The organism is Actinocrinis sp. (genome assembly GCF_035650855.1).
Taxonomy (GTDB): Bacteria; Actinomycetota; Actinomycetes; order Streptomycetales; family Catenulisporaceae; genus Actinocrinis.
In genome coordinates this window covers 1-57,671 of sequence record NZ_DASRGV010000027.1, presented here as the reverse complement: position 1 = coordinate 57,671, position 57,671 = coordinate 1, and the positions used below count along the sequence as shown (strand labels likewise).

Annotated in this window: 46 protein-coding genes; 30 read left to right on the top strand and 16 right to left on the bottom strand. The window is 70.4% G+C overall.

Translation table 11 applies throughout. The features are described from left to right. Nucleotides 1-73: 73 nt before the first annotated feature. Both VFB40_RS02385 and VFB40_RS02380 read right to left on the bottom strand, forming a co-directional pair. The gene (locus VFB40_RS02385; RefSeq protein WP_324847586.1) at nt 74-475 is read right to left on the bottom strand and encodes an MmcQ/YjbR family DNA-binding protein; all 402 of its coding nucleotides are present in this window, start codon (nt 473-475) and stop codon (nt 74-76) included. A gap of 5 nt (nt 476-480) precedes the next feature. Continuing rightward, the gene (locus VFB40_RS02380) at nt 481-1,032 is read right to left on the bottom strand and encodes an Lrp/AsnC family transcriptional regulator (protein WP_349261305.1); all 552 of its coding nucleotides are present in this window, start codon (nt 1,030-1,032) and stop codon (nt 481-483) included. A gap of 57 nt (nt 1,033-1,089) precedes the next feature. Between VFB40_RS02380 and VFB40_RS02375 the strand changes: the two genes are divergently transcribed. The 6 genes from VFB40_RS02375 to VFB40_RS02350 all read left to right on the top strand — a co-directional run bounded on the left by VFB40_RS02375 (nt 1,090) and on the right by VFB40_RS02350 (nt 9,557). Further along, complete coding sequence (locus VFB40_RS02375) at nt 1,090-2,289, top strand: trans-sulfuration enzyme family protein (protein WP_324847584.1); 1,200 nt, start codon at nt 1,090-1,092, stop codon at nt 2,287-2,289. Between the two features lie 15 nt (nt 2,290-2,304). After that, on the top strand, nt 2,305-2,439 hold the full coding sequence (locus tag VFB40_RS02370; protein ID WP_324847583.1) for a hypothetical protein: 135 nt from the start codon (nt 2,305-2,307) through the stop codon (nt 2,437-2,439). A 139-nt stretch (nt 2,440-2,578) separates the two neighbouring features. After that, the gene (locus VFB40_RS02365) at nt 2,579-7,642 is read left to right on the top strand and encodes an HAD-IC family P-type ATPase (RefSeq protein ID WP_324847582.1); all 5,064 of its coding nucleotides are present in this window, start codon (nt 2,579-2,581) and stop codon (nt 7,640-7,642) included. A 24-nt stretch (nt 7,643-7,666) separates the two neighbouring features. Continuing rightward, complete coding sequence (locus VFB40_RS02360) at nt 7,667-8,011, top strand: hypothetical protein (RefSeq protein WP_324847581.1); 345 nt, start codon at nt 7,667-7,669, stop codon at nt 8,009-8,011. Nucleotides 8,012-8,049: 38 nt separating this feature from the next. Continuing rightward, on the top strand, nt 8,050-9,057 hold the full coding sequence (locus VFB40_RS02355) for an SDR family NAD(P)-dependent oxidoreductase (protein WP_324847580.1): 1,008 nt from the start codon (nt 8,050-8,052) through the stop codon (nt 9,055-9,057). A 44-nt stretch (nt 9,058-9,101) separates the two neighbouring features. Further along, nucleotides 9,102-9,557 carry a hypothetical protein gene (locus VFB40_RS02350; protein WP_324847579.1) on the top strand — a complete coding sequence of 152 codons (456 nt, stop codon included), beginning with the start codon at nt 9,102-9,104 and terminating at the stop codon, nt 9,555-9,557. Here the strand turns inward: VFB40_RS02350 and VFB40_RS02345 are convergent. Continuing rightward, nucleotides 9,530-10,036 carry a hypothetical protein gene (locus tag VFB40_RS02345; RefSeq protein WP_324847578.1) on the bottom strand — a complete coding sequence of 169 codons (507 nt, stop codon included), beginning with the start codon at nt 10,034-10,036 and terminating at the stop codon, nt 9,530-9,532. The two genes, VFB40_RS02350 and VFB40_RS02345, sit on opposite strands and share 28 nt — an antisense overlap. A gap of 14 nt (nt 10,037-10,050) precedes the next feature. Beyond that, nucleotides 10,051-10,449 (bottom strand): hypothetical protein, encoded by a 399-nt coding sequence (locus VFB40_RS02340; protein WP_324847577.1) that lies wholly within the window; start codon nt 10,447-10,449, stop codon nt 10,051-10,053. 234 nt (nt 10,450-10,683) lie between these two features. Between VFB40_RS02340 and VFB40_RS02335 the strand changes: the two genes are divergently transcribed. From VFB40_RS02335 to VFB40_RS02305, 7 genes are all read left to right on the top strand, one after another. Then, on the top strand, nt 10,684-11,502 hold the full coding sequence (locus VFB40_RS02335) for a hemerythrin domain-containing protein (RefSeq protein ID WP_324847576.1): 819 nt from the start codon (nt 10,684-10,686) through the stop codon (nt 11,500-11,502). A gap of 4 nt (nt 11,503-11,506) precedes the next feature. Further along, nucleotides 11,507-14,821 (top strand): formate dehydrogenase, encoded by a 3,315-nt coding sequence (fdh, locus tag VFB40_RS02330; RefSeq protein ID WP_324847575.1) that lies wholly within the window; start codon nt 11,507-11,509, stop codon nt 14,819-14,821. Further along, nucleotides 14,821-15,792, top strand: coding sequence for a 4Fe-4S dicluster domain-containing protein (locus VFB40_RS02325; RefSeq protein WP_324847574.1), 972 nt, complete (start codon nt 14,821-14,823; stop codon nt 15,790-15,792). The genes fdh and VFB40_RS02325 overlap by 1 nt, the downstream gene beginning before the upstream one ends. An 83-nt stretch (nt 15,793-15,875) precedes the next feature. Further along, a complete protein-coding gene (gene nrfD / locus VFB40_RS02320; RefSeq protein ID WP_349261309.1) occupies nt 15,876-16,973 on the top strand; it encodes an NrfD/PsrC family molybdoenzyme membrane anchor subunit in 1,098 nt (365 codons plus the stop codon). Between the two features lie 13 nt (nt 16,974-16,986). Further along, on the top strand, nt 16,987-17,376 hold the full coding sequence (locus tag VFB40_RS02315; protein ID WP_324847572.1) for a phage holin family protein: 390 nt from the start codon (nt 16,987-16,989) through the stop codon (nt 17,374-17,376). A gap of 13 nt (nt 17,377-17,389) precedes the next feature. Further along, nucleotides 17,390-17,878 (top strand): DUF6098 family protein, encoded by a 489-nt coding sequence (locus VFB40_RS02310; RefSeq protein ID WP_324847571.1) that lies wholly within the window; start codon nt 17,390-17,392, stop codon nt 17,876-17,878. Nucleotides 17,879-18,130: 252 nt separating this feature from the next. Next, complete coding sequence (locus tag VFB40_RS02305; RefSeq protein ID WP_324847570.1) at nt 18,131-19,483, top strand: MBL fold metallo-hydrolase RNA specificity domain-containing protein; 1,353 nt, start codon at nt 18,131-18,133, stop codon at nt 19,481-19,483. Nucleotides 19,484-19,562: 79 nt separating this feature from the next. Here VFB40_RS02305 and VFB40_RS02300 read toward each other — a convergent pair whose 3' ends face one another. Beyond that, nucleotides 19,563-20,045 (bottom strand): hemerythrin domain-containing protein, encoded by a 483-nt coding sequence (locus VFB40_RS02300; RefSeq protein ID WP_324847569.1) that lies wholly within the window; start codon nt 20,043-20,045, stop codon nt 19,563-19,565. A 167-nt stretch (nt 20,046-20,212) separates the two neighbouring features. Continuing rightward, complete coding sequence (locus VFB40_RS02295; RefSeq protein ID WP_324847568.1) at nt 20,213-21,253, bottom strand: LacI family DNA-binding transcriptional regulator; 1,041 nt, start codon at nt 21,251-21,253, stop codon at nt 20,213-20,215. A 478-nt stretch (nt 21,254-21,731) separates the two neighbouring features. On the opposite strand from VFB40_RS02295, the gene VFB40_RS02290 reads away from it, so the two are divergent. Continuing rightward, complete coding sequence (locus VFB40_RS02290) at nt 21,732-23,081, top strand: extracellular catalytic domain type 1 short-chain-length polyhydroxyalkanoate depolymerase (protein ID WP_324847567.1); 1,350 nt, start codon at nt 21,732-21,734, stop codon at nt 23,079-23,081. A gap of 95 nt (nt 23,082-23,176) precedes the next feature. On the opposite strand, the gene VFB40_RS02285 is transcribed toward VFB40_RS02290, so the two are convergent. Beyond that, nucleotides 23,177-25,126: a glycosyl hydrolase family 18 protein gene (locus tag VFB40_RS02285; protein ID WP_324847566.1), complete on the bottom strand. Its 1,950-nt coding sequence runs from the start codon at nt 25,124-25,126 to the stop codon at nt 23,177-23,179. Nucleotides 25,127-25,332: 206 nt separating this feature from the next. On the opposite strand from VFB40_RS02285, the gene VFB40_RS02280 reads away from it, so the two are divergent. After that, nucleotides 25,333-25,476, top strand: coding sequence for a hypothetical protein (locus VFB40_RS02280; RefSeq protein ID WP_324847565.1), 144 nt, complete (start codon nt 25,333-25,335; stop codon nt 25,474-25,476). A gap of 483 nt (nt 25,477-25,959) precedes the next feature. Further along, entirely contained in the window at nt 25,960-27,498 is a 1,539-nt protein-coding gene (locus VFB40_RS02275) for an LCP family protein (RefSeq protein ID WP_324847564.1), read from the top strand. A 77-nt stretch (nt 27,499-27,575) separates the two neighbouring features. Here VFB40_RS02275 and VFB40_RS02270 read toward each other — a convergent pair whose 3' ends face one another. Further along, nucleotides 27,576-27,971: a hypothetical protein gene (locus VFB40_RS02270; RefSeq protein WP_324847563.1), complete on the bottom strand. Its 396-nt coding sequence runs from the start codon at nt 27,969-27,971 to the stop codon at nt 27,576-27,578. A gap of 215 nt (nt 27,972-28,186) precedes the next feature. On the opposite strand from VFB40_RS02270, the gene VFB40_RS02265 reads away from it, so the two are divergent. Further along, entirely contained in the window at nt 28,187-28,819 is a 633-nt protein-coding gene (locus tag VFB40_RS02265) for a RhiA family protein (RefSeq protein ID WP_324847562.1), read from the top strand. A gap of 58 nt (nt 28,820-28,877) precedes the next feature. Next, entirely contained in the window at nt 28,878-29,261 is a 384-nt protein-coding gene (locus VFB40_RS02260; protein WP_324847561.1) for a hypothetical protein, read from the top strand. A 137-nt stretch (nt 29,262-29,398) separates the two neighbouring features. Here the strand turns inward: VFB40_RS02260 and VFB40_RS02255 are convergent, their stop codons facing one another. Continuing rightward, a complete protein-coding gene (locus tag VFB40_RS02255; RefSeq protein WP_349261304.1) occupies nt 29,399-30,133 on the bottom strand; it encodes an ArsR/SmtB family transcription factor in 735 nt (244 codons plus the stop codon). A 56-nt stretch (nt 30,134-30,189) separates the two neighbouring features. Here VFB40_RS02255 and VFB40_RS02250 point away from each other — a divergent pair, with 56 nt between their 5' ends. Beyond that, nucleotides 30,190-30,894, top strand: coding sequence for a flavin reductase family protein (locus tag VFB40_RS02250; RefSeq protein ID WP_324847559.1), 705 nt, complete (start codon nt 30,190-30,192; stop codon nt 30,892-30,894). Nucleotides 30,895-30,930: 36 nt separating this feature from the next. On the opposite strand, the gene VFB40_RS02245 is transcribed toward VFB40_RS02250, so the two are convergent. Next, nucleotides 30,931-31,716, bottom strand: coding sequence for a PIG-L deacetylase family protein (locus tag VFB40_RS02245; protein WP_349261308.1), 786 nt, complete (start codon nt 31,714-31,716; stop codon nt 30,931-30,933). Between the two features lie 261 nt (nt 31,717-31,977). On the opposite strand from VFB40_RS02245, the gene VFB40_RS02240 reads away from it, so the two are divergent. Further along, nucleotides 31,978-35,559, top strand: coding sequence for a ricin-type beta-trefoil lectin domain protein (locus VFB40_RS02240; RefSeq protein ID WP_324847557.1), 3,582 nt, complete (start codon nt 31,978-31,980; stop codon nt 35,557-35,559). An 87-nt stretch (nt 35,560-35,646) separates the two neighbouring features. On the opposite strand, the gene VFB40_RS02235 is transcribed toward VFB40_RS02240, so the two are convergent. The 4 genes from VFB40_RS02235 to VFB40_RS02220 form a co-directional block, all read right to left on the bottom strand. Then, nucleotides 35,647-36,438, bottom strand: coding sequence for an SAM-dependent methyltransferase (locus VFB40_RS02235; RefSeq protein WP_324847556.1), 792 nt, complete (start codon nt 36,436-36,438; stop codon nt 35,647-35,649). A 133-nt stretch (nt 36,439-36,571) separates the two neighbouring features. Then, on the bottom strand, nt 36,572-37,858 hold the full coding sequence (locus VFB40_RS02230) for an ABC transporter ATP-binding protein (RefSeq protein WP_324847555.1): 1,287 nt from the start codon (nt 37,856-37,858) through the stop codon (nt 36,572-36,574). Nucleotides 37,859-37,863: 5 nt separating this feature from the next. Next, entirely contained in the window at nt 37,864-39,492 is a 1,629-nt protein-coding gene (locus VFB40_RS02225) for an ABC transporter permease (RefSeq protein ID WP_324847554.1), read from the bottom strand. Beyond that, nucleotides 39,489-40,547 (bottom strand): extracellular solute-binding protein, encoded by a 1,059-nt coding sequence (locus VFB40_RS02220; RefSeq protein WP_324847553.1) that lies wholly within the window; start codon nt 40,545-40,547, stop codon nt 39,489-39,491. Before VFB40_RS02220 ends, VFB40_RS02225 begins: the two co-directional genes overlap by 4 nt. 492 nt (nt 40,548-41,039) lie before the next feature. Here VFB40_RS02220 and VFB40_RS02215 point away from each other — a divergent pair, with 492 nt between their 5' ends. Next, the gene (locus VFB40_RS02215; protein WP_324847552.1) at nt 41,040-42,071 is read left to right on the top strand and encodes a multicopper oxidase domain-containing protein; all 1,032 of its coding nucleotides are present in this window, start codon (nt 41,040-41,042) and stop codon (nt 42,069-42,071) included. A gap of 105 nt (nt 42,072-42,176) precedes the next feature. Here the strand turns inward: VFB40_RS02215 and VFB40_RS02210 are convergent, their stop codons facing one another. Together VFB40_RS02210 and VFB40_RS02205 are read right to left on the bottom strand one after the other, a co-directional pair. After that, entirely contained in the window at nt 42,177-42,953 is a 777-nt protein-coding gene (locus tag VFB40_RS02210; protein WP_414642008.1) for a VIT1/CCC1 transporter family protein, read from the bottom strand. A 451-nt stretch (nt 42,954-43,404) separates the two neighbouring features. After that, a complete protein-coding gene (locus VFB40_RS02205; protein WP_324847550.1) occupies nt 43,405-44,925 on the bottom strand; it encodes an IucA/IucC family protein in 1,521 nt (506 codons plus the stop codon). Between the two features lie 693 nt (nt 44,926-45,618). Here VFB40_RS02205 and VFB40_RS02200 point away from each other — a divergent pair. From VFB40_RS02200 to VFB40_RS02160, 9 genes are all read left to right on the top strand, one after another. Continuing rightward, on the top strand, nt 45,619-46,452 hold the full coding sequence (locus VFB40_RS02200) for an IucA/IucC family C-terminal-domain containing protein (RefSeq protein ID WP_324847549.1): 834 nt from the start codon (nt 45,619-45,621) through the stop codon (nt 46,450-46,452). Nucleotides 46,453-46,508: 56 nt separating this feature from the next. Further along, entirely contained in the window at nt 46,509-47,294 is a 786-nt protein-coding gene (locus VFB40_RS02195) for a hypothetical protein (RefSeq protein ID WP_324847548.1), read from the top strand. Nucleotides 47,295-47,616: 322 nt separating this feature from the next. Further along, nucleotides 47,617-48,729 carry a chitinase gene (locus tag VFB40_RS02190; protein WP_324847547.1) on the top strand — a complete coding sequence of 371 codons (1,113 nt, stop codon included), beginning with the start codon at nt 47,617-47,619 and terminating at the stop codon, nt 48,727-48,729. A gap of 430 nt (nt 48,730-49,159) precedes the next feature. Next, nucleotides 49,160-49,738, top strand: a complete 579-nt coding sequence (locus tag VFB40_RS02185) for a hypothetical protein (RefSeq protein WP_324847546.1) — start codon at nt 49,160-49,162, stop codon at nt 49,736-49,738. A 663-nt stretch (nt 49,739-50,401) separates the two neighbouring features. Beyond that, entirely contained in the window at nt 50,402-51,097 is a 696-nt protein-coding gene (locus VFB40_RS02180; RefSeq protein ID WP_324847545.1) for an ATP-binding protein, read from the top strand. A 176-nt stretch (nt 51,098-51,273) separates the two neighbouring features. Next, entirely contained in the window at nt 51,274-54,117 is a 2,844-nt protein-coding gene (locus VFB40_RS02175; RefSeq protein WP_324847544.1) for an ATP-binding protein, read from the top strand. A gap of 278 nt (nt 54,118-54,395) precedes the next feature. Next, entirely contained in the window at nt 54,396-54,800 is a 405-nt protein-coding gene (locus VFB40_RS02170; RefSeq protein WP_349261306.1) for a MarR family winged helix-turn-helix transcriptional regulator, read from the top strand. A 143-nt stretch (nt 54,801-54,943) separates the two neighbouring features. Beyond that, complete coding sequence (locus tag VFB40_RS02165) at nt 54,944-56,665, top strand: MFS transporter (RefSeq protein ID WP_324847542.1); 1,722 nt, start codon at nt 54,944-54,946, stop codon at nt 56,663-56,665. A gap of 100 nt (nt 56,666-56,765) precedes the next feature. After that, on the top strand, nt 56,766-57,671 hold a 906-nt coding region (locus VFB40_RS02160), incomplete at its 3' end, for an NAD(P)-dependent alcohol dehydrogenase (protein WP_324847541.1).

Here is a 57,671-nt window from a genome sequence, read left to right as displayed (position 1 = left end):
CATCTATGTGAATTAGCTCCGCAGCCGAATGTACTCGCGCTCCGCGTGAATGACACCCTCCAAGTGAAGGGAATTAACCAGACTGGGACGGCTCCGCGTCGAGTTGTCGGAGCAGGCGCGCCGGGGCGACCGCGCGGTACGCCTCAGACACCAGCTCGCCGATCTCCGCCCAATCGACCGGAACGTCGAGGTAGACCCCGAGCCAGCCGCGATGCCCGACGTATGGCGGCCGGAAGTAGTGCTCGGGGTCCGCGGCGGTCAGGTGCTCCTGCGCGCCCGGCGCGGCGGCGCACCAGAAGGCCACGCGATCGTCGTGATGTCGGTCCGCGAACATCACGAAGGTCTTCTTGCCGCCGATGAACCAGGTCGGTTCACCGTGGCTGGGCCGTTCGACGACCTCGGGCAGGTCGAGGCAGAGCGCGCGCAGCCGGTCGAGCGGCGCCGTCGCGCACTCCGTCGTGTCTTCGCCGGCCATGCTCATCACCCTCCCGCCGCCCCGGCACCCTTCTTCGCCCGCTTGCCATCATCCTGCCGCCTGCCACCGACAGCCTCCGCCGCGTTATACGGCAACAGCGGACTGCCCTCCCAGGTCGCGAAGATCAGGTGGGTCTGGAGCCTGGCCACCTCGGGCCGCGCGGTGAACTGGTCGAGCACCAGGCTCTGCAGGTCCTGCACGCTGCCGCAGGCGACGTGCACGAAGAAGTCGTCCGGACCGCTGGTGTGGTGCAGCGACCGGGTTTCCGGCAGCGCGAGCACGTGCGCGATGAAGGGGTCGACCAGCAGCCGCGAGTGCGGACGCACCTGCACCGCCAGCAACGCCTCGATCGGGCGCCCGATCGCCTGGGCGCCGACGCGGGCCGTGTAGCCGGTGATCGCGCCGACCCGGCGCAGCCTGGCCACCCGGTCGAGGCAGGTGGAGGGTGCGATGCCGACCTTTTCAGCAAGGTCTTTGTTCGGCATCCGGCCGTCGTTCTGCAACTCACGCAGAATCGCGATGTCCACCGGATCAAGTTTGGCGCTTTCCCCATTCATCCGAACAAGATACGGGAGTCGTGGCTCTTTGCCGCTCCTGTGCCGACTATGAAGGTCATGACGCAGCGCCTCTCCGCTCCTCTGACCCACCGGGACGTGCCGACCGCCGCTCTAGCCACGCGCGCCGTGCACGCCGGCCGCGACGACCTGGCCGATCTCGGCCTGCACGCGGCGCCGCTCGACCTGTCGACCACGTATCCGTCACGCGACAGCCGAGGCGAGGCCGCGCGTCTGGACGTGCTGGGCACCGGAGAGCTCTGCTCGGGACCGCCGGTGTACGCGCGGATCGGCAACCCGACCGTGGCCCGCTTTGAGAGCGCACTCGCCGAGCTCGAAGGCTGCGAAGCGGCGGTCGCGTTCGCCAGCGGCATGGCGGCGCTCACAGCCTGTCTGCTCGCGGCGGTGAACGCCGGAAAGCCGCACGTCGTGGCCGTGCGTCCGCTCTACGGCAGCAGCGATCACCTGATCGCCTCGGGTCTGCTGGGCAACGAGGTCACCTTCGCCGAGCCGGAGAAAGCCGCCGTCGCGCTCCGGCCGGACACCGGACTGGTCATCGTGGAGAGCCCGGCGAACCCGACCCTGAACGAGGTGGACCTGCGCGCGTTGGCCGAGGCTTGCGCACCGGTGCCGGTGCTCGCGGACAACACCTTCGCCACTCCGGTCCTGCAACGGCCGGCCACCCTCGGCGCCCGGCTCGTGCTGCACAGCGCCACGAAGTTCCTCGGCGGTCACGGCGACGTGCTCGGCGGCGTCGTGGCGTGCGACGAGGAGTATGCACGAACGCTGCGACAGCTGCGCTTCCTCACCGGCGCGGTCCTGCATCCGCTGGCCGGATATCTGCTGCTGCGCGGCCTCTCGACCCTGCCGCTGCGGGTCCGCGCCGCCTCGGCGACCGCGGCGCAGCTGGCGAACCGGCTCGCCGGCCACCCGGCGGTCGCCCGCGTCCACTACCCAGGACTCGATCGTCAGCGCCCTGCGGCGCAGATGGCCTCTGGCGGCGCTCTCGTCTCCTTCGAGACGACCGGTGACCCGCACGCCGTGATCGGCGCCGTCCGGCTCATCACCCCGGCGGTCAGCCTCGGCAGCGTCGACACGCTGCTTCAGCACCCCGCGTCCATCAGCCACCACATCATGGACGCGCAGGATCGGGCCGCCACCGGGATCAGCGACCGGCTGCTGCGGATGTCGGTGGGCCTGGAGGACGCGGAAGACCTTTGGAACGATCTCGACCAGGCTTTATACGCCAGCATCGGGTAGGCCAGTTTTCGCCCGTTGTGTCCGGGTAACGCGCTGCACCGACCGATTCAAGTCCGAGCGCGCGAGGAGCAGCGCATGGCGAACGTCAACCCGATCGACCTGCAGAAGGCGCTCAAGGGCGTCGAGAAGGCGGTCTTCAACGAGGGCTGACCCTCGCGCGGGGGCACCTTCGCACGTCCGGGCACGACCATACGTGTCCTCTGGACAGCCGCTACGCGCGTTTAGCCCCGATTCGCCGGGTACTAGGCGGGCCCACCCGAGGTGAGTCGAGGGAGTGGCGGTCAGCTCGATGGTTCGTCTTGCACAGTTTCACAACGGAAGGTCGCGTACACAGCGTTCCGTCCTGTCCACCGCCCGCGCCGCGGCCGGCTTCACGCTCGCCACGACGGCCGGGTCCGCGCGCCTCGCCGCCGCGACAGCTCGGGGCACCGCCACCGTGACGCGCGCGGTCGCCGGCGCGACGGCCGGTCCGGCGGCCGCGACCGCCGTCGGGACCACCGCGCGCGTCACCGCTCAAGCCGCCTCGCTCGCCGCGAAGAACCTGCCGTATCGCTACACCTCGGCCCTCGGCTCGGTGGCCGACGTCGGTCCGAGCCGGGGCGTGCGACGCGTGTGGTCCCGCGGAGGCCGCGCCCACGTCGAGGTCAAGGGCCTGACGGGCTCCGGCGAGCAGCACCGCCGCATCGCCGACGACGTCACAGACGCGCTCAAGCGCCTCAAGGGCGTGAAGTGGGCGCAGGTCAACGCCGTCACCCAGCAGGTCCTGCTCGCCTTCGACGAGGACCGCGTCGGTCTCGAGGACATCCTCGCCACGGTCAAGACCATCGAGGAGATCCACGGCACCGCGGACTGCGACTTCCCCGACGGCGAGGCCGCCGGCTGCACGCCCGAGCATCCCGCGGACGACGCGCCGGTCGCCATCATGGCGCTGGCGCTGATGGCCGACCTGGCCGGGCTCGGCGTGGCGACCACGGCCCAGCTCTTGAACGTCTCGCTGTTGCCACGCAGTGCTCGTATACCGCTGCTGTTCGCCGATACGTATCCGCGGCTGCGTGAGCTGCTGGCCGCGCGGTTGGGGCATCAGCACGCGGAACTGCTGATCTCCCTCGCGACCTCGACCGTGAACGCGGCGAGCACCGGGCCCGGGCCGCTCGCCGTGGACAGCCTCCAGCACGGGGTGCGGCTCGTCGAGCGCCTCAGCCGGCAGTCGGTGTGGCGGCGGCGCGAGCACGAGCTGGTGCGCGAGGGGCAGGGGCTCGTGAAGGAAGCACACGAGCACGCCCCGCGCCCCGCGCCGCTGCCGGAGGGGCCGGTGGAACGGCTCGGCGAACGCTCATCCATCGCCTCGTTGTTCGGCGCGGGCGGCGCGCTCGCCTTCACCCGCGATCCGGGCCGGGCCGCGGACTTGATGCTCGCCACCATGCCGAAGGCCGGGCGGCAGGGCCGCGAGGCGTTCGCCGCGGCGCTCGGCTGGGATCTGGCCAGGCGCGGCGTGGTGCCGATGGACGGGACCGCGCTGCGTCGCCTGGACCGCGTCGACACCGTGCTCATCGACTCCTCGGTGCTGTGCGCGCCGAAGCCGGTCGTGCTCTCCGCCGAGGCGGCGGGCGGCGCGAACGGAGCAGGGCTCGAAGACGCCGAGGTCTGGCAGGTCGCCGAGCGGCTGATCACGGCGGCGTCTCAAGAGACTGATCCAAATTCGGACGCGCCGTCAGACGGGCAGTCGGACGCGGTGCCGGACGCGGCCGCCAAGCACGCCGAGAAGGCGACCGCGGCTGTCATCGAAGCCGCGCTGCTCGGCACTCCGCCCACACGCTCCACAGACCTGTGGACAAACGACCGGTGGCGGCTGCGCTACTCGACGCGCTCCGCCGGCGGCCGGGCGAACCGATCGCGGTCCGCGGCCGAGCCCGGGGCGCTGACCCTGGACCTTCTCGACAAGGCGGGCACCCGGCGCGGCACCGTGACGGTGGGCTGCGCGCTGGATCCGCTGGCTGACGCACTGCTCGCCGCGGCGCACGCGGCCGTGGACAAGGTCGTGCTGACTCAGCACTCGAGCGTCGGCGAACTGTTGCAGTGGGCTGACGAAGTGCTGCCGCGCGACGAATATCTGCACAACCATGTGCGCCGGCTTCAGAGCGAAGGCCACGGCGTCCTGGTCGTCTCCACCGCACACGACGCCGCCCTCGCGGCGGCCGACGTCGGGATCGCCGTCTTGCGGCGGACCGAGGGGGAGGTCACCGGGGCGGTCGGCTGGTCGGCCGACCTGATCTGCGGTCCGGGGCTTGAGCAGGCGTGGCGGATCCTGAACGCGGTGCCGATCGCGCGCGCGGTCAGCGAGCGGTCCAGTCGGCTGGCCTGGGGCGGAAGCGCGCTCGGCGCGCTGCTGGCCACGACCGGAAACCGGCGCCGCGGGCGCGGACCGCAGCTGTCTCCGGTACACAGCGCCGCCCTGATCTCCGTCATCGGTGGCGCTTACAGCGGTCTGCGGATCGCACGCGCGAACAAGCCGCGCGGCACCGTGTACGAGTCCTGGCACGTGCTGTCGGCGCAGGACGCGTTCGCGAGGCTGCGCGACTACCGGCGGGAAGAAGACCGTCAGGCTGCTGCGGCGCAGCCACCGGCCCTGGTCCGCGCGGCCGGCAGCGCAGCGCATCGGGCCGCCGCGACCACCCCGATCCGCCAGCTCGTCGTCACCCCGGCCCGCGGAACGGCCGAGTTCGCCGGCGCGATCGCCGAGGAACTGCGTGACCCGCTCACTCCGGTGCTCGCGCTCGGCGCGGCGGCGTCCGCCGTGGTCGGCTCGGGTGTGGACGCGATCCTGGTCGGCGGCGTGATGGGCGGCAACGCGGTCATCAGCGCGGGGCAGCAGCTGCGTGCCCGGCGCGCCCTGAGCCGGCTGATGCTCGGCGAACGGACCAACGCCCGTATCGTCGCCTGGTCCGGCCCCGAGAATGAGCATCCGGACGCCCATGCCGACGCCGATACCGGCACCGGCTCCCACGGCGACCGCGACTGGACCGCCGGACTCGCCGAGGCGCGGACGAGGACCGTTCCCGCCGAACGGCTGCGGATCGGCGACGTGATCGCGCTGCGCGCGAGCGACATCGTGCCCGCCGACGCTCGGCTGATCAGCGCCGAGGAGCTTGAGGTCGACGAGTCCGCGCTCACCGGCGAATCCCTGCCGATCGCCAAGTCCGTGCAGGCCACGCCCGGCGCCGAGCTCGCGGACCGGACCTGCATGGTGTACGAGGGCTGCACCGTCGTCGCAGGGACCGGATACGCCGTGGTCACCGCCACCGGCTCGGACACCGAGGCCGGCCGGGCCTCGGCCGTCGCCAGCGCCTCCGCACCGCCACGGGTGGGAATCCAGGCCCGGCTGAGCGAACTGGCCCGGATCGCCTTGCCGGCCACCGGAATCGGCGGCCTCGCGGTCACCGGCCTCGCGGTGCTGCGCGGGGTCCCGCTGCGCCAGGCGGTCGCGTCCGGGGTGGCCATCGCGGTGGCCGCCGTGCCGGAAGGACTGCCGCTCGTCGCGACCGTGGCGCAGCTGGCCGCCGCGCGCAGGCTCTCGCGCTACGGCGTGCTCGTCCGCTCGTCGAGCACGCTGGAGGCGCTCGGCCGCGTGGACACGGTCTGCTTCGACAAGACCGGGACGCTGACCGAGGGCCGGCTGTCCGTGACCCGTGTCGCAGCGTTCGATCAAGACCTTTCGCTCGACACCCAGCGCGGTCGCGAAGTACTGCACATGGCCGCGTGTGCGTGCCCTGACGTCGGCGACGATCCGGCCCGGACCCTGGTGCACACGACGGATATCGCGGTGGTGCAAGCGGCCCGCGAGCACGCGGCGCAGGAGCGCGAGGCCTGGCATCTCGAATCGGAGCTGCCTTTCGAGACCACCCGCGGCTACTCCGCCTCGCTCGGCAAGCAGGACGGTCGCATGCTCCTGACGGTCAAGGGCGCACCCGAGGTCATCCTCGAACGCTGCGACAGCGTCGTCACGGAGAAGGGCACCCGCCCGTTCACGCCGCAGCGCCGCAACACCGCCTCCGCCACGCTCAAGCGCCTCGCCGATGAGGGCCTGCGCGTCCTGGCCGTAGCCGAGACCGGCGCGGTCGCCAACGAGGGCGCGGCCCGCGGCGACTCCCCGGAACACCTCGCCGACCTGGTCGGCGAGCTCACCTTGGTCGGCTTTGTCGCCATCGCCGACACCGCGCGGCCCGGCGTGGAAGACACCATCGCGCAGCTGGCGGCGTCCGGGGTGCGCACCATCATGATCACCGGCGACCACCCGCGAACCGCCGTGGCGATCGCCAGGCAGCTCGGCATCCCGAACGCAGAGCACGTACTCACCGGCTCCGAGCTCGACCGGCTGCCGAAGTCGCAGCGCGAGGCCCGGATCGCCGCCAGCACGGTGTTCGCCCGCGTCTCCCCGCAGCACAAGGTGCGCATCGTGCAGGCGCTCCAGCGGGCCGGCCGGGTGGTGGCGATGACCGGGGACGGCAGCAACGACGCCGCCGCGATCAGGCTCGCCGACGTGGGCATCGCGCTGGCCGGCAAGGGAACCATGCCGGCCCGCAACGCGGCCGACCTGGTGCTCTCCGCGCCCGACCCGGCGCGGATCGTGGACGCCCTGGCCGAAGGCAAGGCGCTGTGGCGCAGCGTGCGCGACGCGGTCTCGATCCTGGTCGGCGGAAACGCCGGCGAGATCGCGTTCACCGTGCTCGGCACGGCCCTCGGCGGCCGCGCCCCGCTCGGCACCCGCCAGTTCCTCCTCGTCAACATGATGACGGACATGCTGCCCGCGCTCGCGGTCGCGCTCGCGCCGGCCCGGCCGCCGGCGAACGGCGAGCGGGCGGATGCGGGCAAGGCCACCGGGAACGGCGGCGCGGGCGGCAGCGCGGACGGCGGTCCGCTGGCCGGACCGTGGGGGCCCGCCCTCGCCCGGGACCTCGCCGCCCGCGGCGGCGCGACCGCGCTCGGCGCGACGCTCGCCTGGCAGGCCGGGCGGATGACCGGCCGCTCCCGCCGGGCCTCGACCATGGGCCTGGCCGCGCTGGTCGGCACCCAGCTCGGCCAGACGCTGGTCACCGGACGGCACAGCCCGCTGGTCATCGGCACCTGCGTGGCCTCGGCGGCGGCGCTGGTGGTGGTCGTGGAAACGCCGGTGGTCAGCCGGTTCTTCGGCTGCACGCCGCTCGGACCGGTCGCGTGGGGCATCGTCGGCGCGTCCTCGCTCACCGCGACGGTCGCCGGCGCGGCCGCTCCAGCGCTGATCGACAAGTTCGCCCACCGCAATGGCAATCGCAACGGCGACGGCACGCACCCGGCGCCGGCCGCCGCCGCCGCTTAACCCGGCGAACGATCGAATCCGCGCATGCCTGCCCCGCGCACGGTTACCCGAGCCGGGCTCGACCTGGCGACTCGGGCAATCGAACTGAGCACACAGGAGGGCGAGATGCACACGCCGGAATTGCACGACGCGGTCGTTTCGGTCATCGCGGTCGGACCCGACGAGGTCGTACCAGAGGGGTTGGTCTGGGAGGACGTGCCCCTGCCGAGCCTGCACACCGATGAGGTGACCACCTGGGTCGGTGACCACCGCACCGGCGCGGTGTACGTCGTGCCAGGCGTGGAGCTGGCGTCGAAGGGCACGCCCTGGCTCGCGGTCAAGGTCAGCAACGAGGAGTACCTGGCCATCGCGGCCGCCATGCCGCGCTGACTGATCGAGCCGCACCCAACCGATCCGGAAGGTGGGTCATGAACCGATTCAAGGGCGCCTCGGCGCTGGTCACCGGAGCCTCGCGCGGCCTGGGTTTCGCCATCGCCCGCGAGCTGGCCGACCGCGGTGCGCGCCTGTTGATCTGCGCCCGCGACGCCACGGCGCTGGATCAGGCGGCATGGAAGCTGCACGACGCGGGCGCCGAGGTGCACGCCGTGCCCTGCGACCTCACCGACGAGCACACCGCCGAGCGCCTGATCGCCGAGGCGGAGACGCACTTCGGCGGCATCGACGTGCTCGTGAACAACGCCGGGATCATCCAGGTCGGCCCGCTCGCCTCGATGGACGAGGCGGACTTCCGCGCCGCGATGGAGGCCATGTTCTTCGCGCCGCTGCGCCTGGTGCTCGCGGCCGCGCCGATCATGCGGCGCTCCGGCGGCGGCACGATCGTGAACGTCAGCTCGCTCGGCGGCCGGATCGCCGCCCCGCACCTGCTGCCGTACGACAGCGCCAAGTTCGCGCTCGCCGGCCTGTCCGAGGGACTGCGCGCCGAACTGGCCGCGGACAAGATCAGCGTGACGACGGTGATCCCCGGCCTGATGCGCACCGGCTCGCACCTCGGAGCCGAGTTCCGCGGTCAGACGGCGCGCGAGTACGCGTGGTTCGCCGCCGCGGCGGGCCTGCCGGGGCTGTCCATGGACGCCGACCGTGCTGCGCGCGCCGTGGTCCGCGCCGCGGAGCATCGCCGCCCCGAGATCATCCTCGGCGCCGCGGCCCATGCGGTCGTCCGCATGCAGGGAATCGCCCCCGCGACGACCGCGCGCATTCTGACCGCGACCGCGCGCTTGATGCGTGCCGCGACCGAGTCAGCTGAACAGCAACGCGGATTGGGCAAGGACCGCGCCGCGGATCCCGCCGCCGAGAGCGAAACCGGAGCCAAGGCGGCCCGCCGCCTCGACTCGCGGCTGGTCGGGGCGATGACGGCGTTGAACGACCGGGCGGCCCGCCGGCTCAACCAAGTGAGACAGGGCTCTGCGACATCCTGAGTCCGCCAATCCACCGAAAATCAAGACCGAGGAGATAGAGCACCATGCGCGTAGGTAAGGCAGCGGCGGACGTCGGCATCGGCCTGGCCGCCGGACTCATCGGCACCGCGGCGATCACCGCGAGCACGATGCTGGAATCGAAGCTGCGCAAGCGCCCGGAGAGTCAGGTCCCTGCCGAGGCCGCGCAGAAGGTGCTCGGCGTCGAGGCGCAGTCCGACCAGCAGAAGGCTCGCTTCAGCCAGCTCGTGCACTGGGCTTACGGCACCGGCTGGGGCGCCGCCCGCGGCCTGCTCGACTCGGTGGGCCTGCCTCCGGTCGCCGCGACCGCCGTGCACGCCGCGATGGTGTGGGGCGCCGAGCAGACGATGCTTCCCGCGATGCAGCTCGCGCCGCCGCCCAAGGAGTGGGGCGCGAGCGAACTGGCCATCGACGGAGCGCACCACCTGCTCTACGCGGCCGCCGCCGGGGCCGCTTACGAAGGGCTCTCCCGCAACCGCTGAAGCTCGATCGCGTCCCGCTCCTCGCGGCGCATCCAGGAGTACACCGCGGTGACGGCGGCGAGCGGGATCGGCAGCATCGTGACGATCATCGCGATTCCGGCCGCGGACCGGCCCGAGGCGATCAGATAGAGCGCGGGCAGGTCGAGCAGCGGCCCGGCGATGAAGAGGTAGACGATGCGGGCCGCGTCGCCGAGGCCGTTGCGGTCCACGACCGGAAGCCAGAACGCGACCGCGATCACGACCAGCGAGATGCGCAGCAGGCCGGTGAGCCAGGCGGGCGACCAGTAGCCGGTCATCGCGGCTATCAACGCGGCGTGCTCGAAGACGAACGCGGTGAGGACGAGCGCCGGATGGCGGGCCAAGACGCGCACGATCTTCGCGACGCGTCCCGAGAAGTACAGGGCCAGCAGCGGTGCGATGACCGCCATGGCGAGGCCCATCGCGGCCGCGTCGGCGACTCCGTTGCCCATACCGGCCATACCAGGCATGCTGGTCAGCCGTCCGATCGCACGGGGTGCTCCGGCGACAGGCGCTTGCGCACGGCCGCCCGCTCGCGCCACGACTGCCGGGCGCCGAGCACCGCGATCCAGAACGCAACCGGGTAAAGCGCCCAGGTGAACGCCACGCCGAGCCCGATGAGCCCGGCCGCGATCGCGAACAGCGCCGGGGAGCCGATCTTCGGCGGGATGGGCCGCCACAGCCGCTTCCCGGCGTTGCGCCTGCTCCACAGCAGCAACGCGGCGGCGATGATCCAGCACAGGATTACCGAGGCGCCGAACATCACGACCACCAGCGCGCCCTCGCCGTAGCCGGCCAGCAGCAGCGCGAACACGGCGAGCAGGCAGCCCCAGCCGGCGGCCACGACCGCGCCGATGCGCCACAGCTCCTTCACGGCACCTCCCGCCTCAGCGGCGAACCGGGCTGGGCCGGACCCGGTCGACGCCGAGCACCGCGCTACCCGGCAGGTGGGCGGCCAAACCAGCGGCCAGGCCGAAGGAGCAGGCGGGCGGCGTGGCACCCGGCCTAGGTCGGTTGGAGGAAAAGGGTGCATTTCCCACGCGGCATGGGGTAGACAACCGCACCCGGCCGGGCGAGCGGACGGTGCGACGAAGCGAGAGGAGCCGCGATGCCGACTCGGGAGTCCATCCTCACCCTGGTGCGTTCGGGCTTGAGTTACCCGCAGATCGGCGAACGGCTCGGGGTGCCGCCGGGCCTGGCGTACCTCATCGCCACCGGCCTGCCCGCCGACGGCGGCGACGCGCCCGGACCGGAGACCGACAAGCGACCCGGCGCGCTGTCCACCAGCACGCAGCATTTGAGCAACCCGAAGTCGATCCTTCCGCAGCGGGACGAGGAGACCGCCGCCTGGATCCGCGAGCGGGCAATGGCCGATCCCGCGCTGCGCGCCGCCTGGGCCGCGCACAGCGTCGCACCGCCGCCGCTCGCCGAGGACGACGACGACCTCATCGACGTGATCGGGCACGACCACAGCCAGGCCAAGTACCTCCAGCTCCAGTTGCAGACGCTGCCCGGCCTCTCCTCCGGCGGCCTGCCCGACGACCTGCGCAGACGCAACGAGGCGCTGTCCCTGCTGGGCGAGAAGCTCAAGGCGCACGAGCACGCCGAGGAGGAGGTCTTCTGGCCGTTGGTACGCGATCAGCTGCCGGACGGCAAGAACCTCGCGGAACACGCGCAGCAGCAGGAGCACGAGGCCGAGGGGCTGCTGGAGCGGATCGAGTCACTTCCGCCGACCTCGGCCGAGCGCGACGAGCTTGTCAAAACCCTGACGAGCGCGCTGCGCAAACACGTCGCCTTCGAGGACACCGTGCTGGCCGAGTTGCGCGAACGGCTCGGCGAGGAGGCGCGCGAAGAAGCCGGGCGCCGGTTCAAGGCCGCGCGCAGCGCCTACACCGCAAGCATCGCCGCGACGGGAAAGGCCGGCTGAGCCCATGACGATCGCCAATCTGCCGTGGCCGGTTCTGCGCCAGCTGACCGGCAAGGACCGCACCGGACGCGGCGCCGCGGCGCGCACCCGGCGCACCGACGAACTGCTGCCGCGCACCTTCACCGCTGACAAGGTCGTCAAGTCGGTCTGCCCTTATTGCGGCGTCGGCTGCGGGCAGAACGTCTACGTCAAGGACGACAAGGTCATCCAGATCGAGGGCGACCCGGACTCCCCCGTCAGCCGCGGCCGGCTGTGCCCCAAGGGCGCCGCGTCGCTCCAGCTGACTACTGGCGAATCCCGTGAGCACCACGTGCTGTACCGCCGTCCGCACGGCACCGAGTGGGAGCGGATCCCGCTGGACACCGCGCTCGACATGGTGGCCAAGCGCGTGGTCGAGACGCGCCGCAAGACCTGGCAGTGGAACGAGGAGGACAAGCGGGTACGCCGCACCCTCGGCGTCGCCAGCCTCGGCGGGGCGACCCTCGACAACGAGGAGAACTACCTCATCAAGAAGCTGTTCACGGCGCTCGGCGTGATCCAGGTGGAGAACCAGGCGCGGCTGTGCCACAGCTCCACGGTCGCCGGGCTCGGCACCTCCTTCGGCCGCGGCGGCGCGACGACGTGCCTGCAGGACCTGCAGAACGCCGACTGCATCGTGATCGAGGGCTCGAACTTCGCCGAGGCGCACCCGGTCGGCTTCCAGTGGGTCATGGAGGCCAAGGCGCGCGGCGCGACCGTCATCCACGTCGACCCGCGCTACACCCGCACCAGCGCGGTCAGCGACGTCTACGTGCCACTGCGGGCCGGTAGCGACGTGGCTTTCCTCGGCGGGATCATCAACTACGTGCTGAGCAACGACGCCTACTTCCACGACTACGTGCTCGCATATACGAACGCATCGACGATCATCCGCGAGGACTTCGCGGACACCGAGGACCTCGACGGCGTGTTCAGCGGCCTCGACGAAGAAGAACGCGAATACAACAGCGACGCCTGGCAGTACGAAGGCATCGAGATGCAGTCCGCGGCCGGGGAGCGCGACGAGCAGTACGAGGAGCAGCAGGAAGAAGACGGGGAAGGCGGCGGCAGCGAGGGCGGCGGCGCGGACGGGAAGGGCTCCAGCAGCGGCAAGAACTCCGGCAGCAGCCACTCCGGCCGCTCGGAGGCGCACGGCTCCGGCGGCGCGGCCTTCAGCGGCAAGCCGCAAACCGACCCGACGCTCCAGCATCCGCGCTGCGTGATGCAGATCCTCAAGCGGCACTACGCCCGCTACACGCCCGAGATGGTCGAGCGGGTCTGCGGCGTGCCGCGCGAGCTGTTCGACCTGGTCTGCCGCACGCTGGTGCGCAACTCCGGCCGCGACCGCACCACCGCGTTCGCGTACGCGGTCGGCTGGACGCAGCACAGCGACGGCTCGCAGATGATCCGCACCGCCTCGATCCTGCAACTGCTGCTCGGCAACATCGGCCGGCCCGGCGGCGGCATCCAGGCGCTGCGCGGACACGCCAGCATCCAGGGCTCCACCGACATCCCGACGCTGTTCAACCTGCTGCCCGGCTACCTGCCGATGCCGCACGCGCACGAGCACGAGGACCTTGACGCCTACGTCCGGGGCGAGTCCGCGGAACAGGGCTTCTGGGGCAGCATGAAGGCGTACATGGTCAGCCTGCTGAAGGCGTACTGGGGCGCCAACGCCACCGCGGAAAACGACTACTGCTTCGACTATCTGCCCCGGCTGACCGGCTCGCACAGCACCTACGAGACCGTGATGGCGCAGCTGGACGACGTGTGCAAGGGCTACTTCCTGCTGGGCCAGAACCCGGCGGTCGGCTCGGCGAACGGCCGGATGCAGCGGATGGGGATGGCGAAGCTGGACTGGCTGGTGGTGCGGGACTTCTCCCTGATCGAGTCGGCCACCTGGTGGAAGGACGGCCCGGAGATCGAGTCCGGGGAGCTGCGCACCGAGGACATCGCCACCGAGGTGTTCTTCTTCCCGGCCGCAGCGCACACGGAGAAATCAGGGTCCTTCACCAACACCAACCGGATGCTGCAGTGGCACTGGATGGCGGTCGAACCGGAGGGCGACGCGCGCAGCGACCTGTGGTTCATGTACCACCTCGGCGAGAAGATCCGCGCGCTGCTCGACGGTTCCCAGGATGAGATGGACCGGCCGGTCCTGGACCTGACTTGGGACTACCCGGTGGAGGGCTCGATCGACGAGCCGAAGGCGGAGGCCGTGCTCGCCGAGATCAACGGCTGGGACGCCGATGGCCGCCCGCTGGCCGCCTACGACCAGCTCAACGACGACGGCTCCACGGCCTGCGGCTGCTGGATCTACTGCGGCGTGTACGCCGACGGCGTCAACCAGGCGGCGCGGCGCAAGCCGGGCAAGGAGCAGAACTGGCTCGGCCCGGAGTGGTGCTGGGCGTGGCCGGCGAACCGCCGCATCCTGTACAACCGCGCCTCGGCCGACCCGGACGGCAAGCCGTGGAGCGAGCGCAAGACCCTGGTGTGGTGGGACGAGGACGAGGCCGAGTGGACCGGCCACGACATCCCCGACTTCGAGAAGCCGAAGTCGCCGCACTACAACCCGCCGGCCGGCGCGACGGGTTCCGAGGCGATCTCCGGCACCCAGCCGTTCATCATGCAGGGCGACGGCAAGGGCTGGCTGTACGTCCCGGCGGGCCTGATCGACGGGCCGCTGCCGACGCACTACGAACCGCAGGAGTCGCCGGTCGCCAATCCGCTCTACCGGCAGCAGCGCAGCCCGGTGCGGCAGGTGTACTCGCGTGAGCTGAACCGCTATCAGCCGAGCGGCAACGAGCCGGGGGCCGAGGTGTTCCCGTATGTGGCAACCACCTACCGGCTCACCGAGCACTTCACCGCCGGCGGCATGAGCCGCTGGACGCCGTACCTGTCCGAGCTGCAGCCGGAGTTCTTCTGCGAGGTCTCGCCGCAGCTGGCGAAGGAGCGCGGCCTGGTGCACGGCGACTGGGCCACGATCATCACCGCGCGCAGCGCGATCGAGGCGCGGGTGCTGGTGACCGAGCGGATGAAGCCGCTGACCGTGGACGGCCGCACGCTGCATCAGATCGGCATGCCGTTCCACTGGGGCGGCGCTGGCCTCTCGAAGGGCGACTCGGCCAACGACCTGCTCTCGGTCACTCTGGACCCGAACGTGCACATCCAGGAGGACAAGGCCTTCGCCGCCGACATCCAGCCGGGGCGGCGGCCGACCGGCAAGGCCAGGCGGGAGCTGGTCGAGTCGTACTGCCGGCGGGCCGGAATCACCGAGCAGACCGGGATGGAGGTGCACTGATGGCAGTCGTGGACGTGCAGATCTCAGCCTTCGACAACGGCCAGGACCCGGCGCGGGCGACCGGTTACCCGGACGCGCCGCCGCGCATGGGGTTCTTCACCGACACCTCGGTGTGCATCGGCTGCAAGGCCTGCGAGGTGGCGTGCAAGGAGTGGAACCACGTTCCGGAGGACGGGCTGGTCTTCACCGGCATGTCCTACGACAACACGCAGGGCCTCGGCGCGGACACCTGGCGGCACGTCGCGTTCATCGAGCAGACCAAGCCCATGGGCGCGCAGATCACCACGCCGGCACAGGTCGCCGCCGGTGCGGTCGGTGCGGTCGCAGGTGCAGGCAGTCCATCCGCGGTGGCCGCCGACGGCGACAATCCAGTGCGCTGGTTGATGGCCTCAGACGTGTGCAAGCACTGCACCGAGGCCGCGTGCCTGGACGTGTGCCCGACCGGTGCGCTGATCCGCACCGAGTTCGGCACCGTCGTCGTGCAGGAGGACGTGTGCAACGGCTGCGGGTACTGCGTCCCGGCCTGCCCGTACGGCGTGATCGACGAGCGCCCGGACGACGGCCGGATGTGGAAGTGCACGCTGTGCTACGACCGGCTTCAGGCCGGGACCGAACCCGCGTGCGCCAAGTCCTGCCCGACCGACTCGATCCAGTTCGGGCCGGTCGACGAACTGCGCGCCCGAGCCGATGAGCGCTTGGCGCAGCTGCACGCGTCCGGCGTTCCCGAGGCGCGGCTGTACGGCCACGATCCGAACGACGGCGTCGGTGGCGACGGCGCGTTCTTCCTGCTGCTGGACGAGCCCGAGGTGTACGGGCTGCCGCCGGACCCGAAGGTGACGACAAGGGACCTGCCGGAGATGTGGCGACGGGTCGGAATGGCCGCCCTCGCACTGGCCGGAGGCATCGCAGCGGCCTTCGCCGCGACTCCCGGCCGGGGAGCCGGGTCGGCGATGAGGAGGGTGCGCGGATGAGTAAGGCACGCAAGACGCGCAATACGCTCGAGAACACGGGCAACGGACACGCGCATGCCGTCACTCGCGAAGGTCTTTCCTCGATGGCGCAGCCCGGACGCGAGGCGGTACCCGGTTCGGCCGTGCTCTCCGAGGTCGCGGCCAGCCCGTCTAAGAAGCCTGACGTCGGCCAGCGCGCGCCGGGCCGGAAAGGCGGCAAGCGCGAGGAACTCATGGTCCCGCGCGCCGAGTTCCAGTCGTACTACGGCAAGCCGATCCTCAACGAGCCGACCTGGCAGGCTCCTGATATCGCCGGATACCTGTTCCTCGGCGGCCTGGCCGGAGCGGGCGGCACCATCGCCGCGGCGGCGCAGGCCAGCGGGCGGCCCGGGCTCGCCCACGTGATGAAGACCGGCGCGGCGGCGGCCGCGGGGCTGTCGCTGGTCGCCCTCGTGCACGACCTCGGGCGGCCGGCCCGCTTCCTCAACATGCTGCGTATGTTCAAGCCGACCTCGCCGATGAGCGTCGGCTCGTGGATCCTGGCCGGTTTCGCGCCGCTGTCCGGCGCCGCGGCCGCGTCCTCGGTGACCGGCAAGCTGCGTCCGATCGGCGCGGCGGCGACCTACGGCGCGGGCGCGCTCGGTCCGGCGCTGGCCACGTACACGGCCGCGCTGATCTCCAACACCGCCGTTCCGGCTTGGCACGAAGGCCATCGCGAGATGCCGTTCGTGTTCGCGTCCTCGGCGACCGCGGCCGCCTGCGGACTCGGGCTGCTGGCCGCGCCGGCCGGCGAGGTGGAACCTGTGCGCCGCCTTGGCGCGATCGCCGCGATGGCCGAGGTCGGCGCGTCCAAGTTCATGGAGGAGCGGATGGGCCTGGCCGCCGAGTGTTATCACGAGGGTGCGGCGGGCCGGCTGATGAAGGCGGCGGAGGTGCTGACCACGGCCGGGGCGGTCGGTGCCGCGGCCGGGCGCCGCAGCTCCCTGCTTCGGCGGGCGGCTGGCGCGGCGTTGCTGACCGGCTCCGCGCTCACCCGCTTCGGCATTTTCAAGGCGGGCGTGGCCAGCGCGCGCGACCCGAAGTACACGGTCGTGCCGCAGCGCGAGCGCCTTGAGCAGGAGAAGGCGCGCAGCGAGGCGCAGGCGGAGCCACAGCCGAAGGGCGAGGCCGGGGCCGAGACGAACGCGAAGGCGACTCAGTAACGGGAGGAAGCTGATGACCGGAACGGAAACCGCGGCCACACGGCTGACGCGCGACACGGCCGCGCTCGTGCGCGAACAAGTCGAGCAGTTGACCCGGGACCTGGCGGACACCATGCGCGACGCGGGCGCCGGAGCGGTCCTGCTGGCCGGCGCCGGGACGTGCGGACTGCTCGCGCTCGCGGCGGCGCACCAGTCGGCGCTGCGGACGCTGGAGGCGGTGATGCCGCGTCCACTGGCCGCAATGACGATGACCGCCGCGTATGGCGCGGGCGCGGCTGCCCTGGCCACCGCCGGAATGAAGAAGATCAAGGAGGCTGCGGACGCCTCCACCGAGACTCTGGCCGAGAACCGGCAGGACGCGGTCGCGTCAGGCGCCGAGATCCCGCCGGGCACGCCTTCCTGAACCGGACCGGACCATGAGCGAGACCTTTGCGGACGGCGGCTCCGCCGCCGGGGATCAGGCCCCGGACATGCCGGTCATCGACGACTTCGAAGCCTTGGTCGACACGGTGATCGCACACGAGTACGTGTTCGTGCGCTACTCGCGCGGGCCACAGACCGACGGGGCGAAGAGCACCGACTACGAGGCCGAGGTGGAGCTGCCGGGCCTGTCGGTGACGAATCTGACCCCTGAGTCGTGGTGGCCGCGGCCGAGCGCGGACTGGATCGCGCGGCGGGTGTGCAAGTACGCGGATCTCAGCGACGGACGGCCGGAGCAGCAGCCGTGGATCCTGCTCGGCCGCGTGGTCGGCAACGGTCCCGACCACGAGCCTCTGGTCGTGGACGTGAAGCCGCTCGGCTGGATCGGGCCACACGCGGTACAGGAGGCGCAGGAGCGGTATCGCCGCACGTTCAAGGCCGGACGCGGCTCCGACGACGCCGAAAAGGAAGACCCGGACCACTAGAGACTCCCCAAGGGGACCTCCTCAAGAGGACCGCCTCGACAGGACTACAGTCCGGTCGGTCGCAGGCCGTTCGGCCCATGCCCGTCGCGGGTCGGGCGCGCAGGATTCAAGGGCCGACGACCTTGTCCGGCGCCGAAGACGCAGCCCGACGGCTCCGTCAGCGCGCCGGCGGAGAGGGGCCGAGTCATGGTGATGACACATGAGCGCGCACGATCGCACGGTGCCCTGACGTTTCTCGGCGGAGCCGGGACCGTGACCGGGAGCAAATTCCTGGTCGAGTCGCCGCGTGGGCAGCGCGTCCTGGTCGACTGCGGGCTGTTCCAAGGGCTCGGCGAGTTGCGCCGACGCAACTGGCGGCCGCTTCCACTCGACGCCCGCGACATCGATGCCGTCGTCATCACGCACGCGCATCTGGACCACTGCGGCTACCTGCCCGCGCTGGTGAACCACGGCTTCCGCGGGCCGGTCTACGCCACCGGGGACACCGCGCAGCTGGCCGCGATCGTTCTCAAGGACAGCGCGCATCTCATGGCGGAGGACGCGCGCCACGCGAATGAACACGGCTGGTCCAAGCACCGCCCCGCGCTGCCCCTCTACACCGCCGAGGACGCGGAACTGGCGATCAGCCGCTTTCACACCGCCCGATTCGGCGAGCACGTCGAGGTCGCGCCGGGCGTCGAACTGCTCTTCCACAACGCGGGCCACATCCTCGGCTCCAGCTGGGTCAGCCTGGACCTGGCCGGCCGGCATCCGCACCGCCTGGTGGTCAGCGGCGACCTGGGCCGGCCCGGCCACCCGCTGTTCCGGCCGGCCGACCCGTACGACGACGCCGACACCGTCCTGATCGAGTCCACATACGGCGACCGGGCACACGAGGTCGAGCACGTCGGCGAGCGGCTGGCCGAGGTGATCCGGCGCACCGCGTCACGTGGCGGCTCCCTGCTCATCCCGGCCTTCGCGGTCGACCGCACCGAGGTGATCCTTCACGAGCTGTCCCGGCTGCTGAGCGCCGAGCGGATACCGCGCCTGCCGGTCTACGTCGACAGCCCGATGGCCCTGGCCGCCCTGGACATCTATCGCAAAGCCCTTACCTCGCGCTGCGATCAGCTCAGCCCTCAGCTGCTCGACCGGGAGGACGACCCCTTCGACACCGGCGCGATCGTGGAGGCGCGCACCCGAGAGGAGTCCCAACGCCTTAACGATCCGGCGATGCCGTCCATCATCATCTCCGCCTCAGGCATGGCGACAGGCGGACGCGTCCTGCACCACCTTGAGCGCATGGCGCCCGACCCGCGCCACACCATCCTGCTAGTCGGCTTCGCCGCAGCGGGAACCCGGGCGCGCAGCCTGCTTGACGGCGCCCGAACGCTGAAGATGCACGGGCGCTACATCCCGGTGCGCGCGGAGGTAGTCGAACTGCCCGGGTTCTCCGCGCACGCGGACGCCGACGACCTGCTTTCGTGGCTGCGCGCCGGACGCGAGCCCGACACCGTCTTCGTCGTGCACGGCGAGCCGTCGGCCTCCGCGACCTTGCGCGATCGCATCGCGGAAGAGCTCGGCTGGACCGCCGTCGTGCCGACCATGGACGAGCACGTGCGGCTCTGAAACCGGGTCGCGTCGCGCGCAGCACCAAGGTCACCGCCGCGCCAACGCGGTTGGCGCGGCGGGCGTACCGGGCCGGCGGTCAGGCTCCGGCGCGGGCGCTGCTGACCTTCAGCGGATCGCTGGGCGCCTCCTTCTTCGCCGCCTCCATCTGCTCGCCGAGGTCCTGCAGCAGCTTGCGCCCCAGCGCCTTGCGCACCTCGGGGAACAGCTCGCCCTCCTCCTCCTCGACGTGGTGGCGCACGTTCTCCATCAGGACCCGGACCTTCGCGTCGTAGGTCTCGTCGGCCGGGTCGAGCCCGCCGAGCTCGGAGAGCAGCCAGACCACCATGTGGTGCTCCTCCACGCTCTCCAGCACGTCGTCCTTGGGACCGGCCGCCTTGGCCGCGGGGTAGAAGACCGATTCCTCGATGTACGTGTGTGTTGTCAACTCCTGGATGATCTCGGCGACCAGGCCGGCCTTGGCCTTGGTGTTCTGGCCGTCCTGCTTCGCCAGCTTCTCGAACTGCTTGAACAGCTTCTCCACGGTCTTGTGGTCGTTCTTGAGCAGCACGATCGCGTCCATCGGCCCTCGTCCTTTCCGTGCGACTGACGGGCCTGCCGAGTGCCCTGTGAACGAGCTGTCATGCAGGTCATTCACTCGTTGGGCGTGGTTGCGTTCGGTTTCGAAAAGCTGCCGAAAATTGCGGATTCCGCCCTCGGCGCCGATGTCGCTCCTGCCCCGGCGCCGGGCTACCGATTCGGCGGCGCCGTGCTCTGCCGTACGACCAGCTCGGTCGCCAGCTCCACGCGGGTGTACCGCGGCTGCTCACCGCTGGCGATCTGCACCACCATCTCGGCCGCGGCCGCTCCCATCTCCACCAGCGGCTGCCGCACCGTCGTCATCGGCGGCCCGGCCCACTGCGTGAACGGCAGATCGTCGAACCCGATGACGCTCAAGTCCTGCGGAATCCGCACGCCCGCCTGCCGCGCCGCCTCATAGACCCCGTGCGCCTGAAGGTCGTTCGCGGTGAAGATCGCGGTCGGCGGATCCGGCAGCTGCAGCAGCGCGGCCCCGTCACGCAGGCCGCCCTCGACGTAGAGGGTTGAGACGCGCACCAGCCGCGGATCCACCGCCGCTCCGGCCATCTCCATCGCGGAGCGGTAGCCGTCGAGCCTGGCCCGGCAGCACGGCCACTGCACCGGCCCGCTGAGCATCGCGATCCGCCGGTGGCCGAGGTCCAGCAGGTGCCGGGTCGCGGCCAATCCGCCGCTCCAGTTGGTGGCTCCGATGGACGGCGTCTCGTGCATCGGCTCGCCGGTCGGATCCAGCACCACCAGCGGGAGCCCCCGGCTGGCCAGCTGGGACTGCTGCGCGACGGTCAGCTCGGAGAACACCGCGATCACGCCGGTCGGCCTGCGGGCAAGCACCTGTTCGGTCCAGGCGTGGCCGGGGGTGAGCCGCCCGTCCATCTCGGTGAGCACCACGGCCAGGTCGTGTTCGCGGGCCACCCGCTCCACGCCGCGGATGATCTCCAGCGCCCACAGGCTTTCCAGGGCGTGGAAGATCAGTTCGATGATGGCCGCCGGGGCGTCCGCCTCGGGGCGTCGGTAGCCGTGCTCGCGGATGACCGCCTCGACCCGCTGCCGGGTGCCCAGCGCGACCCCGGCCTTCCCGTTGAGCACCCGCGAGACCGTCGGCGCGGAGACGCCGGCGAGCCTGGCGATGCTGGCGACGGTGACCTCGCGGCGGCGTTGCCCGCCGGGATCGCCGTCGCGTCGGGGTGCGGTCACCGCCGCAGTATAAGAGCGAGCGAGGCGTGGGGGTCGGCTGTATTGCCTTTGCGGCTGACGCCGCGTGGGCGAGCGGGTCGAGGGCCGAGCATGGCAGGGCGGAGGAGGGAGGCGGCCCGCCACGCGGCGCCAGCCGCAAAGCTGGCACTGCGGCCGTCGACCGACGACAACGCAGCCAGGCGAAGGTCATCGGCACGAGAGCCCGGCCCCCATGCCTCGCTCGCTCTGCGGCCGGGATACTGCCGCGATGCGGTCGCTACTTGCCGTTCCAGGTCAGCGGGCCGTGAAATTTTCCGTCATTCACCCGGAACATTTCTAGATCCATGACCTGCACCTTGACGAAGCAGGGTGCGCACACCTACCGTCACACGCACCCACGGTACCGGGCTCTGGATCGAAATGTTTCGACTCCTACCGTCGGCCCGGCCGACAAGACAGCGTCGTCTCGACCAAGACTCCTCGAAGGAGGAGAGCGCCCGTGAAGAAGAGAACCAGAGCGCTGGCCGCGGTACTGTCCGCGGCCGTGTCCGCGGCCTTCGGCCTGCTGATCGCGCTCGCCCCGGCCGCGCACGCGGCCTCCCTGGTGCAGATCACGAACTTCGGATCGAACCCGGGCAACAGCAAGATGTACCTATACGTGCCCAACAGCGTGCAGGCCCACCCGGCGATCCTGGTGGCCGCGCACTACTGCACCGGCACCGGACCCGCGTTCTACTCCGGCACCGAGTTCGCCTCGCTGGCCGACAAGTACGGCTTCATCGTCATCTACCCCGACGCCAACCGCAGCGGCCAGTGCTGGGACGTGTCCTCGGACGCCGCGCTGAGCCACAACGGCAACAGCGACCCGGCGGACATCGTCTCGATGGTCCAGTACGTCGAGCAGCACAACAACGGTGACTCGTCCCGGGTGTACTTCACCGGCGCGTCCTCAGGCGGCATGCTGACGGACGTCATGCTCGGCGACTACCCGGACGTGTTCAAGGCGGGCGCAGCATTCATGGGCGTGCCCTTCCACTGCTTCTACACCGGCACGGTCGACGGCTGGAACTCCGCCTGCGCCCAGGGCCAGGTCAGCAACACCCCGCAGGCCTGGGGCGACTACGTGCGCAACGCCTACCCCGGCTACAGCGGCGCTCGGCCGCGCATGCAGCTGTGGCACGGCACCGCGGACACCACGCTGAACTACAACAACTTCGGCGAGGAGATCAAGCAGTGGACCAATGTGCTTGGGGTGAGTCAGACCCCGTCCTCCACGAGCGTCGTCAACGGCTCCTGGACGCACACCACCTACGGCAGCGCCACCAGCCCGGTGGTTGACGCGTACAGCATCGCAGGCGTCGGACACAGCCTGCCGCTGTCCGGCATGGCGGCCATCGCCATCCACTTCTTCGGTCTCGACGGCAGCGGCGGCGGCACTCCGTCGCCGAGCACCTCGCCCAGCCAGTCGCCGTCCACCTCGCCCTCGGCCTCACCGTCCGCCTCACCGTCGCAGAGCGGCGGCGGCGGATCAGGGGCCTGCCACGTCAGCGACACGGTCAGCGCGTGGAACACCGGCCTGACCGAGAACATCACCATCACCAACAACAGCACCAGCGCGATCAACGGCTGGCGGCTCGGGTTCACCCTGCCCTCGGGCCAGACCGTGGTGTCCGCGTGGAACGCGACGATCAGTCCGTCCAGCGGAGCGGTCACCGCGACGAACGTGAGCTACAACGCGTCCATCCCGGCCGGAGGCAACACCAGCTTCGGCTTCCAGGCGAACCACACCGGCAACGCCGCGGCGCCCACGGGCTTCACGCTCAACGGCACCGCCTGCTCCGTCGGCTGACCTTCCGCGAGCCGCGGGGCCGCCCCTGAGCTGCGCCAGGGGCGGCCCCGCCTTTTATGTTCTCTGATCGTCGCGCCTTGTATCAGGACTCTAACTCAGCAGGCTCCGTTGTCGGTCCAGACGTTCTGCGAGTTGTTGCCGGGGATGTCGCCCTGGGTCCACCACTTCGCGGTCCACTTGTGCCCGTTGTAGGAGACCACAGCGCCACCGTTGTACGCGGTCGTAGACACCCACGCCGGAGCCGAGCAGGAGCCGCCGCCGGTGGAGGAAGCGGACGGGCTCGGGTTACCGCCGCCGCTGCACGCCCCGTTGTCGGTCCAGACGTTCTGCGAGTTGTTGCCCGGGATGTCGCCCTGGGTCCACCACTTCGCGGTCCAGGTGTGCCCGTTGTAGGAGACCACAGCGCCACCGTTGTAGGCAGTCGTGGAAACCCACGCCGGAGCCGAGCAGGAGCCGGTGCCGCCGGTCGGGGAGGCCGAGGGCGAGGTGCTCGGGCTCGGCGAACCGCCGCCGGTGGAGGTCGGGCTGGCGCTCGCGCTCTGCGACGGCGGCGCGGCCGGGCACTGCGAGGCCGAGCCGTTGACGTCGGTGACCGTGTCGTTGAACAGCGTCGCGGCCGGGTCGAGGTCGTAGAGCGAGAACATCATCGCGCCGCCGAGACCGTTGCAGTGCAGATAGTCGGCCTTGGCCTGGATCGACTGGGCGTCCTCGCCGGTCCAGAAGTTGGAGCCGTCGTAGAAGTAGGCCGCCTGCGCCGCCGGATCCCAGAAGGTGTCCGACGAGTTGTCCACCACGCCGCCCAGTTCCTTGTACATCCGGATGCCCGGCACGTTGCCGGAGAGCGCGGCGCCGGTGGCCGGACCGCTGGCCGCCTGGAACAGGCCGTGGTTCGCGCCGGCCGACACCCCGGTCCAGCCGCGGTAGTAGAACGGCACGCCGATGGTCAGCTTGCCGGCCGGGAAGCCGCCGGGTATCCCGTACTGCGGATCACCGACCGTCCAGGCCTTGACCGCCTCGTCGACCGTGTACTTCGAGGTCCCGGGGGCGACCGGGCTCATCGGGTCGTTCGGGTTGTCGTAGATCGGCGCCTGGTGGTTGGTCGGGCCTGTGCTCTCCCAGCCGCCGTGCATGTCGTAGGACATCACGTCGGCGAAGGTCAGGTACTGCCCGACGTTGTTGGTCTCGATGTCCGCGATCTTGTCCTGGCCGGCCGGTACCGCGGCGGACAGCGTGTACTGCTTGCCGGTGCTGCTGGTCAGGGCGTTGAGTTCGGTGCGGAACTCCTGCAGCAGCAGGGTGTAGTTCTGCTTGTCCGCGGCCGAGTAGTGGTTGCCGAGGTGCCCGCCCGCGTTGCCCGGGTACTCCCAGTCGATGTCGAAGCCCGAGAAGATCCCGGCCGCGGTGCCGGGGCCGCCGTAGCCGCCCTGCGACGGGATGTTGCCCTTGATGAACATGTCGATGCAGGAGGAGACGAACTTCTGCCGCGAGGCTGCGGTGGCCGCCACGTCGGAGAAGTACTTCGAGTAGGTCCAGCCGCCCAGGGAGACCTCGACCTTGAGGTTCGGGTACTTCTTCTCCAGCTCCTGCAGCTGGTGGAAGTTGCCGACGATCGGCATGCCGTAGGCGTCGGAGGTGCCGTCCACCGAGATCGAGGAGTCGTAGGACTTCTGGTAGTCCGCGAAGGAGTCGCCCGCGCCGTCGCCGGCGTTCGGATCGGTCTCGCCGCCGGGGTCGGGGTCGGTGGCCTTCGTGGTCTCGAAGCAGGTGAGGTTGGTCGGGTCGATGTTCTCGAAGTCGTAAATCAGATAGTTGAGTTTCCCGGCGAGGCCCTCGGTGTCGAGGTTCTTGGGGTAAAAGGCGTTCTGGTAGATCGACCACTGGTCGAAGTAGGCGATCTTCAGTCCGCCCGAGGTCGCCGCGGCGCCGGTGGTGTTGGTCGGTGCGGCCTGGGCGTTGGTCGCCCCGAGCAGCGCCATGCTCGTGCCGATCGCGACGGCGGCCGCGCTGGTCGCCGCCGCGAGTACGGCGCGTCTGGGTCTACGCATGTCTCCTGGCTCCAGTGAGGGGTGGGAAGGGAGTGCGCCGGACGGCCGGATCCGGCGCAGTGCGGGCGCCGGATCCGGCCGGGCTTGGGGGGTGGGTTGCGTGGTCGGAATGCAGCTGACCGCAGCGCGGATCCGGGTACGGGCGGGTCCGCTAACGGGGGCCGGTCGCCGGATACGCGGGCGCCGCGTCAGCGAAGGCGGAGGTCGTGGGCGCCGAGTTCGCGGCGGCGCAGTACCCGGACGCCGAGCGCGCGGACGGGCAGGCCCCGGGCGGGGGCGGGCAAGACCGGCGGGGCCGGCTGGTTGAACGGCGATTCGACACCATCGTCGTCGCGACTCCAATCGGGTGAACGGCCACCGGCCGTCCGCCGCGGAGTCCGGCCGGCCGGGGGGCCGGGTGGGCGGACTCGCGCCGCGCGGGGCAGGTTGGCTCGATCCGACGGATGCGCCGTCCACCGGTGAGGGCAACGTCAACGGTCTACCGAGCCGGATCACGCTTGTCAAGATAGGTCTAGTCCAATCGGACTAGACCAGACAACGATGTCAGCAGGCAGTGCGCAGGCCGGCGCCTAGTCAGCGAGCCTTACCAGCCGCGCTTAATCTTCAGTTGAAGCTTTCTTGGCCGCGTCCCGGCATCAATGCCGGAGGATCGGCAGGCCTGCGGTAAGCGGTTCGACCGCGCCGCGCCACTCGACACCGCGCCCACCGTCACCGCGCCCTTCGACGCACTCCCCGACACCGTGCCCTCGACACGGACCATGCCGTTGCCTCGCCGTGACACTTTGATACAAGAGCCGCGATTCCGCGGCCCCGGGCGAGGCGTCATTGCGGGCATGACCCACCGACGGAAACGCAAGCGCAAGGCGCTGAAGTGGATCGGGCTCTCGCTGGCCGCGGTCGTGCTCGCCGCCGGGGGCGCGGCCGCGTACGTCTACGTGCACTTCAACCAGAACCTCAAGAGCGCGCCGCTGCTGCCGCAGGGCGTGACTCAGTCCGCTGAGGTGCCGAACCGCTTCGGTCAGACCGCGCTGAACGTCCTGCTGCTCGGCAACGCCGGGCGGATCGACGCCGCGGACTGCCACCTCGGCGGCGCGTGCGCGGACACGGCGCCGACCGCGGACACGATGATGGTGCTGCACCTGGCCGCCGACCGCTCGAACATGACGGTGATGTCGATCCCGCGCGACTCGATCGTGAACCTGCCGGCCTGCGCGCACGACCCGGTGGACCTGATCAACGCCTCCCTGGTGCACGGCCCGTCGTGCTCGGTCGAGGCGGTGCACGACCTGACCGGGCTGACCATCGACCACTTCATCGAGATCGACATGGCCGGCATCGTGACGATGTCGAACGCTCTGGGCGGCGTGCCGGTGTGCGTCACCAACAACATCGAGGACGACTTCTCACACCTGAAGCTGCCGAAGGGCAGAACCGTGGTCCAGGGCACGCAGGCGCTCGGCTGGCTGCGCACCCGGCACGCGTTCATCAACGAGGTCTACCGCGAGCAGGCCCAGCACCTGTTCATGGCGGCGCTGCTGCGCAAGCTCAAGGACAACGCCTCGCTCACGCACGTGATGACGCTCTACTCGGTCGCGGACGCGGCGACCAAGGCGCTGACCGTGGACTCCCAGCTGAGCAGCGTGACGGATCTGCTGAGCCTGGCGCAGGAGATCGGGAAGGTGCCGACGAGCCGGGTCACCATGCTGTCGGTGCCGACGGTGGACTATTCGGGCCCGAATGCGGCCTGGCGGCTGAGCCAGCTGCAGTTCCAGCAGCCCGAGGCCGACCGGATGTTCGCGGCGATCAGGGCCGACACTCCCTACACCCGCACCGCGGCCTCCGGCTCGGCATCCTCGTCGGCGGGATCGCCCGCGTCGGCGTCGGCTTCCGCCGCGAGCGGAGTTTCGCAGGGTTCTGGGAAATTGTCGGTGAACAAGGCGGCGGTGCGCGTGCTGATCAAGAACGGCAGCGGCGTCGACGGACGCGCCGCCGCGATCCGGTCCGCGCTGGCGGGCGACGGCTTCACCAGTGCGCTGCTCAAGACCGACAACGCGGCGCCGACTCAGACCAGCGCGCTGTACTTCCCGGCCGATCGCGCCGACTCGGCGGCAGCGGTCGCCGCCGCGCTCGGAATCCCGAGCTCGGCGATGCACGAATCCGGGGACTTCGCGCAGGTGACGCTCGTCATCGGGGGCGACTGGACCAGCGGGACCACCTTCGTCCCGGCGATGAGCGGCAGCGGCCCCGTTTCGTCACCGTCGACCGGCGGTTCGTCCTCAGACACGACCGCCGCGCCGCCTCCGGGCAACTCGCTCATGACGAACGGCGCGGACGCGAACGCCTGCGTGTATGTGCCGCACCCGGAATGGTGAGCGTTTCGGCCAAGCTTCGTCATATTTCGTCGCGGAATTGTCAGTGATGCAATCGCGACGCCTTCTTAAATGGGTTGCTAAATGCCGTCGCCGTCGACCGGCTGGTGTTTTCGGGCCGCGCTGAGTTCTTCGACGAGCCGCCGCCACGGAAATTCCGCGAACGACTGCGCCGTGTACACCGCGGCCTCGCCGTCGACCGGGACGAACACGATCGCGGCCAGCAGCGGCTCGTCGAGCCGGCCTTCGAGGTTGCGCTCGTTGGTGGCCTGCGGCGGTGGAATGGGCTGCTCAGCGGCGTGCCGTGCGTGATAGGCGCGTTGTCGGCAGGCGGCGGAGCAGTAGCGGCGCGGCCGACCTGCCGAGGCCGGGGCGGGCAGCTGCGCATCGCACACGAGACAGTTCATCGGCGTACCTTTCCCCGGCAGGTCGCGACCGCGACGGAACATATCGTCCGCTCCGCCGAGAAAAATCATGCCATAAGCACTGAAGCCGACAATACGGCCGATCGAGTGAAACGTAATTCAGAGTGTTGACGCTCTTCGCCTCGCGTTGTTTCGCTGAACTCGGCGGACGTTCCTGAAATCGATCCGGAATTGCCCGCTAAACCAGTCAACGATCACGCGGGGCGGCGGGCCGACGGCGACACCTCGGCCTGCGGCCACCGCGCCGGACCCCGAAGGAGCGTTCCATGGCCGGCACCGAGTACCGCCTGACCGTCGTCAACAACTCGACCAACTACGTCGACCTGTGCGTCTACCAGAGCCCGCCGGACCTCGGCGTGCCCGACGTCAACGCCCTCGCCTGGCTCGCCGAGCCGGCCCATCCGACCACCACCGTGCACTTCAGGTGGACCATCGACTACTCGTTCGTCTGGTCCAACAACGGCGAGCTGGCGGTCGGCTCGCTGTTCGACGCCTCCCAGGACTGGCCGGCCGACCCGTACGGCAAGACGGCGCCGCAGCAAGCGCAGCTCAGCTACCTCAACGGCGCGTACACCTTCGACGAGGGCGCCCAGCCGGTGCCCACGCCGCAGCCGGGCAACCTCTACATCCACGAGGACGCCACCATCCCGCTGCGCGAGGCCAGCGTCGGCGTCGGCATGTCCGGCGCGGGGACCTTCGCCGTGGTCGCCCAGCCGAATCAGAACCTGATGTTCACTCCGCACCCCGAGTACTGGATCACCGCCGGCGTGTTCACCGCGGGCCAGGTCATCGACGAGGAGCAGATCAGCGACAAGGCTGCGGTCGCGTTCCCGCCCGGGGTCTTCTCGATGCTTGCCACCCTCAATCCGGACAACAGCTGGACCGTGCAGCCCGACTGAGGGCCGCCGCACCGGACCGAAAGGCCACGACCGCTTCCGATACCCGTAGGAGATTGAAATGCCCCCGAGCGCACAGCAGGCACAGAACGTCGCCGAGGAGTGCGTCAGCCACTTCGTCGACAAGCGCACGAAGAGCGAGTTCGAGTACTACTTCAACAAGACCGACGCCGCCAAGATCCGGCGGGACAAGAACGGCACGACCACGGCCTACACGGTCACCTCCCTGCCTGCCACCTGGTTCGTCCAGGACAGCGCCGCGAAGGCGGTCCTGGCCTGGTGGACGGGTGGCGGGGCCGCGCAGCTGCCCGGCGGCTGCGACGATCCCGGCGGCGCGGTCGACAAGAATCCGAGCACGATGCACTTTCGCGTGACGCTCACCGGAACGGCGAACGGCGCCGGTCCGCACGAGGGCACGGGCAAGTTCAAGTTCGTACTCGGCTGACCGGCTCTGCCGTATCAGCATCCGTACCCGCATCCGCACAACGACCGCCCTGCGCGCGAGAGCGATTCGCGCGCAGGGCGGTCCGCCGTATCAGAACCCCTGCTTACTTGAGACGGACGGATCCGCAATGCGCCGACTCAGGACCGGCGCCGCTCCAGGACCTCCCCGGGCAAACCGAGTCCGCTGGACAGCACCTCGCGTCCGGTGTCCGTCACGGTCACCGCGCGCGTCGAACCGACCCGAGTGATCCAGCCCCGGTCGAACGCGTGCCGGCACACGGCGGCGCCGACCGCTCCGGCCAGATGCGGGCGCCGCTCGGTCCAATCGAGGCAGGAGCGCACGGCCGGCCGGCGCGCGCTCGCGTGGACCTCGATGCCCAGATCGGCGAGCCACTTGCCGCCCGCATCGGTCAGCGCGAGGCCGTGCGCCCAATCCAACAGTCCGCGCTCGGTCATCGCGTCCGTGATCGCCACGCCGACGACGCCCGCGAGGTGGTCGTAGCAGGTGCGCGCGTGCGCGAGCGCTCGGCGCCGGTTGGCGGCGGACAGCGAGCTGACCGGTGCGGCCCGCTCCGGCGCGATCGCGGCAAGGTTCTCGATCAGCTCGGCGACCTGTTGGCCGGCCAGCCGCACGTAGCGGTGCCGCCCCTGGCGTTCCTCCGCGAAGAGGCTCCCGGCGACGAGCGCGTTCAAATGCTCGGTCGCCGTGGACGCGGCGACACCCGCGTGCCGGGCGAGTTCGGTGGCGGTCCACGCCCGGCCGTCCAGCAGGGCGAGACAGAACGCGGCGCGCGTCTCGTCGCCGATGAGCCTGGCCACGGAGGCGAGATCGGGGCCGCTGGTGCGCGCGGATTTTGCGTCCATACGTCCCATTGTCGTCGGCGACGCTTCGGCGGGCACCGAAGCGTCCGCTGCCTAGGCTCGCGACCATGGACGCAGCAATCACCGAAGCCATCGCTTCGGCCGGCAGTCGGGATCGGACGACCGAGCAGGTAGCGACAGAGCCTGTCGCGATCGAGCAGGCAGCGATTGAGCACGTAGCGATTGAGCCGAGCATCCTGTACTTCGGCACGCCGGTCGTCCTGCTCTCCACCGAGAACGAGGACGGCTCGGCGAACCTCGCGCCGATGTCCTCGGCGTGGGCGCTCGGCCGCACCGTGGTGCTCGGCCTCGGCCGCGACGGACAGAGCGCGTACAACCTCGTCAGACGGCCCGACCTGGTGATCAACCTACCCGCTCCGGCGCAGTGGCGCGAGGTCGAGCGGCTCGCCCCGCTGACCGGCCGCGACCCGGTGCCCGCGTCGAAGCACGCGGGTTGCCGCTTCGAGCCGGACAAGTTCGGCGCGGCCGGGCTGCGACCCGAGCCCTCGCACACGGTGCGGCCGCCGCGGGTGGCGCAGTGCCCGCTGCAACTGGAGGCACGCGCCGCCCGGGTCCGGGCGGACATCTCCGGCGACTTCGTGATCGTCGAGGCGGTCGTGCGCAAGGTACACGCCGACCCGCGCATCGTGGTGCCGGGGACGGACCACATCGACCCGGCCGCGTGGAGTCCGCTGATCTACAACTTCCGGCACTACTTCGGCCTCGGACCGGAGCTTGGCCACTCCTACCGGAGCCAGACGTCCCGGGAGTAACAGGTACCGCCGAGCCGCGATGCTCCGGTACCTCGACTACACGATCTTCTCGCGCACGAAACCGCCGACTACCGCGTCCGGGTCCACGTACCACTCGTGACCGAGTAAGAGCGCGAACAACGGCGTCGGCAGGCCCGCCAACGCGCGCAGCGGTAGCGAAGCGCGTCCCTTTCCGCGCACCTGCGAGGCGTGGCAGGCCAGCGCCGCGCGCTTGGCTCCGGCGAAGCGGCGCACGTCGACCCGGTGCGTTATCGCGGCGCGCGGGCTGTACGACGTGCGGATCGTCTCCGGGTCGTAGCCGCGCAGCAGGCCGACCGCGCGCAGCACCTGGAAGGTCCGCACCAGGGGTTCGCGCGGCGCGGTCGCCTGTAGGACACGGCGCACCTCGGCCAGGCGGGCGGCGCGTGCGCCGACCTCATGGACGCGAACGTGGTCGCGATGCCCGTATCCGCCTTGCGGGTCATAGCTGATCAGCACGTCGGCGTGTTCCTCGCGCAGGATGTCGGCGAGCCGCTGTGCCGCCTGCTCGATCGGTGCGCGGGCGAACCGCGCGCGATCGGCCGGGTCGGGGAAGAACGCCGGTCCCCAGCCGCTGTCTGCATAGCCGAGGTGGGCGACCCGCGCCACGCCCAGCACCCGGGCGCTCGCGCGCAGCTCATCGAGCCGCCGCGTCGCATCCTCGCCGGTCGCCTCGCCCGTGACCCCGTCACAGGCCACGACGATGACGGTGCGATGGCCTTCACTGGCGAGGCGCGCGAGGGTGCCGCCGGTGAGCAGAGCCTCGTCATCCGGGTGCGCGTGAAAGGCGACGACCGTGGCCATGCGCAGCATGGTGACGTCGCGGGCGTTGCGGATCAAGGGCGCATCAGAGGCCATACGCGATCGTTACCAGACGCTAACGAAACCCTTGGGAATCCGTCGTCGGACCGTGACCGCCGCGCCACCTTTGTTCGATCGCGGGGAGAATTGATCGGACCTCTGTTCAAGCCGGTTCTGCTCTGACCGGTCTTGTTCGACTGCTGTGGTTCTGCTAAACAGCAAACTGACAACGTTGTCAACCTCGCGCCTCATCGTGGAGCAGGCATGTACCCACAATCGCCACGCACCACCTCTCCGACCCCGATCCCAGCCCGCACGCTGACCGCAACCGCCGCGCTGCTCGCCCTCCTCGGCACCGCGCTCGTCACCTCCGCTCCCCCGGCGGCCGCCAAATCGGCCCGCGCGACCGCCGCCTCCGCTACCGTCACCGACGGCAGCGCCCGCTTCGAAGTGCTCACCCCGACGCTGATCCGGCTCGAATACGCCGGCGACGGCAAGTTCCAGGACGCCGCGACATTCAACGCGGTGAACCGATCATTCCCGGCCGTGCCGTTCACCACCTCGGTCAGCGGCGGCTACCGGCAGATCGACACCGGCTCGCTCACCCTGCGCTACAAGGAAGGCAGCGGCCCCTTCACCGCCGCCAACACCTCGGTCGTCGTCTCCGGGACCAACGTCACCGCCGCACCGTCCTTCCCCTCCTACTGCGCCTTCGCCACGGCCTGCGAGGCCGAGAACAGCCTCCTGAGCTGGGGTGCCTCGACCGCGTACGACCACAGCAACTACACCGGCTCCGGATTCGTCGCCGGCTTCAACCAGGCGCACAGCGGGATTCAGCAGGACGTCTCGGCAGTCCCGTCCTCCGGCACCTACCAACTCAGTGTTCGATATGCCAACGCGACCGGCGGCGACGGACAGGACACCACGCGTACCCTCTCGACCACCGTCAACGGCGCACCAGGCCCGACGCTGACACTCCCGGTCACAGCATCCTGGGACACCTGGTCGACAGTGTCCGTCCCGGTCAGCCTCAAGGCCGGCGTGAACACGATCGGCATCGTGCAGAATCCCTCCGACAGCGGCAACGTGAACCTCGACAGCCTCGCCGTCACGGCCTCCGGCGCCGCCTATCCGCCGCCCGGCGCTTCGAGTTCGCTGCTGACCACGGCATATGGGGCCGGGCCGAAGGACACGCTCGGCGGCTGGGCCAGCTCGCTGGACAATCAGAATCCTGCCACCTCGATCGAGCATCCGGGCATCCTGGACCGCGACGGCTGGTATCTGCTGGACGACTCGCGCTCGGCACTGCTCAACGCGAACGGCACCGTGACCGATCGGCCGTCCCACGGCACGCAGCCCTACCAGGACGGCTACTTCTTCGGCTACGGCACGAACTACAAGCAGGGCCTCTCCGATCTCAACGCACTGACCGGCGGGGCAAACCTGCTGCCCGAATCCGCTTACGGCATCTGGTACTCGCGCTACTACGCCTACACCGCCGCCGACTACGAGAACACGCTGCTGCCCACCTTCCGCAGCACCTTCACGCCGCTCGACTGGCTGGTCGTGGACACCGACTGGAAGGCACCGAACCAGTGGGACGGCTGGAACTGGAACAGCGCCCTGTTCCCCGACCCGAACGCGTTCATGGCCTGGACACAGCAACAGGGCCTTGAGACCTCGTTCAACATCCACGTAGGCATCGCCGGCAACGATCCGCAATTCCCCGCCGCGAACTCCACCGCCGGCGGCCTTTCCCCCGACCCCGGCCGCTCCGGCGACTACGAGTTCGACTGGTCGAACCCGAACCAGCTGGCCGCCTACTTCAACCTGCACAAGCCCTTCGAGCAGCAGGGCGTGCGCGAATGGTGGCTGGATTACTGCGGCGGCTGCGGCAATTCCACCGCGAGCGACCCGCACGTCGCCCCGGACAACTTCATCAACCAGGCCTACGCGCAGGATGACGCGGCACGCGGGCTGCGCGGCTTCTCCTTCGGCCGCATCGGCTCCTCCGAGCAGGCCGGCGACTTGGGCACCTACGCGCTGGGGCCGTGGTCAGAGCGGCGCAACACGATGCAGTTCACCGGCGACACCGAGGCGACCTGGGCGATGATGTCGCTCGAGGCGCACTTCGCCGGGGACGAGGCCGCGGCCGGAATCTCCAACGTGAGCAACGACATCGGCAGCTTCCACGGCAACCACCTGGCCGACGACATGTACGCGCGGTGGGTGCAGCTCGGCACCTTCCAACCGATCGATCGGCTGCACTCCGACCACGGCGACCGGCTCCCGTGGAACTACGGAGCGGCCGCGGACGCGAGCGCCGAGCGCTTCCTCCGGCTGCGTGAGGCGTTGGTGCCGTACACGTACACCCTCGCCGAACAGGCGCACGCCACCGGCGTCCCGATCATCAGGCCTCTGTATCTCGACTATCCCGGCAACAACGAGGCGTACACCTACAACCAGGAGTACCTGTACGGCGACAACGTCCTCGTCGCGCCGATCACCTCGCCGAACGACGCCAACGGCAACGGCTCGGTCAGCGCTTGGATCCCGCCGGGCACCTGGACCGACTACTTCACCGGCACCAGCTATACCGGGCCGGCCGCGGTCACCATCACCGACCCGCTTTCCGCGATGCCGGTGCTGATCAAGAGCGGCGGCATCATGCCGACGCGCACCGACTACGTCCAGGACGCCGCGCAGAAGCCGCTGACGCAGCTCACGCTTTCGGTCGCGGCCGGAGCGGACGGCTCGTTCCCGCTCTACCAGGACGCGGGCGAGGGGGCCGGCTACCAGAGCGGCCAGTCCACGAGCACGCCGATCTCGTGGAGCGATGCCGCGCGGACGCTGACCATCGGAGCCGACAGCGGCGGCTTCAGCGGCGCGGCAAGCCGGCGTTCTTACACGCTGCGGCTGTCGAACGCGAACGCGCCGACGGCGGTGTTCGTCGACGGCGTTCAGGTCCCGGAAACCGCGTGGTCCTACAACCCGAATCTGCGGACGACAACCGTCGTCACCGCCGCGCTTCCGGTCAGCTCGGCGCACACGATCTCGCTGAGCGGCAGCGCGACCGCGAATCCGACGAGCGGAGAGGTCATCGGCGACGGCGGCCTTTGCCTCGACGTACGCGGCGGATCGACGGCGAACGCAACGCCGATCCAGCTGTACACCTGCAACCACACCGCCGCGCAGCAGATCGCGTATACGAGCACGAATACTGTGCAGGTTCTCGGCAAGTGTCTCGATGCCGCCAACGCGGGCACGGCGAACGGAACGCCGGTGCAGCTGTTTGACTGCAACGGCTCCGCTTCCCAGACCTGGGTCGCCGAGACGAACGGCGCGCTGCTCAACCCGCAATCAGGGCGCTGCCTCGACGACCCGAACGGCAACACCACGCCGGGCGCGGTCCAAGTGCAGCTCTACGACTGCAACGGTTCGGCGGCCCAGCTCTGGAAGCTGCCCCCAGGTCCGATCAACGGGCCCGGCGGGCTGTGCGCGGACGTGGCCGGCGCCGATCCGTCGTATGCGACCGCTGTGCAGCTCTACACGTGCAACCAGACCGATGCGCAGCGCTGGTTCGCGCCCGGCGACAGCACGATCCGCGTCTTCGGTAAGTGCCTCGACGTGCGCAACGCGGGAACCGCGAACGGGACGCAGGTTCAGCTGTTCGACTGCAACGGCAGCGGTTCTCAAACCTGGCTGAGCCAGTCCAACGGCTCGCTGCTCAACCCGCAATCAGGGCGCTGCCTCGACGATCCGAACAACGACGAGGCCTCCGGCGACCTGCTTCAGATCTACGACTGCAACGGCACCGTGGCGCAGCAGTTCCGCCTCGGCGGCTGACGCGCGGCGGTATTCATCTAAAGCACGAAGGTGTTCATCCACACCATGAAGGTGTTTATCCGAAGCACGAAATGATCAGCCGGTCAGTCAACCCACCCGGCCGAGCCCGCCGAGTATTCCCGGTACGGGCTCGGCCGAGCCGGGTTCCGGATGCCATCCGCCGACCCACACCAGTCCCGGCGGCACCAGCTGCGCGTCGCCGAACAACGCGGTCACCCCGGCCCGCGTGCGCGGATGCGCGCTCACGGTGGCGTTCTTCGTCGCGTCGGCGAGGCCGTCCATGTCCACGTCCGGATCGTCCGCGCTGATATGCGAGATCGCCAGGTACGAGCCGGGAACCAGCACCTTGCGATAGCGGGCCAGCATGGCGGCGGGATCCGAGGCGTCGTCGAAGTACTGCATCACCGAGAGCGCCAGCACCGCGACCGGTCGGCTGAAGTCCAGCAGCCCGGCGACCGTCGGCGCGGACAGCACGGTCTCCGAGTCGCGCAGGTCGGCGTGTGTGATCGTCGCGTTCTGATTGCCTTCGAGGATGCGTGAGCTGTACGCGACGGCCACCGGCTCGCTGTCGACGTAAGCGACCTTCGCCTCCGGCGTGACGCGGGTGGCGACCTCGTGCACGTTGCCCACGGTCGGAATCCCGGAGCCCAGATCAAGGAACTGGGTCACGCCGTGCCGGCACAGCCAAGTGACCACGCGGCGCAGGAAGTGCCGGTTCTCCCGCACCATCGGCACCACGCGCGAGTCGATGGCGATCATCCGGTCGCCCAGCTCCCGGTCCACGGCGAAGTTCGACGAGCCGCCGAGCCAGTAGTCGTATACCCGCGCGGGATTGGCCACCGTCACCTCGGGGTCGAAGTGCACGCCGCCGTCAGCCATCGTCGCCTCCCGCTCGGTTTCCGGGACTCAACCTAGACCTTGCCGCGCCTTCATCGCACCGTGGGGGTGCTGGCCCGAACGATCAGCACCCCGACGCTGCTCTTCCTGCACGGCTCCAGTACGGCTCCGCAGATCACGCGGCGGCAGGGACGTCCTCCGCGCGCCAGACGGCGATCGGGCTGCGCACGGTGAGCTTGACGAGCGTGCCCGCCGAGAGTTGTCCGCCCGCGGGCATGCGGACGAGCAGCTTCTCGGGCAGGCGCCGCACGTTGTCGGCCCGCTCGGCCTGCGGTCGCACCGTGAGCATCGCGTCGTGGCCGTAGTAATCGCACCGCTCCACAAGGCCGGGGATTCCGGCCCTCGCGGAGTCGTCGTCCGCCGCGTCGTCACACACATCGACGGAGAACTGTTCGGGCCGGATTAGCGCGGTAGCGGTGGTGCCGATGCTTGCGGTCGTGGCCGTGGCTGTAGCCGCAGCAGCGTCCTTCGCGCCATTGCTCGCGCCAGCGTCCTCCCTGCGCTCGCTCTCGGCGCAACTGCCGCCGCACTCGGGCAGCACCGCCAACAGGCCGAGCGGGCCGAGGTCGGCGCCGCTCGGGGTGAGCGTCGCGTCGAGCAGGTTGGCTTCGCCGAGGAAGCACGCCAGCTGCGGGTCCGCAGGCGTGTCGTACAGCTCCCGGGCAGTGCCGTGCTGCACGACTCGGCCCTCACGCAGGACCGCGATGCGGTCGGCCATCGAAAGGGCCTCATCCTGATCGTGGGTAACCAGGATCGCGGTACAGGCGGTGGCCCGCAGGATCGCCAGAACCTCGGCCCGGACCGACGTACGCAACGCGGCGTCGAGCGCGGAGAAGGGCTCGTCGAGCAGCACGAGGTCCGGGCGCGGCGCGAGGGCGCGGGCGAGGGCGACGCGCTGCTGCTGGCCGCCGGAGAGCTGGTGCGGGTACCGACCGGCCATGCCGCTCAGATCGGTCAGTTCGAGCAGTTCCTCGATACGCCCGGAGCGCCGTTGCGCCCGCGGCAGACCGAACCCGACGTTCTCACGCACCGTCAGATGCGGGAAGAGCGCGCCGTCCTGCGGTACGTAGCCGATGCGCCGCTTCTCCGGCGGCACCGCGCTACGAGCGTTATCCACGGTCCGATCGCCAAGCTCGATCTGGCCGCGGTCGGCGCGTTCGAAGCCGGCCAGCAGCCGCAGCATGGTGGTCTTGCCGCTGCCGGACGGCCCGAGCACCGCGGTGAGCGCGCCCGTGCGAATGGTCAGGTCCACGCCGCGCAGCACCGGCGTCGCGCCGTACGACTTATACAGGCCACTGATGCGCACGAGCGACGGCGCTGATTCGGACTCGGACCCGGTCGCGGCCGCGGCTGCGGGCCCTGATGCGGATTCGAGTCGCGGCAGTTCGGCGATCTGCGTCATGGCTTTCAGGCTCCTCGTTTCTTGTCGAACCACACGCCCAGCAGATAGCCGGGCACGACCGCGATCGCCACGATCGCCGTCGCGTAGGGGGCCGCCGCGGCGTACGACTGGTCGTTCTGGAAGGCCCAGAACTGGGTGGCCAGCGTCTTGACCCCGGAGGGAAGCAACAGCAGCGTCGCGGTCAGCTCGGTGACCACGGACAGGAACACCAGGCAGAATCCGGCCGCGAGGCCCGGTGCGATCAGCGGCAGGGTCACCCGCAGCAGCGCCCCGAGCGGCCGCTTGCCCAGCGAGCGCGCGGTCTCCTCGAGCCGGGCCGGGGCGTGCGCGAGGGAGGCACGCACCGAGACCAGGGCGAGCGGGCAGAACAGCACCGAGTACGCCGCGACCATCAGGATCGGGCTCTGATACAGCGGGAAGGCGTAGCGCACCGCGAAGAACACCAGCGCCATCGCGATCACCAGGCCGGGCAGGCCCTGCACGCTCAGCGTCACCGATTCCAGCACCCGGGAAAGCGGACCCGGATGCCGCTCGACCAGCAGCGCGACGGGCAGCGCCAGCAGGATCGCCCCGCCGGCCGCGAGCAGCGCGTACAGCAGCGTGGTCTCGGCGGCGGTCGGCACCGGGGCCACCGCGGGCAGCGTGGTCGGCTGCGTGCGCGTCAGCCAGTAGCCGAGGGTCGAGATCGGCACGCCGAGGGACAGCCCGGTCAGCGCCAGGCAGCCGAGGGTCACCGGGATCACGCGCAGGCCGAGCCGGTGCCGGACCGGCGGACGGCGGGCGCCGCCGCTCGCGCGCGAGACCCGGCCGTGCCGCCCCGCGGCGTAGTGCCTGGCGACCAGCACACCCAGCCCGAGCAGCACCAGGACCAGAGCCAGCGCGCTGGCCGCGGAGGTGGAGTAGGCGATGGTGAACTCGGTGAAGATCGTGGTGGTGAAGGTCTGGAAGCGCAGGATCTCGAACGCGCCGAACTCGGCAAGCAGCGCGAGGCAGACCACCAGGCTGCCGCCGATGAGCGCGGGCCTGATCTGGTGCAGGGTCACCCGGCGGAACGTGCCCAGCGGGCTCAGGCCCAGCGAGCGGGCGGCCTCCTCGAGGCCCGGGTCGGCCTCGCGCAGCGCCGCCTTGACCGGCAGGTAGATCAGGGGGTTGAGGCTGAGGGTCATCACCAGCACCGCGCCGGCCAGCCCGTGCAGCGAGGGCCACAGCGAGGACCAGGTGTAGCCGACGATGAAGTCCGGGATGGCGAGCGGGATCACGATCAGCGCCGACCACATCCGCCGCAGCGGCAGATCGGTGCGTTCGGTCGCGTAAGCCGCCGCGGTGCCGAGAATCGCGCACAGGACGGTGACGCAGACCGCGAGCTCGACCGTGTTGATCAGCAGGTGCGCGGTGAGCGAGCGGAACAGCAGCCGCTCGAGCGGCGCCCAGCCGGCCTGCGCGGCCTGGTAGACCAGGAACACCATCGGCAGCAGCACCAGTGCGGACGCGGCGAGCGACAGGCCGAGCAGGACCGGTGGGCGGCGGGCTCGGCGCGCGGCCACGAGCACGAGCCCGGGGGCAGCGGCTGCAGCGGACGTCTGGGGGAGCGAGGGCGCCGCGAGGGCGCCCTCCTGCATCGTCGGGGCGCTCACAGCAGCTGCGCCTGCTGGAGCAGCGAGATGGCGGTCGAGCCGTCGCCGAGCTTGTCGACGCCGACCGTACCCGGAGTCAGCGTGGTCAGCGGCGGTTCGGCCGCGTTCGCCGGGCTGCCGGGCAGCAGCGGGTACTCGAAGCTGTCCGAGTCGGCGATGATCTTCTCGGCCGGGGGCGAGGCCAGGAACTTGATGAACGAGGCGGCCGCGTCCTTGTGCTTGCTGGAGGCCAGGGTGGCGATGCCGGAGACGCTCAACACGTAGCCGGGGTCGCCCGCCGCGAAGTAGGCGATGCGCGAGTGCGCCTTGTCGAACCCGCCGTCGTCGACCGCCTGGCGGTACCAGTAGTAGTTGTCGACGACGCCGATCTGTACCTGGCCGGTGTCCACGTCCTTGGTGACGGTCTCGTTGTCCGGCAGCAGGTGGGCCGCCGCGTTGGCCTTGATCCCGTTGAGCCAGTCCGTGGCCGCCTTGGTCCCGTACTTGTCGGCCAGCGCGGTGATCATCGGCTGCAGGTCCGTCTCGCTGCCCGCGAAGGCGAGCTTGCCCTTGTACTTCGGGTCGGCCAGCGACAGCGCCGAGGTAGGCGCCTGCGAGGCCGGCACGCCGGCGCCGACGACGAGACAGGTGACCCGCCCGGTGATACCGACCCAGTCGCCCTGCGGGGAGTCGTATTTGGCCGGAATCGCGGAAAGCGCCTCGGCCGGGGCCGGCGCGAGCAAGCCCTTTTCCTGAACCTGTTCGAGCGCCGGCGAATTCTCCGCGAAGAACAGGTCGGCCGGCGACTTCGAACCCTCCTGCAGCAGCTGCTGGGCGAGCGCGCCCTCGTCGTCGCTGCGGACGGTCACCTTGATATTGGGGTTCAACTTCTCGAACGCGGACACCAGCAGCGCGGTGGTCTGTTCGTGCTGGCCGCTGTAGAGCACCAGATTCGTGGTGCCGGACACCTGCGCCGCCGTCGCGGACGTGCCGCCTAGAGTGCTGCACCCGCTGGCCGTGGCCGCGAGGGCGATTGCGGAGAGAGGGGCGGCGATCAGTAGGGGGGTGCGGCGCATCGGCAACTCCTGAGCAGGGGACGGAAAGGCTCCCGACCAAGGCCCTTCGCCTTAGTTAGGTTAGCCTAACCTTACTTGCGATTCGGCTTCGCGCAAGTCTCCCGGGAGGCATTTCTCGGGTAGTTTTCGCAGGCTTCGAAATCGCGACCGAGAATCGGGCACGCGTCATCGTTCCCTGATGAGTGGATCGATGCTCCGGCCGGCTGAGCTGCGCGCCCAGCCGGCCGGACCGCGTTGGTACAGCCCGACTTTCGAAGGCTGAACACGAGTGCGTCACAGGTTCGGTTCAATCCCCGGCCCGGCCGAATCTCCGCGCCTTCGAACCTTGACGCCGACGGCGCGCCACCCCTAACCTCGGCTCCCAGCGCCGCTCGCTATTAGGTAAGGCTAACCAAACTTATTGCAGGCCTACGGCGAGCCGATCCGCGTCCCGTTCTCCCGGTCTGCACCCTCGCGTGCAGCATCCACCTGCGCAGTCTCGGAGGGTTCTCCATGACCATCGACCGTTTCCGGCTCAGCCGGCGCACGCTGTTCTCGGCAGGCGCCGCGACGACGCTGGCCGGCACCACCCTCGCCACGGCCCCGGCGGCGGACGCGGCCACCGCGCCACTGCACCGGGCCCGCACCCGCGAGTACTGGATCTCCGCCGACAGCTTCCAGCACAACCTGGTCCCCACCGGCAAAGACCTGATGATGGGCACGAGTTTCAAAGCCTCGGACTCGACGTTCTGGGCCATTGGTTACCGCGCCTATACGCCCGGCTGGAAACAAGTGCTGCCCGGCAACGACGACCTCGGGCCGAACACCGGCATCCCGGGGCCGATCATCCGCGCCGAAGTCGGCGACACGGTGGTGGTCCACTTCCGCAACAACGACACGCATTACCGCTGGCCACACAGCATGCACACGCACGGCTTCAGGTACACGCCGGCCGGCGACGGCGCGTACATCGCGACCCAGCCGAACCTGCCGGGCCGGGCGGTGAAGGTCGGCGAGACCTACACCTACACCTGGACCGCGGTCGATTCCTCGGTGGGCACCTGGCCGTACCACGACCACTCGGTCGCGCAGGGAATGGGCTCGATGGGGCCGGGCATGGAACTCGGCGCGGAACTCGGGCTGCTCGGCATCGTCGCCATCACCGATCGGCACACCCCGGCCGTGGACCGGGAGTTCGTGCTCTTCTTCCACGACCTCTACCAGGACGACGTGCCCGCGCTGTCTCAGGACTATGACTGCTTCAACGGCGCCTGCTATCTCGGCAACACCCCGACGTTCACCGCCAGGCTCGGCGAGCGGGTGCGGTGGCGGGTGGCCGCGCTCGGCAAGGAGTTCCACGTCTTCCACGTGCACGGACACCGCTGGCGCGACCCGAGCGGGCAGTACGTCGACGCGCAGATCCTCGGACCCTCCACGACGCTGACGGTGGAGTACACCGAGGACAATCCCGGCGACTGGCTCTACCACTGCCACGTCACCGACCACATGGCCGGCGGCATGGTGGGCCGATACATCGTGCACTGATAGGCGCCCGTCGAAGCAGCAGTGCGAGCGCAGGCCTGCGCGGCGCGATCCGAGGAAGAAACCCGGATCGCGCCGCGCGGCTTTTTACCCCCACCCCATCATTCGTTATCCGACTTGCGCGCCGACGAGATGTCCGACCAGGAACGTCATGCCGGTCGCCAGTGCGCCGAGCGCGAATTGCCGGAACCCGCCCTGCGCTGCCGGCCGCTCGGCCGCCCGCGCCACGACGGCGCCGCCACCGAAGGCGAAAAGGCTGGCCAGGATCAACGAGGCCTTGAACGACGCCGCCCCGATCAGATAGGGCAGCAGCGGCGTGAGCGCGCCGATGGTGAAGGCGCCGAACGAGGCGCTGGCCGCGGTCCACGGCGAGGGCAGGTCGTCCGGGTCGATGCCCAGTTCCTCGCGCGCGTGGACGGTCAGCGCCTGCTCCGGGTCGTCGGACAGCTGCCTGGCGACCTCGAGGGCGAGCGTGGGCTCCAGCCCCTTGCCCATGAACACCTCGGCGAGCTCCGCGAGCTCCCGGCCGGGATTGCGTTCCAGTTCCCGCCGCTCGGCCTCGATCTCCGCGCTGGTGACCTCGTTCTGCGAGGTGACCGAGATGTACTCGCCGGTGGCCATCGAGAACGCGCCGGCGACCAGACCCGCCAGTCCGGTCAGCAGGATCGTGTGATTCGTGGCGTGCGCTCCGGTGGCGCCGGCGATCAGCGAGGCGTTGGTGACGACGCCGTCCATGGCGCCGAACACCGCCGCGCGCAGCCACCCGCCGGTCACGTCCCGGTGCTCGTCGGCGGGGGAACGGTTGCGGCCGAAGTAACGCGGTTCGGGCGGCGGAGGCGGCAGCCGGCGCAGCAAGGCGAGCGTGGCCGGGCTCAGGTGATTCATCGTGTGCTGAGCCGGCGGCGCCGTCTGGGTCTGGGCACCCGGCCACGAAGGCGCGGCCTGCGGCGGATAGCCGGCCGGTCCCGGCATGGGCGGCGGCATCGGCGGCATCATCGAAGCCCCGGGCGGCGGCGCCATCTGCGGCGGCATCTGCGGCGCCGACATCTGTGGCATGACCTGGGTCTGGGTCGGCTGCAGATTCTGCGTCGGCAGCGTCGGCCAGCCGCCGCTGGTCCGCAGCAGCTCGTCATAGAGCGGCGACGAGGTCGGCGACCCGGCCGGTGACGAGCCGTCAGAGTAAGAGCCACCAGGGTACGAGCCGTCAGGCGCGAAGGTCGGCGTGGACACGGATCATCCCCCAAGGAAGTAAGACATGGAACTCTCCTGCCTGCTTTTCAGTCAGCAGCTTGCTTGAGCGGCCGGACTCGCGACCGGCCGGATCGTCGAGCAGGCGTCACCGCCCACCGCATCGCGCCAGCGGGTTGGGAATGTCGATGTAGATCGGTTCGGCGAGCGCCGCCGCGTCCCGCGCTCCGGTTCCCGGGCCGCCGATTCCGGTCAGCAGGTTCGCCTCGCACCGCAGCGTGTCCGCCTCCAGCAGCGCGGTCACCGGCTGCGGCACCGCCCTGCCGCGACGCGCGAACCGGATCAGGAAGCCGCGAAGATCGTCGAGGAGCACCAGTTCGTCGGCCAGGCGCTGCGACCCGAACGCCCCGATCAGACCGAGCAGGTTCTCGACGCCGAGCCGGTAGCCCAGGCGTTCATCCGCGACGTCGTCGGCGACGATCGCCCCACTCTCCCGTCCCGCCCCCGGCACCCACTGCGACAACCGCTCGGCCCGCGACGCGGCGAAGTACGGCCCCTGATCACCGCGGTATCGGCCGCCGACCGGCCAGCCGCCCGCGTTCACGGCCACGAGCGTGTTCTGCTGATGGGCGTCCAGCGCGATGCCGTGCTCGGCATACAGCCAGAGAATCGGCTCCACCACCGCGTCCAGATATCTGCCGAACCACTCGCGCGCCACCTCGTGCACCCGCCGGCGCGAGCGCACCGACAGCCCCTTGACAAAGCAGGCGAGCAGCGACGGATCGGCGCCCGGGCGCTCGGCGACCAGGCCGGCCAGGCAATGCACCAGATTGCCCGGGCCAAAAGGGTTCTCGCGCAGCGACACTTCAAGCCCGCTGGGCAAGTTCTCGGCGCCGGCCACGTCGACGGCGAGCCAGGCCTGGTCGCGCACGAATTCGAACCCGGGGTGCGCGGCGGCCAGTTCGGCGCCAAGCCCCGCCTCGAGAATTCGATGCATTTCCACGCCGCGTTTCAACTGCGCGCGCGTGCCTTCCTGGTCCACACCGCTGGTTCGCAACGTGAGCGGGAGGGTGAGCATCAGAGGGTTGTCAGACCGGTATACGGTCCGCAACGACGACGTCGGGTGCCACATCTGGCCCGCCGGACCCAGATCGCGCAGCATCCCGGTGCTGAGCATGGCCTGGATCGAGGGATTGCCGAGCAGCACACCGGCCTGCCACGGATGGGCTGGAATCGGCACCATGCCGTCCGGAACGTCGAGGTCGGTGCCGGCGATCGCGGCGATGACTGCCTCGGCGCGCTCGGACCGCGCGCTGTCGCCCGTCACCAGTTCCGGCGAGGCGGCGAACCAGTGCAGCGGGAAGCGGCCGCGCAGTTCCGGCGAGTAGGCCCCAAGTTCCGCCGAGGTCAGCTCGTCGCGGCTCTTGGGCGACGGGTGCAGCGGGTAGCCGGTGATGAGCGCCTGCTCGCTGGACAGGAAAGGCGTCGTGCCCAGCGGATCGCCGGGCCGGTTCCACCGCTCGGCCAGAAAGCGGGCCGTGTTCGCGGCCGAGTAGGCGACCCGCCCGACCAGTTGCGCGACCGTGTCCTGCCGGCCGTCGCCGATCACTTCGAGCGCCAGCACGGCGGCGAGCGTGGCTGGGTCCACTGGCTTGTGCACCGGATCCACGCCAGGACCCCAGTGCTGGTCGTCCGCGTAACGGTCGCCGGTATGCGCCGAATCGACGTGCCCTGTGTCGATCATCCGGGCCGGGCCGAACCGGTGCCAGCCGACCGGCGACCAGTACGTGACCGGCACCTCTATACGCACCTCGGAGTTCGCCAGCGTCAGCCGAAGTATCCGGTCCGCCGGCTCCGGGATCGCCCGCTCGCGCACCCAGCAACGCAGAAGGTTGCCGATGGTGACGCCGTCGGCCGCCAGGGACGGCTCGGGTCCGGCGCCGAGATCGGTGCGCGGCGCGGTACGTGCGAGGCAGGCTCCCGATCCGGCCGGCCGCACCGCGCGGACGGTCTCGGTCAGCATCTTTCCTCCATGAGACCGGGCCTCCCCTGCTTGGCGGCGGGTCCGGCAACCGACGTCGCCGCGCCGAAGACCTGCGGGGCAACGCCTGCATCCGATTTCCGGCGGATCGCGTCTAGGAGGGCAAGGCAGCTTTGACTGAGGGCAAGAGGCGCGGGTCCCGGGCAAGGACCAGCGCTAAAAAGCATGGATGGCAACGTGCCTCCGAGGAGTACGAGGGCGAAGAAGGCGGCTTCGCCTGTGACTCGTGTAGGGGTGGCACGATGCGCACGACGCTGCGGTTCAACGGTGCGTATGGCAAGTTAACCGGGTCTGTGGCGGACCTGAGATGAGCCTCCGTCGGTGAACCGATCCGGTGCGGCGCGCGTGTACGGGGCCATGCCGATCCAGCCGCCTTACCCCCCTGAATCATTAAGCTGCGATACCAGGCCACAGTTCATCGTCAATTCCCTGATCGTCTCCGATCCGGGCAATTGGATTCCCGCCACCGAGCTGACCAGCGGCACATGCCTTGACGTGCTATTCGAGCTGCCCTACCGGCTCTGGGCCGCTCCCCCGCACGCCGCCGTGACGTTGGCCTGGAAGACTTACACCTACCGTCTCGCCCAACCGCTGGCCGCGGCCTGGACCATGGCCCGCGAAGTGCCGCTGCTCTCGGCGGACAACGTGCTGTTCCAGCTCCTGCCCGAACAGCCGTACATCTCCATCGGACTGCGGCGCCCCACCACGGCCGTACTGCCCACCCACGCCGCGCGCAGGTCGGACGGCGCGGTAGTGCTCGCCGACGAGGAACGCCAGCTCGACTTCCTTCGCAGTACGCTGATCGAAGAGCACTTAGTCCCGATGCTGCGCCAGACGACCGCGGCCAAGAAGATCAGCGAGCGGGCGCTGTGGGGCCAGGCCGCAGCCGCGTTCGCCTACGCCTTCGCCGACATCTCCGTCACCGCGGCCGCCGACGCCAACCGCTTCACCGCGCTGCTTCCGGTGCCGGGTCTCGCCGGAGTCGGCGAGGACGACACCGTCTGGCGCGACACCTGCTGCCTGGCCTTCGCCTCTCCCGCACTGACCGCCTGCCGGGACTGCGTCACGGTGTCCCGCGCCCGCCGTACTCCGCGACGACTCGTCGGCCACGCCGCACGCATCCTGCACCGCGAGTCCCGCGACCACGACTGCTGAACACTCCGTCCACAGACAAACCGTGTCCATCCCGCGCGCGCGGGTACTCCGGTCCCATGGACCTACACCGACACGACGCGGACAAGGACACCGAGCCAACCGCCAACTCGGCGAAGAGCGGCCGCGACATCGCCGCCATCGTCGGGGAAATCGTGCGCGGTGATCCGACGCAGCAACGCTCCGGCCGACTCGTTTCCACGCTCGCCGGCGTCCTTCGCCGGCAGCGGCACGGCCAAGACCGCGCATATGGCGTGCGCTCCTTCGGGCAGCGCATGGCCGACGAGGTCTTGGCAGTTGCACCACGCCTCCCCGTGCGCGACCTGGCGACCCTGCGCGCACAGTTCCCCGGGCGTTCACCGGACCAATTGGCCGACGCGCTAATCGACGGCGCGACCAAGGCCAGCGCGACGGTGGGCGCAGCGGTGGGCGTGTGGGCGTTGCTGCCGATCGCCCCGCTGTTCGCGGTCGAGGTGGCGGCCGAGACGCTGGCCGTCGCGGGAATCGAGATCAAGCTGATCGCCGAGTTGCACGAGGTGTACGGCCTGCGCGCGCCGGGCACGGCCGTGGACCGGATGACCGCGTACACGGCCGCCTGGGCGGACCGGCGCGGCGTCGTGCTCGCCCCCGGAAACCTGGTGCTCGCGGTGGGTCCGGCGCTGCGCAGGCGGCTCTCCCGCCGCCTGGCCCGCCGCGCCGGCCGCAGCGTCCTCTCGCTCGGACCGCTGCTCAGCGGCGCCGCCGCCGGAGCACTCGCCAACCGTCGCGAGACCCGCCGCCTCGGCCGCATCATGTGCGCCGAACTGCGCCGCGCCCAGCCCGGCGGAAACCCGCGCAGCTTCTAGGCCCACGCCGCTCACGCAGCGTCCAATAGCCCAGCTCCCTGATACCCGATGCGAGTCGGCCCCGCCGACTCGCACGCCTCCGCCACCACCCGCACCCGATCACTCAGCTCCTCGACCGCGCCCGCACAGCCCGACCCCACCGCCTCGAACGCCTCCGCACCCGATCACTCAGCTCCCTTAGCGCCCTGACACGAGCCGGCTCCGTCCCCCCGCTCCAGCCCTTGACGCCGTCCTGGCGCCGCCCTATCTTCGCGATCGGTTAGACAACTTTCCTAACTTAACGGCGAAGCGTCGGCAGTCCCTGCCGGCGAAGGAGCGAGCGATGACCAAAGTTCGATGGATGGGTACGGCCCTCGCGGCCTGTGCCCTCGTCGCGACGGGAGCGATGATGCCGGCCTCCGCATCGGCGCACTCGCCCGCCTCGGCGTCGTCGTCACTGTCGACCGGCGCGTCCGCGGCCGCTGGCGGGCTCGACCGCGACCACAGCACAGCTCGGCCACTGCCGCGGCATATCTTCGCGCCCTACTTCGAGGGCTACACCACCGACGATCCGGCCGTGCTCTCCGCTGAGTCCGGCGCGAAGTACCTGACCCTCGCGTTCATCCAGACCCCGGCTCCCGGCTCGTGCGACCTTGACTGGAATGGCAACGCCGCGACCCCGATCGCCTGGTCGACATACGGCGCGGCGATCGCGCGGATGCGCGCGGCGGGCGGCGACGTGATCCCGTCCTTCGGCGGCTACAGCGCCGACCACGCGGGCGAGGAGATCGCCGACAGCTGCACCGACGTGGCGAAGATCGCGGCCGACTACGAGAAGGTCATCACCACCTACGGCGTCACCCGGCTCGACTTCGACGTCGAGGACAACTCGCAGACCAACCCGGCCGGGATCGACCGCCGCAACAAGGCGATCCGGCTCGTCGAGCAGTGGGCAGCGTGCCACGGCCGCACCGTGCAGTTCGTGTACACGATCGGCACCAACATGACCGGACTCGACGTGCCCGACGGAATCAGCATCCTGCAGAACGCGGTCACGAACCACGCCCGGATCGACATCGTCAATATCATGACGTTTGACTACTACGACAACGCGCCGCACGAGATGGGCCAGGACACGATCACCGCAGCCAAGGCCGTGATCCAGCAGCTGCGCACGGTCTACCCGCACAAGGGCGAGACGGAGCTCTGGCACATGCTCGGCATCACCGAGATGCTCGGCATCGACGACTTCGGCCCGCCGGAGATCTTCACCACCGCCGACGCGGCGATGGTCGAGCATTGGGCGCGGTCGACCGGTATCGCCGAGCTCTCGTTCTGGGCGCTGGAGCGGGACAACGGCGGCTGCGTCGGTACGGCGGGCAGTGACAGCTGCTCGGGGATCGCGCAGAGCACTTGGCAGTTCAGCCACACATTCGAGCCGTTCACGCGGCACTGAGGACACGTGCGCGAGCTGATAGGCCCGTTCGGCCTCCGAGCGAGCATCAGCGTATCGACGCGCCAACTAAGGACCCTGATGCGAGCTGATGGCCTGTCCGGCACCCGAGCGGGCATCAGCGTGTCGATGCGCTAGCTGAGGATCCTTCGCGCGCTGATGGCCCGTTCGGCACTCCGAGCGGGCCATCAGCGCGTCGCGCCCCCAGCCGATCGGCCACCTCCGATCAGCCACCTCCGATCAGCCACCTCCGATCGAGGCCGGACAACTTCCGCCGGAACCCTTGACCCCTGTCACTGCCCGCCGTACCCTGCCCAACGTTAGTTAGGAAAGTTGACTAACTTGATCGGACGCCCATAAGGCGGCCACTCCGGCGGCGCACGGCTGGAAGGGAACGTACGACCCAACGAACAAGAGGAGAGACTTACCCACCATGCGACTGACCAAGACGCGCCTGACGGCGCTGATCGGCGGCCTGCTCGCGGTCGCGCTGGCCGGGTTCGGCCTGTTCGCGTCCGCCACCTCGGCTCAGGCCAGCACCACGCGCCACTTCCTGGTCACCCTCTACGGCTGGCCGGACAACTCCCCGCCCGGAGCCGACATCGCCTACCCGAAGAGCGACGGCAACCACACCATCCACAACTCGGCCGGCGGCGTCGGCACGTATTCGAACCCGATCACGTACGCCACGGACAAGTCCGAACTGGCCATCGGGACCAAGGTCTACTACCCCTACCTGCACCGTTACTTCATCATGGAAGACGACTGCGTCGAGTGTGACCAGGACTGGACGGGTCACGGCCCGGACGGCGGTCCGAAGCTGTACCACATCGACCTGTGGATCGGCGGCAAGGGCGGCAACTCCAGCAAGGTGATCTCCTGCGAGGACGACCTCACTCAGGACTCGGCCTCGGTGATCGTCAACCCGCCGAGCAACGAGCCGGTGGACACCACTCCGCTGTACAACTCCAGCACCAATAAGTGTTACAACCCATCCAGCTTCCATGGATGACCCTGCCGCGGTTTGAACAGCACGGTGGCGGCGGCCGGAAGCCCGGCCGCCGCCACTGTCGTGCGAGAGTGCGACAACGCACCGTGCGAGAGTGCGATTGTGCGGTAGTGCATCGTGCTGTGTTGCGGTACTGCATTGTGCGGTAGTGCTCCGTGCGATGTTGCAGTACTGCATTGTGCGGTAACACATGGTGCAGTGGTGCGTTGTGCGGTAGTGCATCGTGCTGTGTTGCGATTGTGCGGTTGTGCGGTTGTGCGGTAACGCATCGTGCATCGTGCAAGGTGATCCGCGAATCGATCCGCCGCCACCGCGGCGGTCCAACCGTGGTCGCGGCCGGTGGACTGTCGCGGTAGCGACGGCGGTCCCCACATTCGCGCCTCCGGCCGGGCATCGTCATCCGCCACCTGGCGGATATCGCCGCCGGATTCCGCGCCGTCGCGAGCGGGCGGCCTGCGCTGGAGCCAATCTCCGCCATGTGGCGGATGACGGCGTTGCGCGCCTCCGGTAGTTCTGAAGCCTGCCGTCGCCGCCGCCGGACTACGGTCCAGCCGTCGATCACGGCGGCCACCTCCGTGTGGACCGTGCCGGCCGGCGGCGACGGCATACCGAACTAGTGGAGCCGATCGCGATGTACAGACCCACCGCCTCCGGGCGGCGATGACAATGCTCGAACCGGCTGATCCCTGGCTGCGCCCGCGCCGACCGGGACCTGGCGCGAGGCCCGCCGGCCTGGCCACCACGACCGCGGAGCGCCCCGACGACCACGTGCCGCTGCCGGCCGTGCCGGTAGCGGCGGGATGGGCCCGCAGGCGCGCCGTCGAACTGCTCCACGCCCGGGGTCTGCACCCGGACACCGCCGATGACGTAAGTCTGCTGATCTCCGAGCTGGTGACCAACGCCCTGGTGCACGGCCTGTCCGCCGCCACGGCGACCGCATCCCCGGCGCGCTGCGCCCAATGCGGCGGGCAACTCTGCCTGAACCTGCGCGACGAGCCCGGCGCAGTACTCATCGAGGTCTTCGACGCAGCGATCCTCCCGCCGCGGCGTGCGGAAGGAACGTTCGGCCCGGCCGCGTTCGGCGCGGACGCATTCGGCACAGAACCGCTCAACGCGGACACGTTCGGCGCGGACACGTTCGACACAGACTCCCTTGACCCGGCCGCGCTCTCCCCGGCGGCATTCGACCAGGACCCACTGCAGGAGGCGGCATACGACGAGGCGTTTGACGGGATCGGGTTCAACGACACCGAGCGCGGACGCGGCCTGATGCTGGTCGCGAGCCTGAGCGAGGAACAGGGTTATTACCTGCCGCCGACCGGCGGCAAGGTGGTCTGGTGCGTTGTGAAGGCCGACGTCTGAGACGGACTCCCCGCGTCTCAGCCGTCGCCTAAAGCAACGCAGCCCCGTTCCCCGGCTCACCCTGCCGCCGGCCACATCGCATAGCGCGAAGACCGCTCGCCGCATCGCGGCGCGCCGCCACAGTTTTCGCGCCGATTCCGCGCGCCTTGACACGGTGACGACTTACGCTTGATCCCATGACGCTGGCACCGTTGGCCGGGAGGGAACGCGAGCTCCGCAGTATTCGAACGCTGATTCAGAACGGCGAGCGCGGCCACGGCGGCGCCCTGTGGATCGTCGGCGAGCCCGGCATCGGCAAGAGCGCCCTGCTTGACGCGTTCGACCAGGAGGGACGCGAGCGCGGCTTCCAGGTGCTACGCGGCTCGGCCCGGCAGCTGGAGGCGGGCCTGCCGTTCGCCGCGATCGCGTCCTGCCTCGGGATAGACGGACCCAACCCGCTCGGCGCCGCGGTGCGCGTCGGCGAGGTGCTGCGGGCCGACCAGAGCGACGACGCGTCCTCGGCGCCGTATCGGGAACTGGTCATCATCGAGACGATCCTCAACGCGGTGGACGAGTGGTGCGCCGCCGGTCCGGTGGCGATCCTGCTCGACGACGCGCAGTGGGCCGACCGGCCGAGCCTGCTGGCGTTGCGCCGCATCGGCGTGATGGCCCACCACCATCCGCTCGCCCTGGCGCTGACCACCCGGGCCGTGCCGCAGAACGAGGACCTGGTCCAGCTGCTGACCGAACTTGAGGCGCAGGGCGGCCAGGCGCTGCACCCCGCGCCGCTGCCCACGCCGCAGGTCGCCGAGCTGGTGGAGCGGCAGCTCGGCGCCCGGCCCGACCGCGGGCTGCTGCACCTGGTGGCCGGCGCGGCGGGCAACCCGCTGTACGTCACCGAACTCGTCGCGGCGCTGAGCCGGGAGGGCTGGATCCGGATCGCAAACGGCGCGGCGACCTACGACGCCGGGGCCTCCCGCGCCGCCGACGCGCCCGAACGGGCGCAACTGCCCGGGACCCTGGCCGAGGCCATCCTGCGCCGGCTCGACTTCCTGCCCCGGCCGGCCCGCACCACGCTCCAGCTGGCCGCGGCGCTCGGCGAGGGCCTGAACGTAGGCGAGCTCGTGGTGATCCTCGGCAAGTCCCCGGTCGAGCTGTACGCCGTGATCGAGGAGGCGGTGCGGGCCGGACTGCTCGTCGACAGCGCCGGTGAGCTGGTCTTCCGGCACGACCTCATCCGGCAGGCACTGAGCGAGAGCCTGCCCGCGACAGTGCAAGACGGCCTGCGCATCCAAGCCGCGCACGCGCTCGCGGACTCGGGAGCGGCCGTCGAGCGTGTGGTGCGCTACCTCTCAGACGACGCCGCCCTCGACGCGCGCATGCTCGACTGGCTGGCGGGTTCCGCCGATGCGCTCGTGGTGCGCGCGCCGCGAGCCGCGGTCGAACTGCTGGAGCGGGCGCGTGCCCGCGTGGATCCCGCGGATCCGCACTCGGCGGTGTTCCGGCGCCAACTGGTGCGGGCGCTGCTGTGGGTCGGCGAACCGCACCGGGCCGAGCAGGCCGCACGCGCCGCCCTTGCCGCGGACGGGGATCGGGACGCCGAGGTCGCGCTGCGGGAGATGCTCATCCACGCCTGCTTCCAGCAGGGCCGGGTCAGACTGGCGGGCGCGGAGGCGCAGGAGGCGATGCAGCTGCCCGGGCTTACCACGCCGCAGGCCGCGCGCTTCGAGTTCCTGGCCATGCAGTGCCGCTTCACCGTCGGCGGCCTCGATCCGGCGGAAGAACCGGCCGCGCAGCGGATGATCGCGGTGGACGACGGTGAGGTGCGCGCCTATGGGCTGAGCTATCTGGGCTGCCTGCGCTTCCTGACCGGGCGCTACGCGGAGGCGCTCGACTATGTCGAGCAGGCGCGTTCGGCGATCGCCGAACGCGACGCGCTGCCGGAGTGGACCTCGGGCAACGAGCTGAACCGGGCGATCTGCCTGGCCGAGCTCGATCAGCTCGCGCAGGCCGCCGAGGCGTTCGAGTCGGGCACCCGGCGGGCTGAGGCGCACGGCAGTTTCTACTGGTCCTGGTACCGGATGGGCGCCGCCGGCGTGCACGTCCTGGCCGGACGCTGGGATGACGCGCTCGCGGAGATCAAGGCGGGGCTGGACACCGCCGAGGCCCTCGGCCCGCGCGGGTTGAACAGCGGCTGGGGTCTGCGCAGCCAGCAGGCGCTGCTGGCCGCCCATCGCGGTGAGCTGGAGACGGCCGTCGCGCTGCTGCACACCGACGAGCCGGTGCGCCGGGAGACCTTCTACGGGTACTTGCGGCTGTGGGCCGAGGCGCTGGTCTACGAGGCGCAGGACCAACCGCTCGCGGCGCTGGACCTGCTGTTCGAGGCCTGGCAGAAGGCGGGCGAGCTGCGCCTGCATCGCGGTCTGCATTATGTGTGCCCTGATATCGCCAGGCTGGCGGCGACGCTCGGCGACGCGCAGCGCGGGCGAACGCTGGCGGACGACGTGCAAGCGCTGGCCGGCGCCGAACCGGTGCCCAGCATGCGGGCGACGGCCCGGCTCTGCCGAGCGCTGGTGGACGGCGATCCGGAGCTGATGCGGCAGGCGGAGCAGGACTATGCCACCGCGGCGCGTCCGCTGTATCAGGCCTATGCCGCCGAGAACGCCGCGGCGCTGTTCGCCCGGGACGGCCGGCTGGCGCAGGCGCGGGCCGAGCTGGCGACCGCCGCAGAGCTCTACGAAGGCCTTGAGGCACGCTGGGACCTGGTGCGCGCGGAGCAGCGGCTGCGCCGGGAAGGCGTGCGCCGGACCGGTCAGGGCGCGCGGCTGCTGCGCCCGAAGAGCGGCTGGGAATCGCTGACCGAGACCGAGCGCCGGATCGCGGCGCTGGTCGCCGAGGGCAACTCCAATCCCGCCATCGCGTCGCGATTGTTCATCTCCCGGCGCACCGTGCAGTCCCACGTGTCCAGCATCCTGGCCAAGTTGAACCTGACCTCCCGGGTGGAGCTGGCCGTCGTGGCCCATCAGCACGCCGGGGACTGAGATCCGCGGACTGAGCTCCGGGCGCGCGCACCGCTGCGGTCAGGCGCTTGCATCCCAGTGGCCCGGGCGCCCGGCACCTCGGTGCGCCGACGAGTCGGCGCCCTGGCAGACTTGATTGCTGTTGGTCATCAGGAAGCCGTAACGATCGAAGCGCGGGGCCGCCCCGCCCGGAGCGACGGAGGACGCCGGTGCCGACACGCGCCGCACACACGGACGGCCAAGCGCGCCCGAAACTCTCCCGCGCCACCGCGGAGGGCGAGCCGACGCTGCTGTACGTGATGAAGCAGGTTGAACTGGCGGTGCGCGCCGAGCTCGACGAGATCGCGCGGCCGGCCGGGCTGACCGCGTTGCAGTACACCGCGCTGACCGTCCTCGAGCGGCATCCGAACCTCACCTCCGCGCAGCTCGCGCGCAACTCCTTCGTGACCGCACAGGCGATGGCGGACATGGTCGCGGCGCTGCAGGAGCGCGAGCTGATCGAGCGGCACCGGGACGAGCAGGACCGGCGCCGCCTGGTGCTCGCGCTGACCCCGCAGGGGCGCCGGCTGCTGTGCCGGCTGCGGGATCAGGTCGCGGCGCTGGAGGACAGGATGCTTGCCGGTCTCACTGATCATCAGATCCTGCAGCTGCGCTCCAGCCTGCTGTCCTGCCGTGCGGCGTTGTCCGGTCACCTGCCGCACTGAGCCGCGCGGCCGGATCGGGCCTCCCCTCCGTCGATGATCAGGTTGCCTGTCGAAAAATAATCATCAGGAAACCTGTACGTCTCGGGTTGCTTGTGGCACCCTCGCCCCAAGGACGCAACCCACCCGGACGCAGGAGGCCACCGTTGTCCACCCCTGTGCGACTCGACACCGCAGGCTCAACCGATCAAACGCACCGCCTCAGCCGCGGCACCCTGGCCGCCGCCGCGATCGCGGTGTGCGTCGCCCAGGTCGCGCTGGCCATCCCGGCCGTGCTCAACGGCCTGTTCCAGCAGGACCTGGGCACCAGCTCGGCGCAGCTGACCTGGATCTCGGACGCCTTCCTGGTCCCGGTCACCCTGCTTGAGCTGACCTTCGGCGTGCTCGGCGACCTGTTCGGGCGCAAGCGGCTGCTGGTGTCGGGCACCGCGCTGCTGATGGTCGGCCAGCTCATCAGCGTGCTCACGCCGGGCGCCGCCAGCTCGACCGGCACCAGGGTGCTGGTCCTGTGGATCGGCCAGATCCTCTCCGGGCTCGGCGCCGCGGCGATCTTCCCGACCAGCCTGGCGATGGTGGCCGCCGGTACGCACACCGCGCGCGACCGCTCCCGGGCCATCTCGATCTGGGCCGCGGCCCTCTCCTCCGGCGGCTTCGTCTCCCCGGTGCTCGGCGGCTGGCTCGCCAGGTACCACTTCGGCAGCGACGAGTTCGCCAGCTGGCGCTGGGCCTTCGTCGCGGTCATCGTGCTGGCTGCGATCAGCACGGCGGTCTCCGCGAAGTGGGCGCGCAACTCCTCCGCCCCGGCCGGCCGCTCCCTGGACTGGGTCGGCCAAATCACCATCGCGGTGGCCATGTTCGCCCTGCTCTACGCGGTGATTCAGGGCCCGACCAGCGGTTGGGGCAACGGCGGCGTCATCGCCGGGTTCATCATCGCGGCCGTGTTCCTGGCGCTGTTCGTGGTGGCCGAACTGCGCGGCGCCGCACCGCTGCTGCGCCTCGACCTGTTCGCCAACCGGGCCTTCGCCATCGCCTCGATCGCGACGGTCATCGGCATGTTCGCCTACCTCGGCACCGCGTACGCGACCAGCATCCGGCTCTCCGCGATCCAGGGTTTCACCCCGCTCAAGACCTCGATCGCCTTCCTGCTGCTCAACGGCATGGCACTGCTCATGGTGCCGCTGACCTCGCGGGTGCTCGAGCACTACAACCCGCGCTGGACCCTCGGCATCGGCTTCACGCTGATCGCCGGCGGCGACTTCTGGCTCACCTCGCTGTCCGCGAGCAACCTGTCCGTCGCGCCGGTCATCGTCCCGCTGCTGTTCGTCGGCACCGGCTTCGCGCTCGCGCTGTCCTCGGTGACCGCCGTCGCGGTCAACACCGTGCCGAACCACCTGGCCGGTATGGCGAGCGGATCGACCAGCATGCTGCGTGACTTCGGCTTCACGCTCGGGCCCGCCGTCGTCGGCGCGATCGCGCTCAGCCGCGCCGCCGCCGAGATCTCGAACAAGGTCAACAGCAGCCCCGCGCTGTCCAAGGCGCTCACGGCCTTCAACGGCTCCGCGGCCTCGGCGCCCGCCGCGCAGAAGCCGCAACTGGAGGCCGCGATCGGCGCGGTGAACTCCGGGCCGCTCGGCGCCAACGCGGTGCCGGGCGCGGTCACCCTGCCCAACGGTCAGACCGTGCCGTTCAACCCGCTCAAGGACGTCGCCTTCCACGCCCTCGACCACGCCTACTCCATCGGCTACCTGGTGTGCGGCCTCTCCGCGCTGGCCGCGGCGCTGCTGGCCGCGCTCGGCCTCGGCGGACGCACCCACGAGGCGATGATCAGCACCGAATCCCTCGCCGAGGATCTGACTCCGGTCGAGTGACCACCGGACGCGGCCGGGCCACGTGCCCGGCCGCGCACCTCGCCGGCACCGCCGCTTTGCCGGCCCTGCACATCCCCACCCTCCCGGAGGATTCTCCGCCATGCCGCAAACCACCACCGCCGCCCTCGTCGAGACCGCCGGAGCGCCGTTCTCCCTCGCGGAGGTCGAACTCGACGATCCCAGACCCGACGAGGTCGTCGTCCGGGTGACGGCAGCAGGGATCTGCCACACCGACCTGGGCGTCGCCGCGGGCGCGCTGCCGTTCCCGTTGCCGGGCGTGCTCGGCCACGAGGGCGCGGGGATCGTCGAGGCGGTCGGATCCGCGGTCACCCGCGTGCGGCCCGGCGACCAGGTGCTGCTCTCGTTCACCTCGTGCGGGCGCTGCGCCAACTGCCGCGACGGGCACCCGGCGTACTGCCTGGCCTGGCTGCCGCTGAACCTGCTCGGCGGGGCGCGCGCCGACGGATCGGCGACAATCCACAAGGACGGCGCCGCCCTCGGCAGCCACTTCTTCGGCCAGTCCTCGTTCGCCCGCCTCGCCGTGGTGGACGAGCGCAGCCTGGTGCGCGTGCCCGAAGGCGCGCCGCTTGACCTGCTCGCGCCGCTCGGCTGCGGTGTGCAGACCGGATTCGGCGCGGTCGTCAATGTCCTGCGACCGCGGCCCGGAGCCACGATCGTGGTCACCGGAGCGGGCGCGGTCGGCCTGTCCGCCGTGATGGCCGCGCGGTTGACTCCCGCGACGCGGATCATCGCCGTCGACCGGGTTCCGGATCGGCTGGAGTTGGCCGCGCAACTCGGGGCCACGGACACGCTCGACACCTCCGGCCTCGGTTCCGGGAGCGCCGGCCTCGCCGCGGCCCTCGCCGACCTGACCGGCGGCCACGGCGCCGACGGCGTCATCGAGACCACCGGCAACGCGCTGGTGCTCGGCGACGCGATCAGCGCGCTGGCGGTGCGCGGCTGCGCGGTCGTGGTCGGCGCTCCGGCGTTCGGCACCAAGGTCCCC

Coding starts and splice junctions, on each gene's coding strand:
- VFB40_RS02385 (WP_324847586.1), bottom strand. CDS start 475: ATGGCCGGCGAAGACACGACGGAGTGCGCGACGGCGCCGCTCGACCGG.
- VFB40_RS02380 (WP_349261305.1), bottom strand. CDS start 1,032: ATGAATGGGGAAAGCGCCAAACTTGATCCGGTGGACATCGCGATTCTG.
- VFB40_RS02375 (WP_324847584.1), top strand. CDS start 1,090: ATGACGCAGCGCCTCTCCGCTCCTCTGACCCACCGGGACGTGCCGACC.
- VFB40_RS02365 (WP_324847582.1), top strand. CDS start 2,579: ATGGTTCGTCTTGCACAGTTTCACAACGGAAGGTCGCGTACACAGCGT.
- VFB40_RS02360 (WP_324847581.1), top strand. CDS start 7,667: ATGCCTGCCCCGCGCACGGTTACCCGAGCCGGGCTCGACCTGGCGACT.
- VFB40_RS02355 (WP_324847580.1), top strand. CDS start 8,050: ATGAACCGATTCAAGGGCGCCTCGGCGCTGGTCACCGGAGCCTCGCGC.
- VFB40_RS02350 (WP_324847579.1), top strand. CDS start 9,102: ATGCGCGTAGGTAAGGCAGCGGCGGACGTCGGCATCGGCCTGGCCGCC.
- VFB40_RS02345 (WP_324847578.1), bottom strand. CDS start 10,036: ATGGCCGGTATGGGCAACGGAGTCGCCGACGCGGCCGCGATGGGCCTC.
- VFB40_RS02335 (WP_324847576.1), top strand. CDS start 10,684: ATGCCGACTCGGGAGTCCATCCTCACCCTGGTGCGTTCGGGCTTGAGT.
- fdh (WP_324847575.1), top strand. CDS start 11,507: ATGACGATCGCCAATCTGCCGTGGCCGGTTCTGCGCCAGCTGACCGGC.
- VFB40_RS02325 (WP_324847574.1), top strand. CDS start 14,821: ATGGCAGTCGTGGACGTGCAGATCTCAGCCTTCGACAACGGCCAGGAC.
- nrfD (WP_349261309.1), top strand. CDS start 15,876: ATGGCGCAGCCCGGACGCGAGGCGGTACCCGGTTCGGCCGTGCTCTCC.
- VFB40_RS02315 (WP_324847572.1), top strand. CDS start 16,987: ATGACCGGAACGGAAACCGCGGCCACACGGCTGACGCGCGACACGGCC.
- VFB40_RS02310 (WP_324847571.1), top strand. CDS start 17,390: ATGAGCGAGACCTTTGCGGACGGCGGCTCCGCCGCCGGGGATCAGGCC.
- VFB40_RS02300 (WP_324847569.1), bottom strand. CDS start 20,045: ATGGACGCGATCGTGCTGCTCAAGAACGACCACAAGACCGTGGAGAAG.
- VFB40_RS02285 (WP_324847566.1), bottom strand. CDS start 25,126: ATGCGTAGACCCAGACGCGCCGTACTCGCGGCGGCGACCAGCGCGGCC.
- VFB40_RS02275 (WP_324847564.1), top strand. CDS start 25,960: ATGACCCACCGACGGAAACGCAAGCGCAAGGCGCTGAAGTGGATCGGG.
- VFB40_RS02270 (WP_324847563.1), bottom strand. CDS start 27,971: ATGATTTTTCTCGGCGGAGCGGACGATATGTTCCGTCGCGGTCGCGAC.
- VFB40_RS02265 (WP_324847562.1), top strand. CDS start 28,187: ATGGCCGGCACCGAGTACCGCCTGACCGTCGTCAACAACTCGACCAAC.
- VFB40_RS02260 (WP_324847561.1), top strand. CDS start 28,878: ATGCCCCCGAGCGCACAGCAGGCACAGAACGTCGCCGAGGAGTGCGTC.
- VFB40_RS02255 (WP_349261304.1), bottom strand. CDS start 30,133: ATGGGACGTATGGACGCAAAATCCGCGCGCACCAGCGGCCCCGATCTC.
- VFB40_RS02250 (WP_324847559.1), top strand. CDS start 30,190: ATGGACGCAGCAATCACCGAAGCCATCGCTTCGGCCGGCAGTCGGGAT.
- VFB40_RS02245 (WP_349261308.1), bottom strand. CDS start 31,716: ATGGCCACGGTCGTCGCCTTTCACGCGCACCCGGATGACGAGGCTCTG.
- VFB40_RS02240 (WP_324847557.1), top strand. CDS start 31,978: ATGTACCCACAATCGCCACGCACCACCTCTCCGACCCCGATCCCAGCC.
- VFB40_RS02235 (WP_324847556.1), bottom strand. CDS start 36,438: ATGGCTGACGGCGGCGTGCACTTCGACCCCGAGGTGACGGTGGCCAAT.
- VFB40_RS02230 (WP_324847555.1), bottom strand. CDS start 37,858: ATGACGCAGATCGCCGAACTGCCGCGACTCGAATCCGCATCAGGGCCC.
- VFB40_RS02220 (WP_324847553.1), bottom strand. CDS start 40,547: ATGCGCCGCACCCCCCTACTGATCGCCGCCCCTCTCTCCGCAATCGCC.
- VFB40_RS02215 (WP_324847552.1), top strand. CDS start 41,040: ATGACCATCGACCGTTTCCGGCTCAGCCGGCGCACGCTGTTCTCGGCA.
- VFB40_RS02210 (WP_414642008.1), bottom strand. CDS start 42,953: ATGAATCACCTGAGCCCGGCCACGCTCGCCTTGCTGCGCCGGCTGCCG.
- VFB40_RS02195 (WP_324847548.1), top strand. CDS start 46,509: ATGGACCTACACCGACACGACGCGGACAAGGACACCGAGCCAACCGCC.
- VFB40_RS02190 (WP_324847547.1), top strand. CDS start 47,617: ATGACCAAAGTTCGATGGATGGGTACGGCCCTCGCGGCCTGTGCCCTC.
- VFB40_RS02185 (WP_324847546.1), top strand. CDS start 49,160: ATGCGACTGACCAAGACGCGCCTGACGGCGCTGATCGGCGGCCTGCTC.
- VFB40_RS02180 (WP_324847545.1), top strand. CDS start 50,402: ATGCTCGAACCGGCTGATCCCTGGCTGCGCCCGCGCCGACCGGGACCT.
- VFB40_RS02175 (WP_324847544.1), top strand. CDS start 51,274: ATGACGCTGGCACCGTTGGCCGGGAGGGAACGCGAGCTCCGCAGTATT.
- VFB40_RS02170 (WP_349261306.1), top strand. CDS start 54,396: ATGAAGCAGGTTGAACTGGCGGTGCGCGCCGAGCTCGACGAGATCGCG.